The 57,671-nt window shown below is 70.2% G+C and carries 49 protein-coding genes (1 of these 49 only partly in view); 24 read left to right on the forward strand and 25 right to left on the reverse strand.

Annotated features, from left to right (window positions below; genetic code table 11):
- The 4 genes from ASD84_RS25450 to ASD84_RS06910 all read left to right on the forward strand — a co-directional run.
- Positions 1-1,086, forward strand: partial view of a hypothetical protein gene (locus tag ASD84_RS25450; protein ID WP_056708215.1) — the 3' portion only. 879 nt of this gene lie to the left of the window's left edge; only the last 1,086 of its 1,965 coding nucleotides appear in the window; its start codon lies off the left edge, out of view; its stop codon occupies positions 1,084-1,086.
- Between the two features lie 149 nt (positions 1,087-1,235).
- The gene (locus ASD84_RS25455; RefSeq protein ID WP_056708218.1) at positions 1,236-1,745 is read left to right on the forward strand and encodes a SigE family RNA polymerase sigma factor; all 510 of its coding nucleotides are present in this window, start codon (positions 1,236-1,238) and stop codon (positions 1,743-1,745) included.
- Positions 1,738-3,204, forward strand: coding sequence for a hypothetical protein (locus ASD84_RS06905; protein WP_056708220.1), 1,467 nt, complete (start codon positions 1,738-1,740; stop codon positions 3,202-3,204). The genes ASD84_RS25455 and ASD84_RS06905 overlap by 8 nt, the downstream gene beginning before the upstream one ends.
- Positions 3,205-3,284: 80 nt before the next feature.
- Positions 3,285-4,013, forward strand: coding sequence for a hypothetical protein (locus ASD84_RS06910; protein ID WP_056708223.1), 729 nt, complete (start codon positions 3,285-3,287; stop codon positions 4,011-4,013).
- A gap of 51 nt (positions 4,014-4,064) precedes the next feature.
- Here the strand turns inward: ASD84_RS06910 and sucD are convergent, their stop codons facing one another.
- Both sucD and sucC read right to left on the reverse strand, forming a co-directional pair.
- Complete coding sequence (sucD, locus tag ASD84_RS06915) at positions 4,065-4,961, reverse strand: succinate--CoA ligase subunit alpha (RefSeq protein ID WP_056708227.1); 897 nt, start codon at positions 4,959-4,961, stop codon at positions 4,065-4,067.
- Positions 4,962-4,972: 11 nt separating this feature from the next.
- The gene (sucC, locus tag ASD84_RS06920; RefSeq protein WP_056708230.1) at positions 4,973-6,139 is read right to left on the reverse strand and encodes an ADP-forming succinate--CoA ligase subunit beta; all 1,167 of its coding nucleotides are present in this window, start codon (positions 6,137-6,139) and stop codon (positions 4,973-4,975) included.
- Between the two features lie 432 nt (positions 6,140-6,571).
- Here sucC and ASD84_RS06925 point away from each other — a divergent pair, with 432 nt between their 5' ends.
- Positions 6,572-7,606 carry a M23 family metallopeptidase gene (locus ASD84_RS06925; protein WP_156391637.1) on the forward strand — a complete coding sequence of 345 codons (1,035 nt, stop codon included), beginning with the start codon at positions 6,572-6,574 and terminating at the stop codon, positions 7,604-7,606.
- A 148-nt stretch (positions 7,607-7,754) separates the two neighbouring features.
- On the opposite strand, the gene pcrA is transcribed toward ASD84_RS06925, so the two are convergent.
- The 5 genes from pcrA to ASD84_RS06950 form a co-directional block, all read right to left on the reverse strand.
- Positions 7,755-10,190, reverse strand: coding sequence for a DNA helicase PcrA (gene pcrA, locus ASD84_RS06930; protein ID WP_056708238.1), 2,436 nt, complete (start codon positions 10,188-10,190; stop codon positions 7,755-7,757).
- Positions 10,191-10,303: 113 nt separating this feature from the next.
- Positions 10,304-10,663, reverse strand: a complete 360-nt coding sequence (locus ASD84_RS06935; RefSeq protein WP_056708241.1) for a hypothetical protein — start codon at positions 10,661-10,663, stop codon at positions 10,304-10,306.
- 42 nt (positions 10,664-10,705) lie between these two features.
- Positions 10,706-11,632 carry a M15 family metallopeptidase gene (locus ASD84_RS06940; protein WP_200954454.1) on the reverse strand — a complete coding sequence of 309 codons (927 nt, stop codon included), beginning with the start codon at positions 11,630-11,632 and terminating at the stop codon, positions 10,706-10,708.
- Entirely contained in the window at positions 11,605-12,264 is a 660-nt protein-coding gene (locus ASD84_RS06945) for a LuxR C-terminal-related transcriptional regulator (protein ID WP_056708243.1), read from the reverse strand. Before ASD84_RS06945 ends, ASD84_RS06940 begins: the two co-directional genes overlap by 28 nt.
- Positions 12,261-13,571 (reverse strand): ATP-binding protein, encoded by a 1,311-nt coding sequence (locus ASD84_RS06950; RefSeq protein ID WP_056708244.1) that lies wholly within the window; start codon positions 13,569-13,571, stop codon positions 12,261-12,263. Before ASD84_RS06950 ends, ASD84_RS06945 begins: the two co-directional genes overlap by 4 nt.
- A 144-nt stretch (positions 13,572-13,715) precedes the next feature.
- On the opposite strand from ASD84_RS06950, the gene ASD84_RS06955 reads away from it, so the two are divergent.
- From ASD84_RS06955 to ASD84_RS06970, 4 genes are read left to right on the forward strand one after another with little or no spacing between them, the layout of a single operon-like run.
- The gene (locus ASD84_RS06955; protein WP_056708247.1) at positions 13,716-14,885 is read left to right on the forward strand and encodes a PspC domain-containing protein; all 1,170 of its coding nucleotides are present in this window, start codon (positions 13,716-13,718) and stop codon (positions 14,883-14,885) included.
- Positions 14,882-15,268 carry a hypothetical protein gene (locus ASD84_RS06960; RefSeq protein WP_056708250.1) on the forward strand — a complete coding sequence of 129 codons (387 nt, stop codon included), beginning with the start codon at positions 14,882-14,884 and terminating at the stop codon, positions 15,266-15,268. Before ASD84_RS06955 ends, ASD84_RS06960 begins: the two co-directional genes overlap by 4 nt.
- A 48-nt stretch (positions 15,269-15,316) precedes the next feature.
- Positions 15,317-15,850, forward strand: a complete 534-nt coding sequence (locus tag ASD84_RS06965) for a SigE family RNA polymerase sigma factor (RefSeq protein ID WP_082573375.1) — start codon at positions 15,317-15,319, stop codon at positions 15,848-15,850.
- Positions 15,850-16,851: a hypothetical protein gene (locus ASD84_RS06970; RefSeq protein WP_056708252.1), complete on the forward strand. Its 1,002-nt coding sequence runs from the start codon at positions 15,850-15,852 to the stop codon at positions 16,849-16,851. Before ASD84_RS06965 ends, ASD84_RS06970 begins: the two co-directional genes overlap by 1 nt.
- Positions 16,852-16,929: 78 nt before the next feature.
- Here ASD84_RS06970 and npdG read toward each other — a convergent pair whose 3' ends face one another.
- Entirely contained in the window at positions 16,930-17,646 is a 717-nt protein-coding gene (gene npdG, locus ASD84_RS06975; protein WP_235531008.1) for an NADPH-dependent F420 reductase, read from the reverse strand.
- Between the two features lie 96 nt (positions 17,647-17,742).
- On the opposite strand from npdG, the gene ASD84_RS06980 reads away from it, so the two are divergent.
- The 9 genes from ASD84_RS06980 to ASD84_RS07020 all read left to right on the forward strand — a co-directional run bounded on the left by ASD84_RS06980 (position 17,743) and on the right by ASD84_RS07020 (position 30,866).
- On the forward strand, positions 17,743-18,780 hold the full coding sequence (locus ASD84_RS06980) for an LLM class F420-dependent oxidoreductase (RefSeq protein WP_056708255.1): 1,038 nt from the start codon (positions 17,743-17,745) through the stop codon (positions 18,778-18,780).
- Between the two features lie 181 nt (positions 18,781-18,961).
- Positions 18,962-21,334 (forward strand): MMPL family transporter, encoded by a 2,373-nt coding sequence (locus ASD84_RS25725; RefSeq protein WP_056708258.1) that lies wholly within the window; start codon positions 18,962-18,964, stop codon positions 21,332-21,334.
- 82 nt (positions 21,335-21,416) lie between these two features.
- Entirely contained in the window at positions 21,417-22,697 is a 1,281-nt protein-coding gene (locus tag ASD84_RS06990) for a hypothetical protein (protein ID WP_156391639.1), read from the forward strand.
- Between the two features lie 66 nt (positions 22,698-22,763).
- Complete coding sequence (locus ASD84_RS06995) at positions 22,764-25,307, forward strand: bifunctional FO biosynthesis protein CofGH (protein ID WP_056708266.1); 2,544 nt, start codon at positions 22,764-22,766, stop codon at positions 25,305-25,307.
- A 124-nt stretch (positions 25,308-25,431) separates the two neighbouring features.
- A complete protein-coding gene (locus ASD84_RS07000) occupies positions 25,432-26,091 on the forward strand; it encodes a hypothetical protein (protein WP_056708268.1) in 660 nt (219 codons plus the stop codon).
- Between the two features lie 218 nt (positions 26,092-26,309).
- Positions 26,310-27,410 (forward strand): sugar ABC transporter substrate-binding protein, encoded by a 1,101-nt coding sequence (locus ASD84_RS07005; RefSeq protein WP_056708271.1) that lies wholly within the window; start codon positions 26,310-26,312, stop codon positions 27,408-27,410.
- A 119-nt stretch (positions 27,411-27,529) separates the two neighbouring features.
- Positions 27,530-28,318 carry an ATP-binding cassette domain-containing protein gene (locus tag ASD84_RS07010; protein WP_056708273.1) on the forward strand — a complete coding sequence of 263 codons (789 nt, stop codon included), beginning with the start codon at positions 27,530-27,532 and terminating at the stop codon, positions 28,316-28,318.
- A gap of 14 nt (positions 28,319-28,332) precedes the next feature.
- Entirely contained in the window at positions 28,333-29,640 is a 1,308-nt protein-coding gene (locus ASD84_RS07015; protein WP_056708276.1) for a sugar ABC transporter permease, read from the forward strand.
- A 2-nt stretch (positions 29,641-29,642) separates the two neighbouring features.
- Positions 29,643-30,866, forward strand: coding sequence for an ROK family transcriptional regulator (locus ASD84_RS07020; RefSeq protein WP_056708279.1), 1,224 nt, complete (start codon positions 29,643-29,645; stop codon positions 30,864-30,866).
- 5 nt (positions 30,867-30,871) lie between these two features.
- Here ASD84_RS07020 and ASD84_RS07025 read toward each other — a convergent pair whose 3' ends face one another.
- The 4 genes from ASD84_RS07025 to ASD84_RS07040 are packed head-to-tail and all read right to left on the reverse strand — an operon-like array spanning position 30,872 to position 35,257.
- Complete coding sequence (locus ASD84_RS07025) at positions 30,872-32,044, reverse strand: ROK family protein (protein WP_056708281.1); 1,173 nt, start codon at positions 32,042-32,044, stop codon at positions 30,872-30,874.
- A complete protein-coding gene (xylA, locus tag ASD84_RS07030; RefSeq protein ID WP_056708285.1) occupies positions 32,037-33,200 on the reverse strand; it encodes a xylose isomerase in 1,164 nt (387 codons plus the stop codon). Before xylA ends, ASD84_RS07025 begins: the two co-directional genes overlap by 8 nt.
- The gene (gene xylB / locus ASD84_RS07035) at positions 33,197-34,603 is read right to left on the reverse strand and encodes a xylulokinase (protein WP_056708287.1); all 1,407 of its coding nucleotides are present in this window, start codon (positions 34,601-34,603) and stop codon (positions 33,197-33,199) included. Before xylB ends, xylA begins: the two co-directional genes overlap by 4 nt.
- A gap of 27 nt (positions 34,604-34,630) precedes the next feature.
- Positions 34,631-35,257 carry a DUF4126 domain-containing protein gene (locus ASD84_RS07040; protein WP_056708290.1) on the reverse strand — a complete coding sequence of 209 codons (627 nt, stop codon included), beginning with the start codon at positions 35,255-35,257 and terminating at the stop codon, positions 34,631-34,633.
- A 128-nt stretch (positions 35,258-35,385) separates the two neighbouring features.
- Here ASD84_RS07040 and ASD84_RS07045 point away from each other — a divergent pair, with 128 nt between their 5' ends.
- Both ASD84_RS07045 and ASD84_RS07050 read left to right on the forward strand, forming a co-directional pair.
- Positions 35,386-36,378, forward strand: a complete 993-nt coding sequence (locus tag ASD84_RS07045; protein WP_082573201.1) for a PASTA domain-containing protein — start codon at positions 35,386-35,388, stop codon at positions 36,376-36,378.
- Between the two features lie 6 nt (positions 36,379-36,384).
- Positions 36,385-37,896 (forward strand): TolB family protein, encoded by a 1,512-nt coding sequence (locus ASD84_RS07050; RefSeq protein WP_056708295.1) that lies wholly within the window; start codon positions 36,385-36,387, stop codon positions 37,894-37,896.
- Positions 37,897-37,926: 30 nt separating this feature from the next.
- On the opposite strand, the gene ASD84_RS07055 is transcribed toward ASD84_RS07050, so the two are convergent.
- Both ASD84_RS07055 and ASD84_RS07060 read right to left on the reverse strand, forming a co-directional pair.
- On the reverse strand, positions 37,927-39,045 hold the full coding sequence (locus ASD84_RS07055; protein ID WP_056708298.1) for an FAD-dependent oxidoreductase: 1,119 nt from the start codon (positions 39,043-39,045) through the stop codon (positions 37,927-37,929).
- A complete protein-coding gene (locus ASD84_RS07060) occupies positions 39,042-39,929 on the reverse strand; it encodes a DUF1295 domain-containing protein (RefSeq protein ID WP_056708301.1) in 888 nt (295 codons plus the stop codon). Before ASD84_RS07060 ends, ASD84_RS07055 begins: the two co-directional genes overlap by 4 nt.
- Before the next feature lie 135 nt (positions 39,930-40,064).
- Here ASD84_RS07060 and ASD84_RS07065 point away from each other — a divergent pair, with 135 nt between their 5' ends.
- A complete protein-coding gene (locus tag ASD84_RS07065) occupies positions 40,065-41,708 on the forward strand; it encodes a M14 family zinc carboxypeptidase (protein WP_056708303.1) in 1,644 nt (547 codons plus the stop codon).
- Positions 41,709-41,720: 12 nt separating this feature from the next.
- Here ASD84_RS07065 and ASD84_RS07070 read toward each other — a convergent pair whose 3' ends face one another.
- The 8 genes from ASD84_RS07070 to ASD84_RS07105 all read right to left on the reverse strand — a co-directional run bounded on the left by ASD84_RS07070 (position 41,721) and on the right by ASD84_RS07105 (position 50,519).
- Positions 41,721-42,092, reverse strand: coding sequence for a hypothetical protein (locus ASD84_RS07070; protein ID WP_056708306.1), 372 nt, complete (start codon positions 42,090-42,092; stop codon positions 41,721-41,723).
- A gap of 4 nt (positions 42,093-42,096) precedes the next feature.
- Positions 42,097-43,689 carry a glutamine-hydrolyzing GMP synthase gene (gene guaA / locus ASD84_RS07075; protein ID WP_056708309.1) on the reverse strand — a complete coding sequence of 531 codons (1,593 nt, stop codon included), beginning with the start codon at positions 43,687-43,689 and terminating at the stop codon, positions 42,097-42,099.
- A complete protein-coding gene (locus ASD84_RS07080; protein WP_056708312.1) occupies positions 43,686-44,273 on the reverse strand; it encodes a hypothetical protein in 588 nt (195 codons plus the stop codon). The genes guaA and ASD84_RS07080 overlap by 4 nt, the downstream gene beginning before the upstream one ends.
- A 16-nt stretch (positions 44,274-44,289) precedes the next feature.
- Positions 44,290-45,558 (reverse strand): hypothetical protein, encoded by a 1,269-nt coding sequence (locus ASD84_RS07085; protein ID WP_056708317.1) that lies wholly within the window; start codon positions 45,556-45,558, stop codon positions 44,290-44,292.
- A complete protein-coding gene (locus ASD84_RS07090; RefSeq protein ID WP_056708320.1) occupies positions 45,555-46,292 on the reverse strand; it encodes an ABC transporter ATP-binding protein in 738 nt (245 codons plus the stop codon). The genes ASD84_RS07085 and ASD84_RS07090 overlap by 4 nt, the downstream gene beginning before the upstream one ends.
- A 3-nt stretch (positions 46,293-46,295) precedes the next feature.
- Positions 46,296-46,781, reverse strand: a complete 486-nt coding sequence (locus ASD84_RS07095; RefSeq protein WP_056708322.1) for a hypothetical protein — start codon at positions 46,779-46,781, stop codon at positions 46,296-46,298.
- 384 nt (positions 46,782-47,165) lie between these two features.
- Complete coding sequence (locus ASD84_RS07100; RefSeq protein ID WP_056708326.1) at positions 47,166-48,878, reverse strand: GMC oxidoreductase; 1,713 nt, start codon at positions 48,876-48,878, stop codon at positions 47,166-47,168.
- A 3-nt stretch (positions 48,879-48,881) separates the two neighbouring features.
- Positions 48,882-50,519 (reverse strand): succinic semialdehyde dehydrogenase, encoded by a 1,638-nt coding sequence (locus tag ASD84_RS07105; protein WP_056708329.1) that lies wholly within the window; start codon positions 50,517-50,519, stop codon positions 48,882-48,884.
- 192 nt (positions 50,520-50,711) lie between these two features.
- Between ASD84_RS07105 and ASD84_RS07110 the strand changes: the two genes are divergently transcribed.
- Together ASD84_RS07110 and ASD84_RS07115 are read left to right on the forward strand one after the other, a co-directional pair.
- Entirely contained in the window at positions 50,712-51,074 is a 363-nt protein-coding gene (locus ASD84_RS07110; protein ID WP_056708332.1) for a cupin domain-containing protein, read from the forward strand.
- 24 nt (positions 51,075-51,098) lie between these two features.
- Positions 51,099-54,221 (forward strand): BTAD domain-containing putative transcriptional regulator, encoded by a 3,123-nt coding sequence (locus tag ASD84_RS07115; RefSeq protein ID WP_056708334.1) that lies wholly within the window; start codon positions 51,099-51,101, stop codon positions 54,219-54,221.
- Here the strand turns inward: ASD84_RS07115 and ASD84_RS07120 are convergent.
- From ASD84_RS07120 to ASD84_RS07130, 3 genes are read right to left on the reverse strand one after another with little or no spacing between them, the layout of a single operon-like run.
- Entirely contained in the window at positions 54,208-54,993 is a 786-nt protein-coding gene (locus ASD84_RS07120) for a class I SAM-dependent methyltransferase (RefSeq protein ID WP_056708338.1), read from the reverse strand. The genes ASD84_RS07115 and ASD84_RS07120 overlap by 14 nt on opposite strands.
- Positions 54,990-55,988, reverse strand: coding sequence for a hypothetical protein (locus tag ASD84_RS07125; RefSeq protein ID WP_056708340.1), 999 nt, complete (start codon positions 55,986-55,988; stop codon positions 54,990-54,992). The genes ASD84_RS07120 and ASD84_RS07125 overlap by 4 nt, the downstream gene beginning before the upstream one ends.
- Entirely contained in the window at positions 55,981-56,367 is a 387-nt protein-coding gene (locus ASD84_RS07130; protein WP_056708344.1) for a nuclear transport factor 2 family protein, read from the reverse strand. Before ASD84_RS07130 ends, ASD84_RS07125 begins: the two co-directional genes overlap by 8 nt.
- Before the next feature lie 229 nt (positions 56,368-56,596).
- Between ASD84_RS07130 and ASD84_RS25305 the strand changes: the two genes are divergently transcribed.
- On the forward strand, positions 56,597-56,956 hold the full coding sequence (locus tag ASD84_RS25305) for a DUF2834 domain-containing protein (protein WP_162251499.1): 360 nt from the start codon (positions 56,597-56,599) through the stop codon (positions 56,954-56,956).
- The last annotated feature ends 715 nt before the right edge of the window (positions 56,957-57,671 follow it).

Below are 57,671 nucleotides of genomic sequence, written 5' to 3' on the forward strand. Positions count from 1 at the left end.
GTGCTGCCCTGCCAGCCGGACCGGTACGCCGACCCGCAGGGCACCGCCGCGTGGGTACGCGCCTTCCGCAATGCCGCGCCCGCCACGGCCACGCGCACCGTGATCCAGTTCGCGGAGGCGTCGGCGGCCGAACCCCGCGCGATCCGCACCTATCGCCGCACCCTGCGCTGGCTCACCGCCTGCCCCACTCCCGCCGACGACCCCTCCGCCGTGCCGCGCATCCAGCTGATCAGCACGGCCGACCTGCCCGGCGTCGGCGACCAGGCGAGCCTGGTGGTGCTGCGCTCGCGCGCCAACCGGACGACGTACGTCGTCGGGGTCGCCCGCTCCGGCCTGTTCACCACCACCACGTCCGTGGCCACCACCACCGCCACCGCCGGAGTCCGCCGCGAGGGCGTCGCCGGCCTGCTGGTCGCCGCCGTCAACCGGCTCTGCGCGCTCGCCGACGGCGGGGCGTGCGCGGCGGCGAAGCCGAAGGTGGTCACTCGGGCGCCGTACGCCGTGGGCAAGGTCCCATGGATGCTCTCCGAGGTCGACCTGCCGCCACTCAGCAAGGACCAGGGCCCGTGGGTCGGTACCCCGGCGACGGCGCTGACCGAGGACCGGGTCGACTCGGGCGCCATCGGCTGCACGACGGCCCACCTGTTCGGCAGCTTCAACAAGACGAAGATCCAGGGCAACCAGTTCCGCACGTTCGTCCTGAGCGAGTCGAAGCTGCCGCCGGAGGTCGGTCTCACCCAGACCGTCGGGTCGCTCCCCGTCACGACGGCGCGGGCCTTCGTGCGTCGCATCCGCGACCAGATCGCGGCCTGTCCGGACCTCGACAAGAGCGCCGGCACCGAGGTGCAGGTGCTCGCCAACAGCTCGACCGGGAAGGCCGCGCTGACCGCCTGGCGCCTCAGCACCGCGCTCCCGGGCGACCGCAGCGTCGAGTACGACGTCGCCGTGGTCCGCAGCGGTACGTCGGTCTCGCTGCTCGTGTTCGTCGCCGCGCCCCGCGCCCGGATCGCCCAGGACGACTTCGTGGCGCTCGCGCGCCGTACCCTCGAGCGGCTCGCCGCGATGGCGCCGTACAAGGCCGGCTGACCGACCCGTCGCCGTACCCTCAAGACGACCTCTCGGAAAAGCTTCGCCGAAAAAGGTGGGAGAGGGATGCAACCCCGCCCAGCCCGCGGGCGTATCACTCCCGACAGCCCCGATCGGGGGCGCGCAGATCGGTCCGAGAGGAGGTCGACGTGGAAGCCGACGAATTCGACGAGTTCTACGCGGCGTCGTTCCGACGGGTGACCGGCCAGGTCTACGCGATGATCGGGGACTTCGACGAGGCCACCGAATGCGTCCAGGAGGCGTTTGCCCGCGCCTGGGCACACCGTCGCAAGCTGGACAGGGCCGAGTACCCGGAAGCCTGGGTTCGCACCACCGCCTACCGCCTCGCAGTGAGCCGGTGGCGCCGTCGCAAGCGGGCCGAACGCTCCCCCGACCGCGCGTTCGGCCACAGCGGTGTCGCCCCGGCCGTCGACGAGTCCCACGTGGCACTCGTGGCCGCGCTCAAGCAGCTGCCCGAGGCCCAGCGCCAGGCGCTGGTCCTGCACCACATCGCTGACCTCCCGGTCCAGCAGGTTGCTGCCGAGGTGGGCGTCCCCGAAGGAACCATCAAGGCCCGGCTCAGCCGGGGACGCGTGGCCCTGGCCGCGCTGCTGGCCGACGAGACCGGCCTCGCGGGAGGAGGGATCACCCATGTCTGACCACGACCCGGGCCACGACCCGATCAACGAGCTCTCCCGGTTCGGCACCGGCTTCAGCACTGGAACAGGAGGCGACATGCCGCTCTCCGCAGCCGACGTCCGACGCCGCGGCGACCAGATCCGCCGTCGTCGTACCGCACTGGTGGCGGGTGCCTCGGCACTCGCCGTCGCCGCCGTCGCCGTCCCGATCTTCGCGGTCGTGGGTGGCAACCCGAAGGCCGACGACGCCAACGACATCGCCGACGACACCAGGGCGACGTTGACGGTCGCCAACCTGATCACCGACGAGGACACCGTCTACAGCGACGGCGCCGACTGGTTCCGCACCAACGCCGGCGAGGGCGACGGCCAGGACGTCTTCAACCCCTGCGCCCAGCAAAGCCTCACCGGCACCGGAGCCACCAGCGTGGCCCGCGCCGACTTCGAGCTGCGCAACACCGAGACCCCCGACGCCCCCATCACCGGCGACTCACTCATCCAGGTCGTCGGCGACTACGACGACGAAGCCGCAGCCACGGACGCCTACGACAAGATCAGCGCCTGGGTCGAGAACTGCGAGCAGCGGCCCGCCGCCATCACCGAGTACCGCTTCCTCGCGGCCCGCGACGTCCCCGTCAACGGTGCCACCGCCCAGATCCTCGACTCGCACTACGGCCCCGTCCCCAAGGAGGTCGACGAGTTCGGCGACTCCGCCTACATCATGGAGACCGGGGTGCTCCGCCTCGGCGACAAGCTGGTCGTGCTCACCTCCGTCATCATCGGCCAGGACTACAACTTCCTCGACGGCACGCCTGTCGAGCAGATGCTTCCCAAGGCTGCCGCACGACTGACGTCGGGTGCTGATGCACCGACGGAGCCCGCGGAGACGCTGACCGAGCCCGCCAGCACGGTCGACCCGGCCATCCCGGACGACTTCCCGCTGACCTCGCGCTGGCCCGACTCCAGCGAGGCGGAGGACGGGAACGGCCTGGTCGGACCGGCTCGGGACCTGGACCCGCTCACGTTCACCGCGTGCGGCACCACCCTGCCCGACGCGCCGTACGCCGACCGGCTGCTCGCGCGCTGGGAGAACGTCGAGGACTACCGGACGCGCCAGCTGACGACCTACGACACGGCGGACCAGGCCGTTGCCGCGGTCGCCGGGATCCGCGCCCTCTACGAGGCCTGCCCCGAGGGCGAGAGGCGCGACGACGGCTTCACCCCGAACTGGGAGGTCCGCGACCTCGCCCTCGGCGGCGATTCCTTCGCCGTCCTCGGGTGGGACGAGCTCGACGGTGCGGCCACGACCTTCGGGGACACCACCCTCGTGGTCCGGGTCGGCAGCTCGGTCCTCGTCGTCGCCCACGCCGGTCACTCGGGCAACCCCCAGGGCAACGAGCAGGGCGTGATCGACCAGATCTCCTCGGAATCGGCGGACGTCATCGCCGGGCTCTGCGCCTACACCGAAGCGGGCTGCTGACCGCACTCGACCCCTCTGGGCCGCCACCGACCGGTGGCTGCTCCCACCGACCGCGCCCCCATGCGCAGAAGGGCATCGCCATGAACCACCACCGACGCACCCGACTCCTCCTCTGCGTCGCCGCACTGGCGGCACCCGCACTCCTGACCGCGTGCGGCGCGGAGAAGTCCGCCGACGCGGACGCCGTCGCCGGGGACCCGACGTCGACCGACGCCGTGGCCGACGACCTCACCACCGACCACCTGCTCACCGACGACGACACCGTCTACAGCGACGGGGCCGACTGGTTCCGCACCAGCGCCTTCGAGGGCGACGGCCAGGACGTCTTCAACCCGTGTGCCCGTCAGAGCCTGAAGGGCACCGGGGCGACCAGCGTGGTGCGCGCCGACTTCGAGCTGCGCAACACCGAGGACCCCTCCGCCGCGATCACCGGCGACTTCTTCGTCCAGGTCGTTGGCGAGTACGCCGACACCGCAGCGGCCGAGAAGGCCTGGTCGACGGTCAACGGCTGGCTCGAGGAGTGCCGGCCCCGGCCAGCCGGGGTGAGCGACTACCGCTCCCTGCAGACCCGGAAGGTCGTCGTACCCGGCAGCGACGCCGTCATCACCGACTCCCACTACGGGCCGGTGCCGAAGGAGGTCGACGAGTTCGGCGACGCGGCGTACATCATGGAGACCGGGGTGCTCCGCAAGGGCAACCGGGTGACCGTGCTGACCTCGGTGATCATCGGCCAGGACTACAACTTCCTCGAGGGCACGCCCGTCGAGCAGATGCTGGCGCCCGCCGGCGAACATCTCGACCAGGGCTGAAATGCGACGAGGCCCCGCCACCCTCACGGGTGGCGGGGCCTCGTCGTTGACTCAGAGAGACTGAAGGATCTCCCGCGCCAGGGCAGCGGTCGCGGACGGCGTCTTGCCGACCTTGACGCCGACGGCCTCGAGGGCCTCCTGCTTGGCGGCCGCGGTGCCGGCGGAGCCGGAGACGATGGCGCCGGCGTGGCCCATCGTCTTGCCCTCCGGGGCGGTGAAGCCCGCGACGTAGCCGACGACCGGCTTGGTGATGTTGTCCTTGATGTACGCCGCGGCACGCTCCTCGGCGTCGCCACCGATCTCACCGATCATCACGATGAGCTTGGTGTCCGGGTCGTCCTCGAACGCCTGGAGCGCGTCGATGTGCGTGGTGCCGACGATCGGGTCGCCGCCGATGCCGATGGCAGTGGTGAAGCCGAAGTCACGCAGCTCGTACATCATCTGGTAGGTCAGGGTGCCGGACTTCGACACGAGGCCGACCGGACCCTTGCCCGCGATGGTGTGCGGCGTGATGCCGGCCAGCGACTCGCCCGGCGTGATGATGCCGGGGCAGTTCGGGCCGATCATCCGGGTGGACTTGCCCTGCAGGTACGACCAGACCTCGGCCGTGTCCTGGACCGGGACGCCCTCGGTGATCACGACGATGAGCGGGATCTCGGCGTCAATCGCCTCGATCGCCGCGTCCTTGGTGAACGCCGGCGGGACGAACAGGACCGACACGTTCGCGCCGGTCTCCTTCATCGCTTCCGCCACGGTGCCGAACACCGGGAGCTCCACGTCGGTGCCAGTGGCGTCCTTGTGGGTGACCGTGGTGCCGGCCTTGCGGGCGTTGACGCCACCGACGATCGTCGCGCCGGAGTCCATCATCAGGGCGGTGTGCTTGGCACCCATGCCCCCGGTGATGCCCTGGACGATGATCTTGCTGTCCTTGTTCAGGTAGATGCTCATGTCTCGTCCCCTCAGGCGTTCGCGAGCTCGGCGGCCTTGTCGGCCGCTCCGTCCATCGTGTCGACAACGGTCACCAACGGGTGGTTGGCGTCAGCCAGGATCTGGCGACCCAGCTCGACGTTGTTGCCGTCGAGGCGGACGACGAGCGGCTTGGTTGCGGCGTCACCGAGGAGCTCGAGAGCACCGACGATGCCCTTCGCGACCTCGTCACACGCGGTGATGCCACCGAAGACGTTCACGAAGACCGACTTCACCTGGGCGTCGTTGAGGATCACGTCGAGGCCGTTGGCCATCACCTCGGCGTTCGCGCCGCCGCCGATGTCCAGGAAGTTGGCCGGCTTGACGCCGCCGTGGTTCTCGCCGGCGTACGCGACGACGTCGAGGGTCGACATGACCAGGCCAGCGCCGTTGCCGATGATGCCCACGGCACCGTCGAGCTTGACGTAGTTGAGGCCGAGCGCCTTGGCCTTCGCCTCGAGCGGGTCGGCCTCGTCACTGATCTCGAAGTGCTCGTGGTCGGGGTGACGCACCTCGGAGGCGTTCTCGTCGAGCGAGACCTTGCCGTCGAGGGCTTCCAGCTTGTCACCGGCGAGCCGCGCGAGCGGGTTCACCTCGACGAGCGTGGCGTCCTCCTCGACGAAGACCTTGTAGAGGTTCTCGATCATGACGACGGCCTGCTCGAAGACGGGCTCCGGGAAGCCGGCCTCGGTCGCGATCTCGCGCGCCTTCACCGCGTCGACACCCTTGCCGGGGTCGATGGCGATCTTCTTCACGGCGTCGGGGTTGGTCTTCGCGACCTCTTCGATCTCGACACCACCCTCGACGGACGCGATGCAGAGGTACTGGCGGTTCGACCGGTCCAGCAGGAAGGAGAAGTAGTACTCCTCCTCCGGCGGGGTCGCGGGGGTGATCAGGACCCGGTTGACCGGGAGATCCTTGATCGTGAGGTTCAAGATGTCGGTCGCGTACTGGAACGCCTCGTCGGGCGTCTTGGCGATCTTGACGCCACCAGCCTTGCCACGGCCGCCGGCCTTGACCTGCGCCTTGACGACGGTCACGCCGCCCAATTGTTCGGCGGCGGCCTTCGCGGCCTCGGGGGTCTCGACGACCACACCGAGGGTCGTCGTCACACCGTGCTTGGCGAAGAGCTCCTTCGCCTGATATTCCATCAGGTCCACTGCTACGTCCTCACATCTGGGTCAGAGGGTGGTGCGCACGGCGGCGCACCCTCGGGCACACTAGTCGTGACTGACGAGTAGGACGAGTCCAGCCCCGCAGACGTGACGACGGTCACGGACCTCCGGCAGGTCGCCCACGGGTCACCCAGCCGTCACACGATTGTCCACACCCGCCGGCCTGGGATTTCGGAGGTCGCCGGGCATCGGTTATGGTCGGGGACGCAAGTTTCACCTGGCCGCCACCCGGCGGCCACCTTGGTCGGAGTGCCTTCTCGGGTGCTCTCGGGCGACAGGGCCACGGTTGAAACGGCCTGCACGATCGTCCCCCCAAGGAGTCAGCAGTCGATGGGTAACCACCGAGCGGAACCACGCGCAACGCGCCGCCGCTCGACCTCCCGCGCCGAGACCCCTCAGAAGTACGTGGGCAAGCGCATGGCTGGTCGAGTTGCCGACGAGACGCCCGCGACGCTCGACGTTGCCCCCGCCGCTCCGGTCCTCCTGGCCGCCGCCCCCGTGGCTGCTGCTCCTGCTGTTGCTCCTTCTGTTGCCCCCGGCCTGACGCTGGCTGCAGCAGCAGTGGGCGCGCCCGCCTACCTGCCGGACCGCGCCCCCACCGTGGAGCTGCCCGCACTGCGCGACATCGCACTGTTCGACCCCCTGACCGACTCGTCGTCCACCACGCTGCGAGCCATCCAGCCCGCCGGCAAGCGGCGCGCCGTCAAGCACGCCGGCTCCCGCGGACCGCTGTTCCGCGGCCTGCCCTCCCTGCCGGTCGCCGTCGGCGTGGCCACCCTGGCCATTGCCATCGGTGGCGCCGTCGTCTCGACCGACCCGGAGCTCGCGTCAGCCACCGACCGGCTGACCGCCTCGAACGCCATGACCGGATCGTTCGGCAACGGCGTCGTCGGCGAGCGGGTCCAGAGCCTGAGCCGCGACTCGGACCGCGACACCCTCGCCCAGGCCGCCGGCACCGACCTCGTCGCCGAGGCCGAACGCCACGCCGAGGAGCGCAACAGCGCGCTCGGCCAGCTCGCACAGGCTGCCCAGAAGGAAGCCGCGGAGATCGCCCTCAACAAGTGGGTGCTCCCGCTGGACAGCTACCGCCTCACGGCGACGTTCGGCGAGTACGGCCTGTGGTCGAGCTACCACACCGGCCTCGACTTCGCCGCCCCGAGCGGCACCCCGATCCGCGCCGTCACGAACGGCGTGGTCACCTCTGCCGGCTCCGACGGGGCCTACGGCAACAAGACCGTCGTCACCCTCGAGGACGGCACCGAGCTGTGGTTCTGCCACCAGTCCTCCTTCGCCGTCTCCGCCGGTGACACCGTGCGCAGCGGCGAGATCATCGGTTACGTCGGCAGCACGGGCCACGTGACCGGCCCGCACCTGCACCTCGAGGTCCGCCCCGGTGGCGGCGACCCGGTCGACCCCGACGCGGCACTCCGCGTCCATGGAGTGACGCCCTAACTGCGCGAGACGCGTCTTCGCTGCGGCGGGGGCAGCAAGCTGCCGGAGCTTCGCTCCCGCCGCGCTGCCGCGCCGCAGTTGTCTTTAGTACGGGGTTGGGTGGGTCTGGCGGCAAGCCGACGGCGTCACCGTCCAGCCAACGCGGTCCCTACAACTTCTCCACAGGTGCGTAGCGCAGCAGGAGGCGCTTGACGCCGTCGGAGCCGAAGTCGATCGACGCGACGGACTTGTCGCCGGCACCTTCGACGGACACGACCGTGCCGAGGCCGAACGAGTCGTGGGTGACCTTCTCGCCGGGCGCCAGCACCGGGATCGCACGGGCGGGCCGGGACTTGGCGGCTGCGTCGGCGCGGGCAGCGGCCGAGCTGAAGTTGCGGCGACCGGCCGCGGTCGGCTGGCCGAAGCCGGTCGAGCCGGAGCCGCCGCCGGCGTACTCCCGATCGCTGGAGGCGTACGTCGGGCGTGACCACTGGGTCTGCTGGGCCTCGGTGCGCCGCCAGTCGACCAGGTCGATCGGCAGCTCGGCGAGGAACCGGGAGGCGGGGTTGTGTGCCGGTGCACCGAACGCCGAGCGGACCACGGCTCGCGACACGTAGAGCCGCTCGCGAGCGCGGGTGATGCCGACGTACGCCAGGCGCCGCTCCTCCTCGAGCTCGGGACGGTCCCCGAGGGAGCGGGAGTGCGGGAAGACCCCGTCCTCCAGGCCGGTGAGGAAGACGACGGGGAACTCCAGTCCCTTGGCTGTGTGCAGGGTCATCAGGGTGACCACGCCCTTGTCCTCGGGCGCGTCCGGGTCGTCCTCCGGTGCATCGGGGATCTGGTCGGCGTCGGCGACCAGCGCGACCCGCTCCAGGAAGTCACCCAGACCGGGCTCGACGGTGCCGGCGTCGACGTCCGCGGGGTCGGCCGACGGACCAGCGACGGGGTCCTCCGCGAACTCGCGGGCGACCGCGACCAGCTCGCCGAGCGTCTCCAGCCGGCCCTCGTCCTGCATGTCGTCGGAGGCCTCGAGGCTGGCGAGGTAGCCGGACCTGTCGAGCACCGTCTCCAAGATCACGTCGGGGCGTTCGCGGGCCGCCACCATCTGCTGGAGCTCGTTGACCATCGTCACGAAGGCCTCGATCTGCGTCTGGCTGCGGGTGGCCAGGCCCGGGGCCTCGCCGGCGCGCTGCAGGGCTTCCCAGAACGTGATCCGCTCCCGGTCGGCGAACATGGTGATCGCGAGGACCGCACGGTCACCGATGCCCCGGCGCGGGGTGTTGAGGATGCGTCGTACCGAGATCGCGTCGTCGGGGTTGACCAGCATCCGCAGGTACGCCAACGCGTCGCGGATCTCCTTGCGGTCGTAGAAGCGGGTGCCACCCACGACCTTGTACGGCTGGCCGGTGCGGATGAAGATCTCCTCGAACACCCGCGACTGCGCATTGGTCCGGTAGAAGACTGCGACGTCCGAGGGGCGCAGTCCGCCGTCGGTGAGCTTGTCGATCTCGCCGGACACGAAGCGGGCCTCGTCGTGCTGGTCGTCTGCGACGTACCCGACGATCTTCTCGCCGTCCCCCGCATCGGACCACAGGCGCTTGGGCTTGCGGCTCTCGTTGCGTTCGATGACCGCGTTGGCCGCACTGAGGATGGTCTGCGTGGAGCGGTAGTTCTGCTCGAGCAACACGGTGTGCGCGTCGGGGAAGTCCTGCTCGAAGTCCATGATGTTGCGGATGTCGGCGCCCCGGAAGGCGTAGATCGACTGGTCCGCGTCACCGACCACCATCAGCTCGGCCGGCGGCACCCGGTCGGCGGGAAGCCCGTCGAGGGTGTCGGGGTCCGTCTCCTCGAACTGCTGGCCGCAGAGCTGCTGGATGAGGGAGTACTGCGCGTGATTGGTGTCCTGGTACTCGTCGACCAGCACGTGCCGGAACCGGCGGCGGTAGGTCTCGCGCACCTCTGGCTTGAGCTGGAAGAGCCGGACCGTCTCCATGATCAGGTCGTCGAAGTCGAAGGCGTTCTGTTCGCGCAGTCGACGCTGGTACTGCCGGTACGCCGCGACGTAGGTCTCGTCACTGGAGTTGGTCACCGTGGCGGCGACGTCCTCGGGATCGCGCAGCTCGTTCTTGTGGTTGCTGATCCAGTGCAGCACCGGACCCGGCTGGTAGCGGCGAGGGTCGATCTCCAGGTCGTTGAGGACCAGCGTGATCAGCCGCTTCTGGTCCTGGGCGTCGTAGATCGAGAAGTTGGACTTGAGCCGGTCGTAGCCGAGGTGCTCGACCTCCTTGCGCAGGATCCGCACGCAGGCCGAGTGGAACGTGCTGACCCACATGATCCGGGCCCGGTTGCCGACCAGGTCGCTGACCCGCTCCTTCATCTCGGCCGCGGCCTTGTTGGTGAAGGTGATCGCGAGGATCGAGCCGGGGTGCGCCTTGCGCACGGCGATCAGCCACGCGATCCGGCGGGTGAGCACCCGCGTCTTGCCGGACCCGGCGCCGGCGACGACCAGCAACGGCGCACCTTCGTGCCGAACGGCCTGTTGCTGAGGGTCGTTGAGCCCCTCGAGGAGGAGGTCTGCGGTGAGGGCCGGGGGCGTCGTACTCATGCTTGTGCCAGCCTACGGCGCCCCGCCGACGTCACCTCCGCGGGGACGCACGCACCAACCAGAATTGTCGTCAGGGCCACCCCGTGACGACAAATTCGGTTGGTGAACCGCAATCAGGAGCTGTGCACTGGCGACCACAGCACGGCGATGCAGACCTCGAGGATGGCGAGGCCGAGCAGGCCGGCCCACAGGCCGTTGGGGATCTTCTCCTTGCGCATGTTCGCCATGACCAGGACCAGCAGCACCAGGCCGATGAGGAGCTTGACGGCGACCTTGCCGTGGTTGACGGGGTCGTCGCCGCCCTCGAGGACGCCGACGAGCAGCAGCCCGGCGAGGAACGCCGTACCGACACCGTCCCGCATGACACCGGTGACCTTCTTGTCGCCGGGACCGGCCTGGGCGAGCAGTCCGCCGATCAGGGCCGAGAAACCCAGGATGTGAAGGATCAGCAGGATCAGGCGCAGGGTCTCCATGCACACAACCCTATTGCGTCGAGGCACCCCGGACAGACAGGGTCAGCGGCCCGTCGCGGTGAAGTGCTGGTAGTCCTTCAACGACGTCCACGACCCGCCCCAGCTCCAGCCGATCCGGGCGAACTCACGGACGATCAAGTCTCCGGAATGGACGATGCCGGGTTGCGTGCGCGTGCGGTCGAGGTACGCCGACGCCCGCTCGGGCAGGACCAGGTCGCCCTTGGAGTACGGGTTGAGGAACGGGTTGACGTCGATCGCCAGGCCGTAGGCGTGGGCCGACCACGAGGTGGTGCCGCGCGCTGCGCGACAGACGAGCGCTGCCGTGTTGTTGCCGTCGCCCGTCGGCGGCGCATCGAGGTCGGCCGTGGTCGGCAGCCGCATCTCCTCGATCGGGAAGTCGGCCGCGAACAGGGCCTGGAACACCGACACCACGCCCTTGGCCTCTGCGGCCGCGACCACCAGCTCGCCGGTGTGGGCCTTGCCGTCGAAGCCGCGGAAGCTGAGGTTGAGGTAGCGCAGACCGTCGAGCCCCACGGGGCACGCCGAGGACCAGGTCTCCCCCATTCGGGTGCGGATCGACGGTGTCACCGGGCCCATGGAGGAGTGGAACGCGCCGTCCGTCGGGGCCGGCAGCAGGTCGGTCGTCGGGAAGCGCCGCACCCGCAGCGCCTTCGGTGTCGGCCTGATCTCGCCGAACCCGTCGGCGTCGACGGGCAGGACGTGCACCCCCAGTTCCCAGTCGGAGTACGACGACCCGGAGTCGGTCGCGCTGGAGGTCGGCTGGCTCGGGCTGGCCGGCACGCTCGGCGTCGGCGAGCCGGGCGACGCCGAGTCGGACGTCGGCGGAGTCGTGGTCGGCTGGGGGGTCGGGTTCGTCGTACCACTGGAACAGGCGGAGGCCAGCGCCACCGACGCGACCAACCCGACGACGACGCCGCTCTTCACAGCAGCCTGCGGTCCGATGCCCAACGGGTCAGCTCGTGGCGGGAGGAGAGCTGCAGCTTCCGCAGCACCGAGGACATGTGCGTCTCGACGGTCTTGATCGAGATGAAGAGCTCCTTCGCGACCTCCTTGTAGGAGTAGCCGCGCGCGATCAGCCGCATGACCTCGCGCTCCCGCTCGGTGAGCCGGTCGAGGTCCTCGTCGACGCTCGCGAGGTCGGCGGAGATGCCGGCTCCGGCAAAGGCGTCGAGCACGAAACCCGCCAGCCGTGGGGAGAACACCGCATCGCCCTCAGCCACCCGGCCGATCGCGTCGACCAGCTCCGGTCCGGTGATGGTCTTGGTGACGTAGCCGCGCGCACCGCCGCGGATCGTGCCGATGACGTCCTCGGCTGCATCGGAGACCGACAGCGCCAGGAAGCGGACCTCGGAGTCGTTGACGCGCCGGATCACCTCGACCCCACCGCCACCGGGCAGGTGCACGTCCAGGAGTACGACGTCCGGTCGGTGTGCGAGCACGGCCGCAACCGCTTCGTCGACATCGGCGGCCTCGGCCACGACGTCGACGCGACCGGCGCCCGTGGAGCCGAGCTCGGCGCTGACGCCCCGGCGGAACATGGCGTGGTCGTCGACGACGACCACGCGGACGGGCTGGCTCATTGCTCTCCCTCGTCGTTCTTCTCGGCCTTGTGGGGCAGGTGCAGGCGCACCTCGGTGCCCTCGCCCGGCGCGGACCTGATCTCGGCCCGACCGCCGTGGCGCTCCATGCGGTCGATGATGCTCCGGCGCACGCCGAGACGGTCCTCGGGGGTGGCGTCCGGGTCGAAGCCGACGCCGCGATCGCGGACGAACACGTCGATGCCAGCAGGCGTGATCTCGGCATAGACGTCCACGCGCGGCACTCCTGCGTGCTTCGCGGCGTTCGCGGTCGCTTCGCGGGCGGCGGCGACGATGGGCCGCGCCGCCTCGTCGTAGTCGCAGTCACCGACGGCGACCACGTCGACCGCGATGCCGTAGGAGTCCTCGATCTCGGCGGCCGCGGAACGCAGCGCGCTGGCGACCGTGGCCTCGTCGAGCGACTCCCCCGTGAACAGCCACGCCCTCAGGTCGCGCTCCTGCGCACGGGCCAACCGGGCCGCGTCGGCGGGGTTCTTCTGGATCAGGGCGAGGGTCTGCAGCACCGAGTCGTGCAGGTGTGCGGCCACGTCGGCCCGCTCCTGGGTCCGCACCCGCTCCTCCCGTTCACCACTGAGCTCGCCGATCAGGCGGTAGACGAAGGGCCCGACCACGATCGCGATGCCGCCGATGCCGAGCAGGATCGCGATGGTCGCGTCCCGCGCCAGCGACAACGAGCCGTCGCGCAACGCGAAGAGGACCAGGGCGATGACGACCAGCGCGACCCCGGCAGCGATCCGTGCCCAGGCGGCCCAGCCACCGCCGCCGAGCACGACCCGGATCGGGTCGACCTTGCCGGTTGCGTCGAGCCAGCGTTCCCGCTGCGCCTCGTCGGCCTGGCGCCACAGCAGGGCGACGCCCGCGACAGCGATGCCCAGCGGCCACACCCACCAGCCGTTGCCGAGCACGGCGCCCGTCGCGAAGACCGCACCGATGCCCAGGGCGGAGAGGGTGATGACCGGACCGATGTCGGACAGCCGGCGGCCCCGCCCGGGACGCCGCCCGTCCCGGGTTGCGCTCTCGAGCCCCGGGGCCAGTGCCCAGGGCGGCGGTCCGGCGGGGAGCATGGCCCACAGGACGGCGTACGCCGCGACACCGGAGCCGCCAGCGAGGGTCGCCACGACGAACGCCACCCGGACCCACAGCACCGACACGCCCAGGTGCGCCGACAGGCCCGACGCCACGCCACCGAGGACCGGGTTGCGCAGGTCGCGCCAGGCGCGCCGTACGTCGTGGTTCGCCGGAAGGGGGCCCGGCGCTGGCGCGCCGGCCGTGGTCAGAGGGGTCGTCATGATGCATCCATCGTCACACAGCGCACGGCGCGGGAGCAGGGGGAACGACCCTGACCCGACCCTGATCCCGACCCCTGCTCGATGCGGCAGGATCAGGGCAGTCCCCGATGGTGCACGGCCGTCGCACACCGCAGGCTTGGAGCCATGAACTCACCGACCGACACCGAGCACGGACCCGGCCCCGCCGGCCAGGAGCCCGGCCCCACCGGACCCCGCGTGACCCGTGACGAGGTCAAGGACCTGGGCCGCATGCGCCGCAGCCGCACCGACCGCAAGGTCTCCGGTGTCGCCGGCGGCATCGCGCGCCACCTCGACATCGACCCCCTCCTGGTGCGGGTCGCCTTCGTGATCCTCACCTTCTTCGGCGGCGGTGGCCTGATCCTGTACGGCGTCGCGTGGCTCCTGCTTCCCGACGAGCACACCGACGACGCGGTGATCAACCTCGACGAGGGGATCCGCACCGCAGCGCTCATCATCGCCGGCGTCATCGCGATCGCCTCGATGGTCGGCGACTCCTTCGGTGGACCGGACTTCCCGTGGCCGATCCTGGTCGTCGGCCTCATCTTCCTGGTGATCTTCGGCGGCAAGCAGGCCAAGCAGGCGAGGGCGTTCCCGCCCGTACCCGGCCAGGTGGCCGTCGCGCCGTCGTACCCGGGCTATCGGCCGGGCCCGCCCCCGCCGCCGCGTCCGATGGACCCGAAGCGCCGTGGCCCGCTGCTCTTCCCCTTCACGATCGCGCTGGCGGCACTCGCTGTCGGAGTCGTCGCCACGCTGCACCTCGCGGGTGTCGACGTCACCCCGTCGGCGTACCCCGCCACCGTGCTCGGCGTCGTCGGCGTGATGTTGCTGGTCGGTGCGTTCTACGGCCGGGCCGGCGGGCTGATCTTCATCGGCCTCATCGCTGCGGTGGCGACGGCGGCGACGTCCGTCATCGCCAACGTCGACAACGTCGACGCAGGGCAGATCAACGAGAAGCCCGTGACAGCTGCTCAGCTCGACGACAACTATGACCTGGGTGCTGGCGAGATCATCATCAACCTGACGAAGCTCGACGCCACCGAGCTGGCGAAGCTCGACGACCAGACCCTCGACCTCGACGTCGTCCTCGGCCACATCGAGGTGATCGTGCCCGACGACGGCCTGCGCGTCGAGGTCGACGCCACCATCGAGGGCGGCGAGGTCATCCTGTTCGGCAACAAGTCGGACACCGACGAGAAGGCATCGTTCGGGGACCCCGACGGCCCCACCCTCAAGATCGACGCCGACGCCTTCCTCGGCCAGATCGAGGTCCACACCCTGAAGGACGCATCATGAGCACCGACGACACCCTCGACCCGATCGAGCGCCCCCGCGAGGAGCGCCCGGCAGACGCCCGCCCCTCGGGCTGGCACCAGGTCAACACCGGCCACCTCGTCATGGGTACGGCGTTCGTCGGCCTGGTGATCGTGTGGGCGCTGCTCACCAGCGACACCGTCCAGCTGGAGAACTCGGGCTGGATCCTGCCGCTGCCGTGGCTGGTCGGCGGCGGCCTCGGACTGGTCGCCACCATGCTTCGTGGCCCGCGGCATCACGCGGCAAAGGCCGCGTGGATGCAGCACTACGCGGACCACGGGTACCAGCACGGCGGCGGGCCTGCCCACATGAAGGGCTGGCTCCACGACCCGTCGGACAAGGGCGACAAGAACCGCCAGGCCTGACAACCTTTGCTCACCTCTCACCGCTTTGGACGGGTGAGAGGGGTGTTCATGGAGCGAACGGTGGTGGACGGGCCGATGCCGCAGGCAGTCGTTGACGCCGATGGTGGCGACAGTTTCGACGCCTTCGTCAGCGCCCGAGGCAACGCGTTGTGGCGGTCGGCGTGGTTGCTGACCGGCGACCACCAGCTGGCCGAGGACCTCGTCCAGACCGCTCTGGCGAAGTCCTGGCGGGCGTTCGACCGGGTCGGCATCGACGGCTTCGAGGCGTACGTGCGACGGGTCATGTTCACGACGTACATCTCCTGGTGGCGACGCAAGTGGCGGGGCGAACGCCCCACCGCGGACCTGCCCGAGCGCGGTTCGAAGGAGCCGGACGCCGACGGGCGCAACGACCTGCTGGCGGCGCTCGACGGACTGCCCCGCGGACAGCGCGCCGTCGTGGTCCTGCGCTACTTCGAGGACCTGACCGAGGCCCAGGCCGCCGGCGTCCTCGGCATCGGCGTCGGCACCGTGAAGAGCCAGTGCTCCCGCGCACTGGCCGCCCTGCGCTCCTCTCCCCGCCTGCAACGAGAGGAGTCCTGATGAACGAGTACGACGACCAGTGGCTGCGCGACGGACTCGCGGCCGCCGTACCGACGCCGCCGGAGGCGGCCGACCGGGCGCAGCGAGCGACGGTGAAGGCGCGGCGGGCGCGGCAGGTGCGGGTGGCCGGGGTGCTCGGTGTGGCTGCCGTCGTGGTTGGTGCGGCGGTGGCCTGGACCGTCTCGTCCGGCGACGACTCCGATCGCGCGGCAGACGGCACCAAGGCTGTCTCCGTCACCTGCCCGGAGGTTCCGGCGGAGATGCCCTATCCCGAGAAGGCGACCGGCAAGGCCGGCGAAGGCGTACCCGACGGCGCCACGACGGCACGGCTGTGTCAGGGCCAGGGCACCAAGTTCGACGTACCGCTCGACGCCCTGGTCGTCGGCATCGAGGACCTCATCGCCACGGCCAACGGCCTCGATGCCTACCCTGAATGGGGACCGAACAGCGCCTGCAACCTCGACTTCGGCACCGGCTACCAGATCGTGTTCGGCTACCCGGACGGATCAACGACGGCCGTCACCGGAGAGCTCTACGGATGTCGCGCCGTCACCATCGGGGGCGACGACGTCCGCAGCGATCCCGAGACCCTCTGGGCCCGCTACTCCTCCCTGCTTCGCGAGCAACGCGACGCTCTGGATCCCCCGGCCAGCACGCCGGCCGCCGACCTCTCCTGCGGCGGCCCCCAGGTCTCGCCCGCGGGACGCGCAGCCGACATGACCGAGGCGGTCTACTGCTTCGAGGGAGAGGGGGTTGCCATTCCGATCCCAGCCAAGGACGTTGCGGTTCTGGTCGCAGACATGCAGACGTCGGGACCAATCGGCGTCACCCGCGCGTGCTTCACACCCGGCCGGATCGTTGGACAGACCGCCTGGGGCGACACAGTGCAGACATCGGCTCTGTGCGGGGGTGATCGCTGGGCCATGGAGGACGACCTTGCGTGGTCGGTCAGCCCGGCCAGCAAGGCGATCCTCGACCGGCTCGCTACCGAGGCCCGCTGACGTCGTCGTACCAACCGAATTTGTCGGGTTCCGGTCCGAAACCCGACAAATTCGGTTGGTACGACGGCCCGCCCAGGCTCAGTGCGCGTCGAGGCCCGACACCCGGATGCCCGCGTGCACCTTGTACTTGCGGTTGATCGAGATCAGCACGGCGGTGAAGGGCTCGAGCACGCGGGCAAGGCGGAGCTTGCCGCCGTCGATGCCCTCGCGGCCGGTCACGGCAGCGGCGAGATCGATGGCGACCTGCTTGCCCTCGACCGAGTCGCCGACCACGATGACGTCCTCGTCGAGGACCTCGTCCTCACTCCACAGGCCGACCGCGGAGACGTTGTGGAACGCACCGACCACGACGGCGTCAGGGGCCAGCTCAGCAGCCGATTCGGCAGCCGAGCCCTCGCCGCCGTTGACGACGCGACCGTGCGCGCCGCGCTTGTCGAAGGCGAGCGGGTTGACGCAGGAGATGACGGTCTTGCCCGCAAGGGCCCCGTCGGCTGCCAAGGAGGCGACGAGCTCGTCGTGGCCGTCGTACGGAACGGCCAGCAGGACGACGTCGGCCGCGGCGATCGCGTCGGCGTTGGTGGCGCCACGGGCGACACCTGCACCGGCGACCCCGGCCAGACGGGACGTCACCTCGGCGGCAACGACCTCGGCCTTCTCGGCAGCGCGCGAACCGAGCACGATGTCGTGGCCGTGGCGGGCGAAGCGGTAGCCCAGGCCCTTGCCCTGGGGACCGGTTCCACCGATGACGGCGACGGTGTAGCGGGGGATCTCGCGGGGCTCGTTCTCGGAAGTCACAGGTCCACCTAACACGGGAGGGAGTCGTACGTGTCGCAGGCATCTCGGTCAGGGAGATGCTTGCGACTGTGACAGTAATACTGTCACAGTGGCGCCATGAAGCTTTCGATGCCCCTCATCTATGCCGGCAATCCCCGCGAGTCCGCCGACCAGGTCGTCGCGCTCGAGAAGGCCGGCCTCGACATGATCTGGGTGGCGGAGCCATACGGCTTCGACGCACCCACCCTGCTGGGCTACCTCGCCGCCAAGACCGAGACCGTAGAGATCGCCGCCGGCATCCTCAACGTCTACTCCCGCACCCCCGGCGCACTGCTCCAGACCGCCGCCGGCCTGGACAACGTCTCCGGTGGCCGCGCGGTCCTCGGCCTCGGCGCCTCCGGCCCGCAGGTGATCGAGGGCTTCCACGGCATTCCGTACGACCGCCCGCTGACCCGCACCCGCGAGGTCATCGAGGTGCTCCGCATGGGCCTGCGCGGCGAGCGGCTCGACTACCAGGGCAAGACCCTGCAGGTCCCGCTCCCCGCCGGCGAGGGCCTCGGTCTCGGCAAGCCGCTCAAGCTCCTCAACAAGCCCGAGCGCGCCGACCTCCCGATCTGGGTGGCCGCGCTCGGCGACAAGAACGTCGCCATGACCGCCGAGGTCGCCGACGGCTGGCTGCCGTTCCTGTACATCCCCGAGAAGGCCAAGCAGGTCTGGGGCGACCCGCTGGCCCGTGGTGCGGCGAAGCGCTCGGCCGACCTCAAGCCGCTCGAGATCTGTGCCGGCGGCATGGTGGCGATCGGCGAGGGCCCCGAGACCAAGGCGTTCCTCGACTTCATGCGTCCGCTGTACGCCCTGTACGTCGGCGGCATGGGTGCGCGCGACAAGAACTTCTACAACCAGCTCGCCTGCGAGTACGGCTACGAGAAGGAAGCGGCCGAGATCCAGGACCTCTACCTCTCCGGCAAGAAGAAGGAGGCCGAGGCGGCCGTGCCGTTGGAGTGGCTCGAGGCCGGCAACCTGGTGGGCCCGGCGTCGTACGTCAAGGAGCGGATCGCCGCGTTCAAGGAGTCGGGTGTGACCAACCTGTCGGTCTCCCCCGCGTCCGACGACCCGGCCGCCACCATCGCCCAGATCAAGGAGTGGGTGGCCTGACCTGCCCCGACCACTCGTCGCGAAGGGCCCCGGAACGTGTCACGTTCCGGGGTCCTTCGGTGTCTGGTGGGTGGCGGGACGGCAAAGAGTTCCCGCCCGGCGATGATTCCGGGGTTCCCTCAGGGTCAGATAGGGAGAAATCCCGATGCCGATGTCGGTCCTCACTGGAAGAGTTCCCCCCATGCACCGTCAGATCGCCGGAAAGCTCACCGGCCCCATCACCAAATGGATCGTTGCGGTCGTCGTCATCTTCGCGGCCCTCGCCCTCAGCCCCCTGCAGGCCAAGCTCGTGGACGTCCAGAACAACGAGGCGTCGTCGTGGCTGCCCGCCTCGGCCGAGTCGACCAAGGTCCTCGAGGAGCTGTCCGACTCCGTCGACCCCAACGACATCCCGACCCTGGTCGTCTACAACCGCAAGGGCGGGCTCACCGACGCCGACCTCGCGGCGATGGACACCCAGGCCGCGAAGATCGCGGCCGACGTCAAGGGCGTCACCGACGACAACGACGACGGAAAGGCCGACGTCCTCTCACCGAACGTCGCCCAGCAGCTGAACCTGCCCCAGAAGCTCATGTCCGATGACGGTGAGGTCGCCTACCTCTACCTCGTGCTCAACTTCGGCGACGAGGGCTGGAACGCCATCCCCGACGCCGCCGACGAGATCCGCGACATCACCAAGACCGACGGTGTCACCGTGCACCTCGCCGGCTTCGGCGGCCAGGCCGCTGACTCCGCCGAGTCGTTCGAAGGCATCGACACCAACCTGATCTTCCTGACCCTGATCGCCGTCATCATCATCCTGCTGCTCACGTATCGCAGCGCGGTCCTGTGGATCCTGCCCGTGCTGTGTGCGGTCATGGCCAACTCCATCGCGACCGGCGTCGTCTACCTCCTCGCGAAGTACGCCGACCTGACCGTCAACGGACAGAGCCAGGCGATCCTGAGCATCCTGGTGATCGGCGCGGGGACCGACTACGCCCTCCTGCTGGTCGCTCGCTACCGCGAGGAGCTGCGGCGACACGACAACCGCCACGAAGCCATGTCCTTCGCCCTGCACCGCGCGGCGCCGGCCATCCTGGCGAGCGCGGCCACGGTCTGCATCGGCATGCTCTGCCTGGTCTTCGCGGACCTGAACTCCACCGCTGGCCTCGGCCCAGTCGTCGCTGTCGGCATCGCTGCCACCTTCCTGGTGATGGTCACGTTGCTCCCCGCCCTGCTGGTGATCTGCGGCCGCTGGGTCTTCGGCCCGACGAAGGAGAACCACCGCGGTTGGGTCAAGACGGGCGCCTCGATGCTCGTGGGCGGCATCGCCGCCATCGCGCTCGGCACCCTGCTGGCCAAGCAGGACGGCGCACTCGAGGTCATCGGCGCCATCCTCACCGGCGTCGGTGGGTTTGCCGCCTTCATCGGCCTGCTCGTCCTCATCCAGGTCGCGATCGAGCACTGGACCGGCGTGCACAGCCGGCCCGACTTCGGGTCCACCGAGCCGACGAGCTCGGGCCTGTGGGCGCGCGTCGGCAATGCCATCAAGCCGCGCCCGCGCTCGGTCTGGGTGGTCACCACCGGCCTGCTGCTGATCGCGTGCCTCGGCCTGTTCCGCCTGGACACCGGCGGCCTGTCGACCGAGGACACCTACACGAAGGAGTTCGACTCCATCAAGGGCCAGAAGCTGCTCGTGGAGCACGGCCTGCAGGACGCCTCCAACACGATCCAGGTGGTCGCCAACACCGACCAGATCGACGCGGTCGAGCAGTCGCTGAGCGGCATCGACGGACTCGGCGCACCCCAGACGGCGGTCCCGATCGCCGACGGCCGGTCGTACTTCGAGGCGACCATCTCTGCGGACATCTCCTCACAGAAGGCGTTCGACATCGTCGAAGCCAGCCGTGACGCGGTCCATGGCATCAAGGATGCCGATGCGATCGTCGGCGGAGGCTCCGGTTTCTACCTCGACACCAAGGTGGCCGCGAACCGCGACAACCTGGTGATCATCCCGCTGGTGCTGCTGGTGGTCTTCCTGATCCTGTTGGCACTGCTGCGGGCAGTGGTCGCTCCGATCATCCTGATCGCCACCGTGGTGCTGTCGTTCGGCGCCGCGGTGGGCATCTCGGCCCTGCTGTTCGAGTACGTCTTCGGCTTTGCCGGGTCCGATCCGGGATTCCCGTTGTTCGCCTTCGTGTTCCTGGTGGCGCTGGGCATCGACTACAACATCTTCCTGATGACCCGGGTCCGCGAGGAGACGGCGATCCACGGGACGCGGGCCGGCTCGCTCATCGCGTTGTCGTCCACCGGCGGCGTGATCACCTCAGCCGGACTGGTCCTCGCGGCCACGTTCCTGATCCTGGGTTCACTGCCCCTGGTGTTCCTTGCCGAGCTCGGCGTGGCCGTGGCACTGGGCGTCCTGCTCGACACGATGATCGTGCGATCCGTCCTGGTCACCGCCATCAACCTCGACCTGGGCGGCAAGATCTGGTGGCCGAGCAAGCTGGACCGGGGCGATGCACCGGTCCAGCCCCCGGCCGCGGAGCCCGAAATGGTGACGGCAGGTCGCTGACCGTCGCTCCGACGGATCGAACATCTCCTACGATGCTTCCGCGGGCCGAACGGGCGGCCCGCGGAAGCACAGGGAGCACGACGTGAGCGGCAACGGAACACCGGGCTGGCCCGGACCTCAGGGTCCACCCCCGTCGGGCCCACCCCCGTCAGGTCCCCCTCCCGCGGGACCGCCGCCGCACGGACAGCCCCCGTTCGCCCAGCCCCCGTTCGGACAATCCCAGTTCGGGCAGCCGCCGTACGGCCCACCGCCAGGTGGCTTCGGCGGCCCACCTCCGTACGGCGGCCCGCCCCGCAAGCGCCGCTGGCCACTCTTCGTCGGCCTCGGTCTCGCCCTGGTCCTGGTGATCGGTGTCGCCATCACCGGGTGGCTCTACTTCTCCGGCCGCTTCGGCATCGGACCGCTCAGCACTGCAGACAAGGACGCCGTCGCTGCCATCACCGACGGTCTCGATGCGCCGGACTGGGCCGACGAGGACCAGGTCGAGTGCGCCGTCGATGACCTGATCCACGATTCGCGCTCGGGTGACCTCGAGGAGCGTGGCCTGATCGAGCGGGACACCGGCGGCTGGATCTACACCGGCGAGTGGAAGGTCGCGGACGCCACGACGTACTTCGAGAACCTCCTGGAGTGCTCCGACGACTGGGCCGACGAGGTCGGGGAGGCCTGGCAGCTCGAGGACACCGACTGCCTCGAGGACATCGGCACGAGCACCGTCGGCGCGTTCTTCGCGCGCGACCTGCTCACGCTGTCGGACAAGGACAGCGACGACAGTGCGGAGAAGGGGCACGCGAAGGCGGTCGAGGAGCTCGACTCCTGCTACGCCGAGGCGCCCGCCGCCCCGACGGCCACCGCGAAGCCGGCGTACCGCGCGGTCTCCTTCACCTTCGAGGAGCCGGCGGCGGCCAACGGCGAGGTCGTCATCAACACCGGGGGGCCCGGGAGCTGGACGCCACTGAGAGGCCGGTCGGTCTCCGTCGACACCGAGGAGGGCGGCAAGCGCGGCTGCGTCGAGGCCCAGGCCGTGGTGACCTACCCCTGGGGCACGACGTCGGAGTCGGAGCAGACGTCGTGCGGCACGTCCAAGCCGAAGCGGATCTGGTGGAAGCGGGCGAAGTGCACCAGTTCTCCCGGGTGCTATGCATGGCAGCTGCGCTACGAGGGTTTCAAGGACTTCACCTCCATCACCGCGCGCTACACGAGTAACGGTGGCAACTGCATGGCGGTGAGTGGCGCGTGTTCCGACACGATCATCACGCAGGCCGGCGGTCGCGGCCGGCTGGTGACCTGGAGCTTCCCTGCTTCCTACGACGGCGCCTTCGTTGCGCGGATCGGGAAGCTGAAGGCCCGGATCAGAAACTGACACCACGACCACGTGTCGGTAGAACCTGTTCTAGTTCTGGTCGCCACCCGGTAGCCTTGGCTCGTCATGACTGATCGGCCCACCCCCCAGCAGATCCGCCGCGCGCTTGCCCGCGCCGAACGCGGAGCAGCACTCGACCTCGACGAGGCGACCGTGCTCCTTGCGGCGACCGGGGACGACCTCGACCGACTCGCTGGCGCGGCCGCCAAGGTGCGCGACGCGGGACTGGTCGCAGCGGGCCGTGCAGGCGTGGTGACCTACTCGCCCAAGGTGTTCATCCCGATCACCAAGCTGTGTCGCGACCGGTGCCACTACTGCACCTTCGTCGAGACCCCGGCCCAGGCCGCGCGCGAGGGCCGGGCGCCGTACCTGTCTCCTGACGAGATCCTCGACATCGCCCGCCAGGGCGCCGAGCTCGGCTGCCTCGAGGCACTGTTCACCCTGGGCGACCGGCCCGAGGAGCGCTGGCCCGAGGCCCAGGCCTGGCTCGACGAGCAGGGCTACGACTCGACCCTGGCCTACATCCGGGCGATGGCGATCCGGGTGCTCGAGGAGACCGGGCTGCTGCCCCACCTCAACCCCGGCGTGATGTCGTGGGAGGACCTCAACCGCCTCAAGCCGGTCTCCCCCTCGATGGGGATGATGCTCGAGACCACCTCGCGCCGCCTGTTCGAGACCAGGGGCGAGGCCCACTACGGGTCCCCCGACAAGGACCCCGAGGTCCGGCTGCGCGTCCTGGAGGACGCCGGTCGCCACGGCATCCCGTTCACCACCGGCCTGCTGGTGGGCATCGGGGAGACCCTGACCGAGCGGGCCGAGACGATCTTCGCGCTGCGCGCCACGATGCGCGCGTACGGCGCCGTACAGGAAGTGATCGTCCAGAACTTCCGCGCCAAGCCCGACACCGCGATGCGGCACGTCGACGACCTCGACCTGGTGGAGTACCGCGCTGCGATCGCTGTCACCCGCCTCGTTCTCGGACCGAAGGCGCGCATCCAGGCGCCGCCGAACCTGGTGGACCTCACCGAGTGCCGGGCTCTCCTCGATGCCGGTGTCGACGACTGGGGCGGCGTCTCGCCGCTGACCCCGGACCACGTGAACCCCGAACGCCCGTGGCCCTCGCTGGAGCGGCTGCGTTCGATCACCGCGACCTGCGGTTTCGAGCTCAAGGCCCGCCTCACCATCCACCCCGAGTACGTCGTCGGTGCGCTCCAGGACGGCCAGGCCTGGCTCGACCCCCGCGTCGCCGGCCACGTCGCCGCACTGGCCGGACCCGACGGCCTCGCCATCCCCGGCATCAAGCCGACCGGCCTGCCCTGGCAGGAGCCCGACGGAGGCTTCGAGTCCGCGGGTCGTACGGATCTGCACTCGGCGGTCGACACCGAGGGCCGTACCGATGACCGGCGCAGCGACTTCGGCTCGGTCTACGGCGACTGGGAGTCCGTCGGCGCGGCAGCAGCCACCACCGGACTCATCGACGGCGCGCCCGCGGTCCTGCACTCCGAGGGTCGCGAGGCAATGACCGCCGCGGAGGCTGACCCGGGCAACCTCTCCGACGAGCACGCCCTGACCCTGATGACCGCCGAGGGCGACCTGCTCCGTCAGGTCATCGCACTGGCCGATCACCTGCGCAGGGAGACCGTCGGCGACGAGGTCACCTACGTCGTCAACCGGAACATCAACTTCACCAACATCTGTTACGTCGGCTGCCGCTTCTGCGCGTTCGCCCAGCGCAAGACCGACGCCGACGCCTACTCCCTGTCCTACGACGAGGTCGCCGACCGCGCCCAGGAAGCGTGGGAGCTCGGCGCGACCGAGGTCTGCATGCAGGGCGGGATCGACCCCGAACTGCCCGCCACCGCCTACTTCGACATCGCCGCAGCCGTGAAGAAGCGGGTGCCCGAGATGCACGTGCACGCCTTCAGCCCGATGGAGGTCGTCAACGGCACCGCCCGCACCGGCCTGTCGATCGAGGACTTCCTGATCAAGGCCCGCGAGTCCGGCCTCGGCTCCCTGCCCGGCACCGCCGCCGAGATCCTCGACGACGAGGTCCGTTGGGTGCTCACCAAGGGCAAGCTCCCCACCCGCACCTGGGTCGAGATCGTCTCCACCGCGCACCGTCTCGGCATCCCCACGACCTCGACGATGATGTACGGCCACGTCGACAACCCGCGGCACTGGGTCGGCCACCTCAATGTCCTCAAGTCCATCCAGGACAAGGCCTTCGAGGCCGGCGGCACCGGGTTCACCGAGTTCGTGCCGCTGCCCTTCGTGCACACCTCCGCACCGATCTACCTCGCCGGCGTCGCCCGCCCCGGCCCGACCCTGCGCGACAACCTTGCCGTCCACGCGATGGCCCGGATCCTGCTCCACGGCCGGATCCGCAACATCCAGACGTCCTGGGTCAAGCTCGGCGTCGACGGCACCCGCGCCATGCTCAACGCCGGCGCCAACGACCTCGGCGGCACCCTCATGGAGGAGACCATCTCCCGGATGGCCGGCTCCGAACACGGTTCGGCCAAGACCGTCGCTGAGCTCATCGAGATCGGCGCCGGCATCGACCGCCCGGTCCGCGAGCGCACCACGCTGTACGGCACACCGAACCGCTGAGCGAGCACACCCTCGGTCGGAGATCGACAGGCCGTGCTGCGTTCGGAGATCAGTTCAGGGTGAGCAGTTTGGGGCGCACGACCACGCGGTAGAGGGTTCCCACCGTTCTCAGGAGGGAAGTCCCATGGTCCATCGCATCACCCGAGTGCTGGCACTCGCGGTCATCACAGCAGGGGTGCTGGTCAGCGCCCCGTTCACCAGCCCACCAGCCCACGCCGACGGCTGGGGCGACGCCTGCAACCCGAACACCTACGGCGGCGCGAGGTACCGCATCGTCACGGCCACCAAGGCACCGGCGATCACGCACCTGTCCACCTACGCCATCGGGCCCGGCGTCAGCCGGACGATCACGAAGGCAGTGTCGAAGCAGCTCGTCATCTCGGCGGCCGTCACCTACGACAGCAAGGTGAACGTGGAAGCCAGCCTGCCCGCGAAGATCCTGGTCAAGGCAGGAGCCGAGGTGCACCTCACCCTCCAGGCCAGCGGCAACCACACCTCGACGTCGAACTCGTCGGTGACGGAGACGGTGTCGAACAGCACCACCCGCAACGTGCAGTACGTCTTCTACAAGGGAGTGACCAAGGCCAGCGGCAGCTTCCAGAAGCGGACCTGCTCCTACTACTACTTCCCCGGCAAGAACTACGGGTACTACCGGATCCGCGTCAAGGACGGCAAGTGGCGCTCCTACGCCATCCCCGGTTCGGGGGCCGTGCGCTGTGGGGCCGGCACCACCGGGCTGGGCACCCTGGCAAGGTCGGCCCTCCGCCTCGGGTGCCCTGCCTGAGGATTCCGCACGCCGCGAAGCCGCCCGCCCGACGCACCGTCGGGCGGGCGTCGTCGTCCTGCGGCAACCCCGGGCCGTCGTACCGAAAGGAAAATCCGGCCGCACCACTAGACGTGACCTCCGTCACTGCATATGTTGTTCCGAACAACATATGTACCTGGCAGCAGGGCGCCGACCGACGACGCCACCGCTGCCGGAATCGCTAGGAGGCGGTTGATGTGAAGCGCACGCACTTCGCGGTGGTGGCTGCGGGCCTTGGGCTCGCCCTCTCGCTCTCAGCCTGTGGTTCGGACGACGGGGACAAGACGTCCGACGACAAGGACGGCGCCGTCCAGGGCAAGATCGGCGTCATCCTTCCCGACACCGAGTCCTCGGTCCGTTGGGAGAGCGCTGACCGACCCGCCCTCGAGGCGGCGTTCAAGAAGGCTGGCATCGACTACGCCATCCAGAACACCGAGGGCAGCGCGGAGAAGATGACGCAGCTCGCCGAGAGCATGATCGGCGACGGCGTGACCGTGCTCGCGATCGTGAACCTCGACTCGGCCTCGGGTGCCGCGATCGAGGAGAAGGCCAAGGCCTCGGGCGTCCTCACCCTCGACTACGACCGGCTCACCCTCGGCGGCTCGGCGGAGGCCTACATCTCCTACGACAACAACAAGGTGGGCGAGCTGCAGGCCCAGGGCCTGGCCGACTGCCTGGGCGACAAGGACGCCAACATCGTCTACCTCAACGGTTCCCCGACGGACAACAACGCGACCCTGTTCGCCGCGGGTGCCCACAAGGTCCTCGACACCATGACCAACTACAAGGTCGTCGGCGAGCAGGCTGTCCCCGACTGGGACAACGAAGAGGCCGCCCGCATCTTCCAGCAGCTGTACACCGCGGCCGACGGCAAGGTGGACGGCGTCCTCGCCGCCAACGACGGCCTCGGTGGCGCGGCGATCGGCGTCCTCGAAGGTGCCGGACAGGCCGGCAAGGTCCCGGTCACGGGCCAGGACGCGACGGCCGAGGGCCTGCAGAACATCCTCGCCGGCACCCAGTGCATGACGGTCTTCAAGTCCTCGGTCGGTGAGGCCAACGCACTGGCCGACGCGGCGATCGCGCTGGCGAAGGGCGACAAGCCCGCCACCACCGACACGGTGAAGGACGACGAGGGTGGCCGCGACGTTCCTTCGGTCATCCTGGACCCGGTCGCGATCACCAAGGACAACATCGCCGTGGAGATCAAGAACGTCTTCGCCGACGGCAGCATGACGTACGACGACGTGTGCACGGGCAAGTTCGAGAAGCTCTGCACCGACGCCGGCATCACGAAGTGAGCCGTACGGCGGCGTGACACCGCGCTCCGGCCGGTCCCGAACCGGCCGGAGCGTGGGACGCCGCTCGTGTCACGATCGTTGTTCCATCCAACAAATTCCCCTTCACCCGGAGGCGTCCGATGACATCCGAGGCTGCCGCTTCACCGCTCCTCGAGCTGCGCAAGGTCAACAAGAGCTTCGGCGTGGTGCACGTGCTCCACGACGTGGACTTCGCCATCTACCCCGGTCAGGTCACCGCACTGGTCGGTGACAACGGAGCCGGCAAGTCCACGCTGGTCAAGACCATCGCCGGCATCTACGGCCGCGACAACGGCGAGTACCTCGTCGACGGCGCGCCCGTGACGGTGCACGGACCCCGCGACGTGTCCGCCCTCGGCGTCGAGGTCGTCTACCAGGACCTCGCCCTGTGCGACAACCTCGACATCGTCGAGAACATGTTCCTCGGTCGCGAGCTCAGCACGTTCGGCCTGCTGGACGACGCCGCGATGGAGGCGAAGGCCCGCGAGACGCTCGCCTCCCTCTCCGTGCGCACGGTCAAGTCGGTCCGTCAGAGCGTCGCCAGCCTGTCCGGTGGCCAGCGCCAGACGGTGGCGATCGCCAAGGCGGTCCTGTGGAACTCGCGGATCGTGCTGCTCGACGAGCCGACCGCCGCCCTCGGCGTGGCCCAGACCCGCCAGGTCCTGGACCTCGTCCGCCGCCTCGCTGACCGCGGGCTCGGCGTCGTCCTGATCTCGCACAACATGAACGACGTCTTCGAGGTCGCCGACCGGATCACCGCCCTCTACCTGGGCCGCGTCGCCGCCGACGTGCCCACGACCGAGGTGACGCACAACCAGGTCGTCGAGCTGATCACGGCCGGCCGGTCCGGGGACCTCGGCATCCGCGACGTCGCCTCCGCGACCATCTGAGGAAGAGACAAGAGATGAGCATCAGTTCCGCCAAGTCCACCTCGGAGAAGCCCGACGGGGCGCCGCTCGCCGGCGGTACGTCGACGGTCGACCCCTCGGACGTCGACCGACCCCTCGGCACGGTCCGCGACGCGTTCGTCGACTACCTCAACCGGCTGCGCGGGGGAGACATGGGCGCCCTGCCCGCGATCCTCGGCCTCGTCGTGCTGTTCACCGTCTTCAGCGTGCTGCACGACAAGTTCCTGACGACCTACAACATGGCCAACCTGGTGGTGCAGGCCGGCTCGATCTGCGTCCTCGCGATGGGCCTGGTGTTCGTCCTGCTGCTCGGCGAGATCGACCTCTCCGCAGGAGTCGCCGGCGGCGCGTCCGCCACCATCACCGCCCTGATGCTCGTCGATCACGGCTGGACGTGGTGGGGCGCGACCCTCGCGGGGATCGCCATCGGTGCCGTCATCGGACTCGTCATCGGGCTGCTGGTCGCCTATCTCAGCATCCCGTCGTTCGTCGTCACGTTGGCGTTCTTCCTGGCCCTGCAGGCGGTTCCGCTCAAGCTGATCGGCGCCGGCGGATCGCTGCGGTTCAACGACGAGATCCTGCGCGGGTTGTCGATCAAGAACGTCCCGGTCGTCGCGGGGTGGGTCGCCGCCCTCGTCGTCGTCGTCGGCTTCGCCGCGCTCGCGCTGTGGCGCTACCACTCGCGGAGCAAGCGGGGACTCTCCCACCGGCCGCTGCTCCTGGTCCTCATCCAGATCGTCGCCCTTGCTGTCATCGTCCTGGGCTCCACGGCCCTGCTGAGCCAGAACCGTGCGCCCAACCCGGACTTCTTCAACATCAGCGGCATCCCGTGGGTCGCGCCCGTCGTGATCGTGCTGCTCCTCGTGTGGACGTTCGTGCTCACCCGGACCAAGTTCGGCCGGCACCTCTACGCCGTGGGCGGCAACGCCGAGGCGGCCCGCCGCGCCGGCATCAACGTCAACGCCATGAAGGTCGCGGCCTTCGTCATCTGCTCGAGCATGGCTGCCGTGAGCGGCATCCTCGCGGCGTCGTACACCGGAAAGGTCTCGCCGGGCTCCGGCGGTGGCAATGAGCTGCTCTACGCCGTCGGCGCCGCAGTGATCGGTGGCACCAGCCTCTTCGGTGGCCGGGGACGTGCCCTGGATGCCGTCATCGGCGGACTGGTCATCGCCACCATCCCCAACGGGCTCGGACTGCTCGACCAGGCCAGCTACATCAACTTCATCGTGACCGGTGGCGTGCTGCTGCTCGCCGCGAGCGTCGACGCCATCTCGCGCCGCCGCCGCTCGGCGACCGGGGTCTAGGGATGGCCGGCGCGCAGCGCGGGACGGGGACCAACCAGGAAGCTGTCCGCCGTCACAATCTCGGGACCCTGCTGCGCCACGTCCACGACGCGGGCGAGGCGTCACGTGCCGAGCTCACCGGCCGGATGGGCCTCAACCGTTCGACGATCGCCGGCCTGGTCGGGGAGCTCGACACCCTCGGCCTGATCGAGCACGCCTCCCCCACGACCGAACGCCGTGGCGCGGGGCGACCCTCGGCCGGCGTACGGATCCCCGATGACGGTCCGTACGTCGTCGCCGTCGACCTCGGCGTCGACCGCGCCACGGCGGCCCGGGTCGGCCTGGGCGGCACCATCCGCGAACGCGCCAGCGCGCCGATCCCCGAGGAGACCGAGGCCTGGCAGGTCGGCGCAACGGTCGCCAACCTCATCCGTCAGGTCGTCGCGCTCTCCCCGGCCGGGGCGCCCCTGCTCGGTATCGGCGTCGCCGTCCCGGGTCTGGTACGGCGGAGCGACGGCCTGATCCGGCACGCACCCAACCTCAACTGGCACGACGTCTCGTTCGGCTCGATCGTGCTCGCCGCACTCTCGCTCGACGTGCCCATCGCGCTCGGCAACGACGCCGACCTCGGCGCCCTGTCCGAGCACCGGCGCGGTGCCGCGCAGAAGATCGACGACCTGGTCTACCTGTCCGGCAACGTCGGTGTCGGTGCGGGCGTGATCACCGGCGGCCACCGCCTCGAGGGCGCTGCGGGCTACGCCGGTGAGGTCGGCCACCTGTGTCACGACCCCCGCGGCCTCCCCTGCCACTGCGGCAGCCGCGGTTGCTGGGAGACCGTGGTCGGGGCCCATGCCATTGCCCACGCGCTCAACGTCCCCGCCGACCAGGCCGCCCGCCTGGGCACGACGCTCGACGAGATGACGACACCGTCGCGCGAGCTGCGACCCATCGCGACCGAGCTCGGTCGTGGCCTGGCCGCCGTCGTGAACACGTTCAACCCGAGCGTGGTCATCCTGGGCGGCTACTTCCGCCCCTTGTTCCGGCTGTGCCGCGCCGAGGTCACGGCCGGGCTGACCGAGCGCGCCCTGCGGGCCGTGAACGAGTCGGTGCGTCTGACCCTTCCCGGCCTGGACAACGACTCGGTCCTCCTGGGGGCCGCCGAGATGGCCCTCGAACCGGTCTTCATCGACCCGGTCGCCAGCCTCGCGGCCGCCGTCACGGACGCGCCCGCCCGCCTCGCGGGGTAGCGGGGTCAGCTGAGGAGATCGACCTCGCCGGAGAAGACGTCGTCGAGGGCACGTTCGGCGGCGCCCGTCGCTGCGGCCTCGGTGCCGAGCTGGCCCAGGCTCAGGGCCGGACGACCTCGACCGCCCAGCGCAACGGCGGCGTCCAGCTCTGCGGCGGCCGGTGCCAGGACCAGGTCACCGAGCGGCACGAAGTAGCCACCGAGCACGATCTGGTGAGGGTCCAGGACGCCCGAGACGATGCCGAGCCCACGCCCGAGGTGCTGCCCGATCCGGGCCACTCCGGCGCGGACCCCAGACGACGTCTCCGCACGACGGGCCACCTCGGCAGCCGTCTCCAACGGCGTGCCGCACTCGTCCACGCCGACCGCGGCGAGGAGTGCATGCAGGCCGACCGATGCCTCCCAGCAGCCGGTGCGGCCGCAACCGCACCGGGCGCCCGGCTCGCCGATCGGCAGGTGGCCGACCTCGCCCGCGAACCCACGGGCGCCCCGCAGCAGGCGGCCGTCGTCGACGATGCCCGCACCGATGCCGACCGTTCCGGTGAGGTACAGCAGGTGGTCGGTGCCCCGACCAGCGCCGAGCCGTACCTCGGCCAGGGCGGCACAGTCGGCGTCGTTGACGACCCTCGTCCTGGACGACCAGCCGAAGGCGCGGTCGACTGCCTCGGCGACGCCCGTTCCCGGCAGGTCCAGGTTCGGCGTCCAGACCACCGTCCTGTCGTCGCCGTCGACCAGGCCGGGCAGGGCGACTGCAGCCCCGACGGGATGCAGTGACTCAGCGGCCAGGCGAGCGGCGACCTCGTCGGCGAGGGCGCCCAGCGCCGCAGCCACAGCCGCCACCTCGGACACCGGCCGGGTGATCTCGAACCGCGCGCTGCCGGACAGGTCGAGCACGACCGCCGACACGTACTCGACGTTGACCTCGAAGCCCACGCCGACCGGTCGACCGTCGGCCAACGTCAGTCGCTGGCCCGGCCGGCCACGCTCCCCGCTGCGCACCTGCTCCAGGCCGCGCAGCACACCGGCCTCCTCGAGGCCCCCGGCGATGGTGCCGACGGTGGCCTTGGCCAGCCCCGTGCGCAGGGCCAGCTCGGCACGACTTGCCGGGCCGTCGTACCGCAGGGTGCGGAGCAGCGCCGCCGCGTTGCGCCGGCGCAGTGACTCGGGTGCGTCAGCCACGGACGCCGTACAGGTGCTCGAGGGCGAGCTGGTCGAGCCGCTCCATCGCCACCTCGCGGGCCGCCAGCGCCTCGATGTCCGGCAGCGGCCACGCCTGCAGGCCCTGCCAGCCCTCGCCTTCGGCGAGAGTGGGTACGGCGAGCTCCGGCAGGCCTGCTTCCTCCAGTGCCTCGACCACGTCGGGATCGGCGCGGAACGCGAGCACCTTCTCCCGCAGGATCAGGTAGTTGTCGATGCACGCCCGCGCCGAGACCCACACGCCCGCATCCGTCTCCGGCCGCACCGGCTTGTAGTCGAAGTGCACCGGGCCGTCGTACCCGCCGGCCAGCAGGGTGTCGACGACCCAGAAGGCGCCGCGCACGTTGCCGGCGCCGAAGCGGAGGTCCTGGTCGTACTTCGGGCCGTTCTGCCCGTTGAGGTCGATGTGGAAGAGCTTGCCCTGCCACAGCGCCTGGGCGTAGCCGGCAGCGGCGTTGAGCCCGGCCATCTCCTCGTGCCCGATCTCCGGGTTGACGCCGACCAGCTCGGGGCGGTCGAGGGTCTCGATGAACGCCAGCGCGTGTCCGACCGTCGGGAGCAGAATGTCGCCGCGCGGCTCGTTGGGCTTCGGCTCGATGGCGAACCTCATGTCGTAGCCACGATCGGTGACGTACTCGCCGAGGACGTTGAACGCCTCCTGGTAGCGGTCCAGCGCGACGGCGACGTCCTTCGACGCGCCGTACTCCGATCCCTCGCGCCCGCCCCAGCAGACGTAGACCTTGGCGCCGAGCTCGGCGGCCAGGTCGATGTTGCGCATCACCTTGCGGATCGCGAACCGCCGCACGTCGCGGGAGTTCGAGGTGAAGCCGCCGTCCTTGAACACCGGGTGCGTGAACAGGTTGGTCGTGGCGGTCGTGACCACCAGGCCGGTGTCCGCGAGGCCCTTGCGGAACCGGTCGATGATGCCGTCCCGCGTGGTGTCGTCGGACCCGAACGGGATCAGGTCGTCGTCGTGGAAGTTCACGCCGTAGGCGCCGATCTCGGCGAGCTTCTCCAGGGCGTACACCGGGTCCATCGGCGCGCGGGTCGCGTCACCGAACGGGTCGCGGGCCTGCCAGCCGACGGTCCAGAGTCCGAAGGAGAACTTGTCGGCAGGGGTGGGGGTCGGGCGGGTCATCGTGATTCCTCTTCTCGGTGGAGAGCGTCGCGGAGCGCGGCATAGCGATCGCGGACTTCGGGGTCGGGAGGGCCGGTCAGGGTGCCGGCGGTCGGCAGCGGCCAGGCGGGCGGATGGGGAGTACCCGCCAGCGCCCATGCGGCCTGGCGTGCGGCGCCGCGGGCGACGTACTCCCCCTCCTGAGGGAGTACGACGTCACGACCCAGCAACGCAGGGGCGACCGCCCGGACGGCCGGATTGCGAGCCGCTCCACCGACGAGCAGCACCCGCCGCGGCGTGACTCCGGTGCGGGCCACGAGGGCGTCGACGGCATCGGCCAGGGAGCACAGCAGGGCCTCGACGGCTGCCCGGGCGAGGTCGGCCCGGGTGGTTCCGGCGTGCAGACCGGCCCAGGTCCCGGAGGCGTCGGGGAGGTTCGGGGTGCGCTCGCCGCCGTAGTAGGGCGACAGGGTGACACCGCCGGCGCCGGGGGTCGAGGCCAGCGCGAGGGCGGCGAGCTCCGCGTGGTCGACACCGAGCCAGCGGGCCTGGAGGTCCAGGATCCCAGCGGCGTTCATGGTGGCGATCATCGGCAGGTAGCGGCCGGTGGCGTCGGCGAACCCGGTGACCGTTCCGGAGCCGTCGGCGACCGGGTGCTCCGCAATGGTGGACGCGACGCCGGAGGTGCCGATCGAGACCAGCACGTCGTCCGGGCCGAGGTCGAGGCCAAGGGCGGCGGCCATGTTGTCGCCGGTGCCGGCCGCCATCACCTTGCCTGTCCGCGTCTCCGCGGCGACCAGGCCCGGGCCGACCACCTCCGGCAACGAGGCGTCGCGTCCGAGTGCGGAGGCGAGCAGGTCGCGCCGCCATGCGCCGGCACCGCCGTCAGCGCTGGCGGAGTAGTAGCCGGTCCCCGAGGCATCGCCGCGGTCCGTGAAGGGACGGGTCCCGGGTGCGGCGAGGTGCGCCGACACGTAGTCGTGCGGCAGCAGGACAGTCGCCACCCGAGCGGCACGATCCGGCTCGTGGTCGCGCAGCCAGCGCAGCTTGGTGCTGGTGAAGGACGCGACCAGGACGCTGCCGAGCGCGTCGGCACAGGACTGCGGCCCGCCCAGCTCCTCGATCAGGTCCGTGGCCGACGAGGCGGAACGGGTGTCGTTCCACAGCAGCGCGTCCCGCACGGGTTCACCAGCCGCGTCGAGCACCACCATGCCGTGCTGCTGTCCGCCGACCGCAACCGCGTCGGCGCGGTCGAGCAGGCCGTCCGTGGCCTCGTCGAAGGCGTCGAGCCAGGCGCGGGGATCGACCTCGGTGCCGGGCGGATGGGACGCGACGCCGCGAGCGACCACGGCCCCGTCGTCGGCATCGACGAGCAGGGCCTTGGTGGATTGGGTGGAGGAGTCCACACCGAGGACGAGAGGCACGCCCCCATATTTAGTACGAGACTTGAACTAAGTCAAGGAATTCGGCAGATCCGACGATGAGAGCGGCCGCCCGCGGCCTCTCGCGCGCCACGCCTGGAACCGCCGCCACCCCCGCCGTACGACCCGCCAGGCCAGCCACAGGGTGACCAGGCCCAGCAGCAGGAGGACCAGCGTGATCGACGCCGCGACGTACGGATGCTGCACCGCGAACCAGACCACCGCGAGCACGGTGACGTCCTCACCGAGGCTGATCCCGATGTTCGTGAACGGCTCCGGCGAAGTGTTCACCGCCATCCGTGTGCCGGTCTTCACCGAGTGCGACGCGAACGCGGTCGACCCGCCCACCGCACCCCCGACCAGCTCGTTGACAGCCCCGGAGTCGCCGGCGATCAGCGCCCCGATCACCCCACCCACCACGGGACGGATCGCGGTCGACACCACGTCCCACCCGGAATCGACGTACGGGATCTTGTCGGCGACGAACTCGAAGGCATAGAGCAGGCCGGCGACGGCGAGCACCTCCCAGCGCCCGAGCACGTCCGGGATCTCTTCGATGCTGCCGAAGCGATCCGCCAGCCCGAGCACGAGCACCACCAGATAGCTGTTGATGCCGCTGGCCCAGCCGGACGAGAACGCCAGGGCGAGTGATTCCACGACCGCAGCGTAGGGCCGATTTCTGTCGTACGACGGGCGCCGAACGGAAGTTCGTCGGTTTCACCGCGGCCGCCCTGTGACCACCACTAGGCTCGGCGCGCCCAACAGCCACCTGGGGAGGCTCCTCCATGCGTTCACGTCGCATCGCTCGCTCGTTCATCGCAATGGCCACCGTGGCCGTTCTCGTCGCCGGATGTGGGGGCGGTGACGACGACACCGGGGAGAAGAAGGACGCCGACAGCTCGCAGTCCGACGAGACGACCGCTGCCGCCGACGAGGTCGACGCACCGATGCCGGACCTGACCGGCCTCACCGAGGACGAAGCGCGCACGAAGCTCCTGGAGCTCGGCGTCGACGAGGGCAGCATCATTGCTTCCCCGCAGGAAAGCCTGCAGGAGGCGGGCACCGTCGTCGCTCACGTCCCGAGCTCCGGCAGCGCCATCACAGGTTCCATCACCTTGAAGATCGCCGGCCCGGTCGGACCGGTGCCCACCTTCCTCGGCAAGCAGGTCTCCGAGGTCGAGACCTGGGCCAACGACCGAGGCATCACCTTCACCGAGGTGCCGGTCCCCGACGCCGATCGAGCCGATGGCGAGGTCCTCGGTACCACCCCGGAGGCCGGCCAGGAGGCCACCTCGGAGATCGAGGTCCAGGTCGCGCGGACCCCGAGCACGCAGTCGCTCTACCTGACCGAGACCGTCAATGAGTCGTACTGCGGTGACACCGCCGCGGGCGAGACATTCATTGATGGCGACCCGTACGACGGGAGCAGCAGCACCATTGGAGGCGACGACAGCTGCGTGTTCGAGTTCGACCTGGGCCGTGACTGGAACCGACTGACCGGCATCGTCGGCTTCACCGACTCCTCCAGAAGCGCCACCCGGATCCGGGTCCAGATCAAGATCGACGGCACCTCCAAGGTCAACAAGGTGATCGACTTCGGGCAGAAGCCCCTGAAGCTCGACGTCGACGTGTCCAACGGCTTGCGCCTGTCCATCGAACTGAGCAATGTCGCCGAATACGGCACGATCGGGTTCGGAGACCTTCAGCTGATCGGCGCAGGCCAGGGCCTGCCGGATGACGCGAGCGACGAAGCCACCACCGACGACGGCCTGGAGTAGTCGCCGGTGGCGCTCCACCAGACCCTGCGCGCGCTCCTGACGCAGGTGGGCCCGTCCGTGCTGGACGATGCGGACGGGCTGCGGGGAGCGCTCGACGACTACCTGCACGAGGGCGAAGCCGCGCCGGCCGAGATCAACATCCTCGTCCGCGGCGTGCGCCACGGTGCGGTCCCGCGGTTGCTGGGCCTGCTCGACAACCACGCCGACCCCCAGGCCGCCGTGACCGAGACCGGTCGCCTGATCGCCCAACAGACGGGGTCCGACGAACAGGGCGCCCGCTGGGCTGTCGCCGCACTCGGCTACGCCCTCGGGCGGGTCGGCGAACAACTGGTCTCCTCGTCGTACGACGAGTACCGCACCGGCCTGGCCACCGAAGGAACGGCGCCACCACCGCCTCCCCCAGCGCACGCTGCGCCCCCAGCGCATGCCGCGGTGACGCAACCCACCCCCGCCACCGCACGCCAACCTGACCGACCCCGACTCGACCCCCAGCCCGATCCCGGCCAGCCCACCGGCAACGCGCACGGAGGCCGGGGACGGTGGGCGCTGGGCCTGCTCGCGCTCCTGCTGCTCGTCGGCGGTGGCACCGCCGCCTGGCAGATGAAGGGCGACGACGGCGCACCACGCACCGATCCGGGCGGCAACGCTTCCACCGCGCAACCGACCGGCAAGACTGACTCCACCGGTGGTACGGACCCTGCCGCGCCCACCACGAGCGCCGACTCCGACGACGGGTCCTCGAGCGGCACGACCCCGCCGTCGTACGTCGCGGTCGCCAGCCGCGCCGGGGGCACGTCCCGGGTCCAGGTGATCGACGCCGCCACCGGTGACTCGCGAACCGTGCCCACCGCGGGTGATGCCAGCGAACCGAGCGTGTCGGCCGACGGCCAGACGGTCGCCTTCATCGTCGCGACCGACGAGGGGAAGCGCATCGGCATCAGTCGCGGTGCCGGCGCTCCCCAACTGCTGGACGTCGGCCGGGAACCGAGCGACCCCGCGATCTCACCCGACGGGTCGATGGTCGCCTACGTGACGGCGACCTCAGGCGGCAAGGACGTGTCAGTCCGACGACTCTCCGCAACCACCGCTCAGGTGATCGCCGGCGGCTCGTCCGACGAGTTCGACCCCGCCTGGTCCCCCGACGGCAGCAGCCTCGTCTACGTACTCACCGGATCCTCGAACGACTCGCTCGTGGTCGCCGAGGTCGAGTCGGGCAACGAGCTCTCCCGCACGCCCGCGCTCGGCCATGCCCGATCACCGGCACTGGCCCCCAAGGGTGCCGAGGTGGCCTACGTCGCGACGGTGCAGGGGAATGCCGAGGTCGTCGTCGTCGAGATCGGCGACGACAGCCCCGACGACGGGCGGAACATCAGCCAGAGCAGCGACACCGAGATTGCTGTCGTGTGGCTGTCCGACGGTCGCTTGGCGACTGCCGCTCCGAACCGTGGCATCGTGACCATCTCCGACGCGTCCCCTCGCTCCGAGAAGCTGACTGCGGGCGTCGGCGATTCTCTCTGAGTGATCAGTGCCCGTCGAGCCAGACGGGCTTCAGCGCCGCCGGATGCCGCCGTAGATCCCGCGGTCCACGATCCAGGGCTGGAGAACCGCGCGTACCGACCAGGCAGGGAACCGGAACGGTCGACCGTTCGGGGCGAACACACGCAGCCCGTCGGCCTCGACCCCCAGCACCGAGCCCCAGCGCCGCTCCACGGGCCGGAAGGCCTTGAGCTCGCGGCCCGTGAGGTGTGCCCGGATGTTGCTGGCCAGCAACCCGTCGGCGCGGGCCCGGGCCGAGGAACGCAACGGGTCGGTCGCCGCGACGTCTCCGATCGCGAAGATCTCCGGATGCTCGGGGGTCTGCAGGGTGAGGTCAGCACGGACGAAGCCGGCCTCGTCCAGCAGGCCCGGTGGCAGCCAACCCGTGTTCGGGCTGACCCGCCCGATCGCCCACAGCACGGCATCGGCCGGGGTCGCGGACTGACCGGTGCTCCAGGTCAGCTCCTCGGTCGTGATCCGGTCGGCGGTGAACCCGTTCGGCAGCACGGCTCGGTGCCCCGGACGCAGGTCGACGCCCGCGGCGAGCAGTCGTCGTCGTACGTGGTCCCAGGTGCGGGGATGGTGCTGTGGCAGGGCGCGCGCGCCGGGGAAGCAGAGTGCGACCGCCTTCTCGGGCCAGCGCGTGGCGATCTGCAACGCACTGCTCACGGCAGCGGCGCCACCCCCGACCACCACGACGGTCGAGGCGTCGGCCATGGTGCGGTGCTGCCGCGCGAGGTCGAGGTCGACGTCGTCCTCGGTCTGCACGTGGGGTCGGCGCCAGAAGCCGTTGCTCACACCCGTGGAGATCACCAGCACGTCATAGGGTTCGCGAACGTCGGTGCCGTCGACCCGCCGGAGCAGCACGGTGCGCGCCTCGACGTCGAGCCCGACGAGCTCGGCATGAACGGTCCGCACGCCCCGGAGGCGTCGGAACTGGTCGAAGCCGACGCGGTAGTTCCGCTGCCAGTCGTCCGGACGGGCAAGCCTGAGCCCGAGCTCCTGACCGCTGACCAGTCCCGGCTTGGAGGAGATCCCGACGACCTCGACACCGCGGTGCCGGGCGAGGTGGATCGCCGTCAACAGCCCCGTGTCGCCGAGGCCGGCAACGACGACCCGGGGCCGGGTCATGCAGGGACCCGGCGCTTCGGGGGCCGGGGCACCAGCCGCGGCACCCGGTCGATGATCTCCTGGTAGTTGGGCCGACGCTCCAGGCTCCGCTTCTCCATCATCGGAATGCTGGCGCCCTGGAACATCACCGTCATGCCGACAGCGCCGGCCAGCAACCACCACCAGTCCTCGGGCGCACCGGCGATCCCGAAGAACGCCAGCGAGAACCAGAAGCTGATCTCGCCGAAGTAGTTGGGGTGGCGCGACCAGGCCCACAGACCGCTCTCCATCGCCTGACCGGGCTGCCGGGTGCGGATGAAGGCCCGCATCTGGGCATCGGAGACGAACTGCAGGATCGGCGCGCCGATGCCCACGACCAGCGCGACGATGTCGAGCCAGTTCACCTCTCCGCCGGGCCGGGCCAGGACGGCGTACGCCGGGACGAGGCCGAGGAACACGATGAGTGTCGGGAAGAGGTGGATCGCCGCGAAGTCGACGACCATCTCGAGCCTGCCCGCGCCGTCGCGCAGGGGCGCGTAGCGGAAGTCCTCGTGGTGCAGCCCCGGCCAGTCGTACAGCCAGTTGCCGGTGAGCCGGATGGCCCAGACGAACACGACGACGAGCAGCATGACGGCGCGGACGTCCTCGACACCCGGCGTGTCGGCGGCGAGGAACCAGAAGATGACGAGGTACGGCGGCAGCACGCTCCAGTACGGGTCGTAGAGGCTCGAGTTGCCGTGCACGCGGCTCGCCCCGAACACGACCAGCGTCGCGATGAGGTCGGCGATCAGTCCGTCGAGCCACAGCCACTCGGTGTCGGGACCCCACAGCAGCCAGCCGGTGGCGGCGCCGAAGGCGATCAGGTAGGACAGGCCGACGCGGGCCAGCGACACGCTCTTGCTCACGGTCGCGACGATACAGGAACGTGTTCTAGTTTTGGCCCGGATGCCGGACGCCCGTTAGCCATTCCGAGGGATTCCACGAAGGGCACGACAGGTCTAGCGTCGAATGCGGCACTGTCGCCTACCCCGGGAGCCGAGATGACCACGAAACTGCAACGGCGGAAGATCGCCCTCGTTGCCGCCGGAGCGGCACTCGCCCTGGGGCTCCCGCTGACGTCCGGGTTCTCGGCAGCAGGAGCGCCGACCCCGTCGCCCACAGACGGACCGACCCAGATCCTGCGCGTCGACACGCCGACCAAGGCGGCCCGGAACAAGGTCGCGGCCCTCGGTCTCGACATCGCCGGCACCGTTGGCATCGAGTCCATCGACGTCATCGTGGAGACCGCCGCGGACAGGACCACCCTGACCCGGGCGGGCTTCTCGAGCCGCGTCGTCGTCCAGGACGTCGACGCGGCGGAGCGCGATCGGGTCAAGGCCGACAAGGCGTACGCCGCGGCGAGGCCCGGAGGCTCGACCCTCCCCTCAGGCCGTACGGCGTACCGCACGCTGGCCGACTACGGCACCGAGATGGCGGCGCTCGCGGCGTCGTACCCGACCCAGGCCCGGATCCTCACCCTGAACCACCAGAGCCTCGAGGGTCGATCGGTGGAGGGAATCGAGATCAGCAACGGCGTCACCGCCACCGACGACGGGAAGCCCACGTATCTGTTGCTGGGCGTCCACCACGCCCGGGAATGGCCGTCCGCAGAGCTGGTCACGGAGTTCGCGTACGACCTGCTGCAGAACGCCGCGACCCCACGGATCCAGAGCATCCTCGACAACGTCCGGGTGGTGATCGTCCCTGTGGTGAACCCCGACGGGTTCCAGGTCAGCCGCGGTGGCGCCTACGAGCTGAAGCGGAAGAACTGCCGGATCGCCGACGGGCAGATCCCCGCGGCTGGCGCGTGCGCGCTGCGGGCCAACAAGGCGCTGGGCGTCGACCCGAACCGCAACTACGGAGCGCTGTGGGCAGGCCCCGGGGCATCGCCGTTCACGACCGACGAGACGTACTTCGGCGCCGGGCCGTTCAGCGAGCCGGAGACCCAGAACGTCCGCGAGCTGATCTCCTCGCGCCAGGTGGTGACGATGATCAGCAACCACACCTACAGCGCACTGGTGCTGCGCCAGCCGGGCTGGCTCGGGGCCGCGGTGACGCCGGACGATGCCCTGATGACGTCGCTCGGGGACCAGATGGCAGCCCAGATGGGGTACCAGAGCATCTACGGGTACGAGCTCTACAGCACCAGCGGCACGACCGATGACTGGTCCTACAGCGCCACCGCGGGCCTCGGCTTCACGTTCGAGCACGGGACGCAGGGATTCCACCCGCAGTTCTCCACCGGCGTCGTCGCCCCCTACCGCGGCGGAACCAAGAAGGTCCCGGGCGGCGGCGTGCGCGAGGCGTTCCTGATCGCCGCCGAGAGCAGCGCCAACGCCGCTCGTCACTCGACGATCCAGGGAACGGCACCAGCCGGGGTCACGCTCCGGATCAGGAAGTCGTTCGAGACCGAGCCGTGGAACTGGCGGCTGCACTTCACCGACACCCTCGACTCGACCCTCGTCGTCCCCGCGAGCGGGAGCTGGACCTGGCACGTCAACCCGTCGACCCGGCCCGCCGTGGTCGGCGCGGGCGGCACCGAGTTCTGGACCCTCACCTGCGAGAACCCTGCCGGCACAGTGCTCGAGATGCATCCGGTGACGGTGGCTCGTGGAGCGGTGGCGACGGAGAACCTCACCTGCTGACGGTTCACCCAGTTAGCACGGTGAGCCGTCGATGGTGCCCTTGAGGACGGGCACGCCGTCTGCGTCGAACGTCATGGTCACCACGTAGGTCCCCGCGGCCGAGGTCCGACTGAAAGTCGTGCCTGTTGCGGCAGTGACGGTGTCCCCGGGCGCCACGAAACCATCACGAACGAGGTCGCCGATCGTCTCGGGGTACCTGCCGGTGCTCGCATGGCTCACTTCGATGGCACCTTGCAGGGCGCTCACCGAAGCGCCGCACTCCGTGTTCAAGGCCCTCGAGGTGATGCGTTCGGGGGCCTTCTCGATCGCGTCATCGCCACAGGCGACGACGAGGTGGGTCGACGCGACGAGCAGGACTCCGAGTGCCCAGCCGCGTGGGTTCAAGGCCCTATTCCCACTCGATGGTGCCCGGGGGCTTCGAGGTGATGTCGACGGTCACCCGGTTGACCTCGCGGACCTCGTTGGTGATCCGGGTCGAGATCTTCTCGAGCAGGTCGTAGGGCAGGCGGGCCCAGTCGGCGGTCATGGCGTCCTCGGAGGTCACGGGGCGCAGGACGACCGGGTGGCCATAGGTGCGGCCGTCGCCCTGGACGCCGACCGAGCGGACGTCGGCGAGCAGCACGACCGGGAACTGCCAGATCTCGCGGTCGTGGCCCGAAGCGGTCAGCTCTTCGCGGGCGATGGCGTCGGCCTCGCGCAGGATGTCGAGGCGCTCGCGGGTCACCTCACCGATGATCCGGATGCCGAGGCCGGGGCCGGGGAACGGGTGGCGCCACACGATGTCGGCCGGCAGGCCGAGCTGTTCACCGACGAGGCGGACCTCGTCCTTGAAGAGCGTGCGCAGCGGCTCGACCAGCTCGAACTCGAGGTCCTCGGGCAGACCACCGACGTTGTGGTGCGACTTGATGTTGTGGGTGCCGGCACCGCCGCCGGACTCGACGACGTCGGGGTAGAGCGTGCCCTGGACCAGGAAGCCGACCTTGGTGCCCTCGGGGGCGTCCTTGATGATGTCGAGCTCGGCCGCCTCGAAGGTGCGGATGAACTCGCGACCGATGATCTTGCGCTTGGTCTCCGGGTCGGACACGCCCTCGAGCGCGTCCAGGAACTGCTTCTCGGCGTCGACGACCACGAGCTTCGCGCCCGTGGACGCGACGAAGTCACGCTCGATCTGCTCGGTCTCACCCTTGCGCATGAGTCCGTGGTCGACGTACACGCAGGTGAGGCGATCGCCGATCGCCTTCTGCACGATCGCGGCAGCGACCGCGGAGTCGACGCCACCGGACAGCCCGCAGATCGCGCGCCCGTCGGGGCCGATCTGCGCGACGATCCGCTCGATCTGCTCCTCGGCGATGTTGCCGATGGTCCAGGTCTGGCGGCAGCCGGCGACGTCCCACAGGAAGTGCTCGAGGACCTTCTGCCCGTGCTCGGTGTGCAGCACCTCGGGGTGCCACTGCACACCGGCGAAGCCGCGCTCGACGTTCTCGAACGCTGCCACGGGGGTCGACTCGGTCGAGGCGAGGACGGCGAAGCCCTCGGGTGCCGCGGTCACCGAGTCACCGTGCGACATCCACACGTTGTGCTCAGTCGGGATGCCGCCGAGCAACGTCCCCGCGTGACCGATCTGCACGCGGGTGCGGCCGTACTCCCGGGCGCCGGTCGCCGAGACGGTCCCGCCGAGCCCCTGGGCCATCAGCTGGAATCCGTAGCACATGCCGAAGACGGCAACGCCGGTCTCGAAGAGCGCCGGGTCGAGCGTCGGCGCACCGGTCTCGTAGACCGAGGAGGGCCCACCGGACAGGATGATCGCCTTCGGGCCGCGCGCGACCATCTCGGCGATCGGCATCGTGTGCGGCACGATCTCGGAGTAGACCCGGGCCTCGCGCACGCGGCGCGCGATCAGCTGGGCGTACTGGGCACCGAAGTCCACCACCAGGACCAGGTCGTGCTCGGACTCGTGCGTGATTTCCCCGGGCGCCGTCATGGGCGAATCGTATCGGCGCCTCGCCTGCTCTCCGAACTCGTGCCAGCAGCCCGGACGACGCGCTGCACCCGCCGGACGCTGATCGCGACGTACCCGGCTCCGCACAGCCCCAGCAGACCCAGCCACGCGACCAACCAGATCGGGTCGGCCAGGGCGGCTTCGTCGCGACCCGGCCAGTGGATCCAACCGAACGACAGGAGCAGGGTCGGACCCCAGTACCAGAGGCCCAGGCAGGCACAGCCCACCGCCGCGAGACCCACGAATCCCAGCACCGCCCCGGCTCCCGCGATCGACCACAGGGCGGCATGGACGCAGGCAGCAACGGGCATCGACAGAGCCACGACCGCGGCGAACCGCATCGCGAAGTGGCGCCACGGCGGCACTGTCGCCATCAGCGTCAGGTCGGGCGTGCGATCGACCAACGGGAAGGCGAGCGCCACTGCGGTGAGGCCGGGCAGCGTGTGCAGGACGGCGACGGCATCGCGGACGCCCGGAACGCTGAGGTGGACGTCGCCCACCATGAGCGTGGCACCGCTCAGCGCCCCTGCGGTCGCCAGCGCAACTCCCAGCCCCCACACGCGCACGACAGCCGAGGCTCGGCTATCCCAGACCATCGGGGAGCCGGAGCTGGTCGAACGCGCACTCGGTGAGCTGGCGGTAGGTCGTGCGGACCCACGGCGCCTGGACCTGGAGATCGCTGGTCAGCCAGGCGTAGTCGCGACGTCCCGGATCCGGCCGCAAGATGCCCGCCTGGACCTGGAGCCAGCGTCCGAGCTGGTGACGGACCTCGAAGGCGAGGTACGGCGGCTCGGGGCCTGAGTCGGCGGGGCAGGACGACGACGGCCTGAGCAGTGAAGCGGTCGCGAGATCGTCGGTGACCGTGCTCCGGGAAGCCCGGTCCATCAGTACGACGCCACCCTCCGGCCGCGTCTCCCGACCGGGAACGGACTGCGCAAAGCGGTCGGGCAAGGGCACGTCCAGGGCGACCAACGAGCGTGCCTGCCGATGCATCCGCTCACTGAGGTCCTTCAGCGGTCGCGGCGTCTCTTCGTAGACACACACCTGCGGGGACGACCCGGCACAGGTCAAGGGAGGGTCCGCGACCAGCGTGTAGCGCAGGTCGCTGTCTCCCGGCGCGAGGAACCACCCCGTGCCCCATGCCGCCACAGCGACGGCGAGGAGCAGGCGGCGGGGCCACGTGCTCAGGAAGATCCGCGGGCTGCCGGCTGCGAGAGCGCAGGCTGCGATGCCCAGGGCGACGATGCCGGGAGTGAGGATCGGCCACGTCGCGAACCCCTGGCCGCCGAGGTTTCCCGTGACCCCACCGGTGTCGAACACGTGGGGAAGGACGCCAACGGCCGTCAGCAGGAAGAGCAGGTAGACAAGAACCACCACCAGCGGTGCCAGCCAGGCACGACCGCTGCTGAATCCGATGGCCGCTCCGATCGCCGTGTGCGCGCTCAACATCAGCACTGACGGCACCAGGATCCAGACGAACTCCCAGTAGGCCGGGACCCCCGCCAGTGAGGCAACCGTGGTCATGGCCAGGGTCAGCGTGAGCAGCGCCGCCACAGCGATGCCCCAGATGGCCAGTCCCGGCTGGAGCCACCGCAACCAGTCGCGACTGCTCTGCAGGAGGATCTCGCCCATCGCTGAACGGCGGAGTCGGGCATAGGCCAGGCAGGAGGTACCGGCAGCGATGGGACCCATGAAGCTCGTCGCGCCAGCGCAGAAGTCCAACGACTGCTTCCAGGAGCCCATCAAGTCGGGAAACCTCCCGCCGATCCACACCAACCCGGCCGCCAGGAGGAGCACGAACTGCACGGCGATCGCCCGGCGTTCGCCCAGCCACGCCAACCAGACCTTCATGCGCGAGCCGCCGAGATCGTCGCGAGGAACGCGAACTCGGCCGATCGCTCCGGGCCGCCGTGGTCGGCGACGAAGTCGTCCATCGAACCCACGTGCAGGAGCCGCCCCGCATCCATGACGACGATCCGGCTGGCCATGACGGCGACGTCCTCCATCACGTGGCTGCTCAGGATCGTGACCGCCGCCGTGTCGAGATCGCGGAGAATTCCACGCAGGCCGGCGCGCTGCTCCGGATCGAGGCCGGTGGTCGGTTCATCCAGCAGCAGGACGCTGGGATCGGTGACCAGGGCGACCGCGAGCGCGAGTCGCCGGCTCATTCCGCCCGACAGCCGGCCCACCCGATCAGCCGCGCGAGAGGAGAGCCCGACGCGCTCCAGGAGCTGAGGATTCCGCGTCCGGGCTTCTGCGGAGGGAACTCCCCGCACCCAGCTCGCGTACGCCATTGCATCGGACACCCGCATCTCCTTCGGCAGGTCGAGATGCTGGGGCATGTAGCCGAGACGTCCGACCACCGTGCGTCGACGCCGTCCGTAGAGATCGACGTCATCGATCCGCACCCGTCCGGCCTCAGGGCGCCGACACCCCGCCAGCGTCCGCAACAGTGTCGATTTCCCGGCACCGTTGACACCGACCAGGCCGCAGACGCCCCGGTCGACGACGAGTTCATCGAGGTCGACCGCGGGAGCGTCCTGATGGCTGTAGGTGCAGCGCAGGCCGCTGGCGGAGAGGCCCATCGGCTAGATGCTGAAGGTGAAGTACGGCTTGCGGCTGCAGGCATCCGGACTGTTGTTCTGGTCCTCGCAGACCTTGACGTGCACCCGCCCCCTGTCGGCACCTTCGTCGCTGTAGTCGTCGGCGTCGTACTGGTTGACCCAGCTACCCGAGTTGTCGCGTGCGCTCTGGTCCTTGCCCTCCTCGGCACACCAGTCGATCCCCGCCGAGCACCACTTGAAGTAGCTGTAGCTGGTCTCGGTGTAGACCGACTGACCCGTCGGGCGAGGGTCCTTGTAGTAGGTGTGGTTCTTCAGCAGCCCGTCCTTCTGGTAGGCCGTGCCGTAGGCGTACGCCTGCGCCACGGCCGGGCTGCCGTCCCAGGCCGTCAACGGTGTGGACGCGGAGTACCAGTTGTAGGAGGTCGCGACAGCAGGGCTCGCAGCGAGGGTGGCGGCGGCAGCCGCAGTGGAGAGCAGCAGCGCTGCGGTGGAACGAGTGAGGGCGTACATGTGAAACCTCCCGAGAAAGGGTGGCAGCGGCGCTGCCGACTGGGAGCATCTTGATGTGCCCATACATAGATGTCAATCGGCTGCACGATGCCTGTGGAGAACCTGGCGGGAGTGGCGCATCCGGAACGGGAAAAATGCACCAGGGCCCGACCGGGGAGGGAGGGTGGTCGGGCCCTGATTGTCCACGCGCTGTTGGACAGTGCCTGGACCGAGCCCGGGCTTCGGGAGGGAGCGTGAATCTCCGGGCTCGCTGGTTCAACGAGTCCACCATGGTCGGGTTACGCCGTCGCCGAACAACTTCCCCAATGTTTCTGGGCGGCCCGGAATTGCTCCGAACCGCCCAGATTCACGCTGGCTGACCCCTGGCTGAGCCGCAGCTGGCCCCTAGCTGACCCCGACGATCGGCAGCCGGAGCGCGCCGGGGGCATCCGCGGGGACGACCGGTGCCTTGGGAGTGACCGGCTGGATCCGCTGGTAGGCGGCCCCGAGCTCGGGGCGGGCGTCCTGCTCGCCCTTGTTCGGCCAGAACGACATCGCCCGCTCGGCCTGCGCCGTGATCGTCAGCGACGGGTTCACGCCGAGGTTCGCCGAGATCGCGGACCCGTCAGCGATGTGCAGACCGGGGTGGCCGTACATCCGCTGGTACGGGTCGACCACGCCGGTCGCCGGGCTGTCACCGATCGCACAGCCACCGATGAAGTGGGCCGTGAGCGGCATGCCGAGCGGCTCACCGAGGCTGCCGTAGGCCTCCTTGGCGTTCATCACCTTCGCCAGGCGGCGTACGGCGTCGTAGGCGGGCGCGATGTAGGTGGGGCTCGGGGCCCCGTGGCCCTGCACCGAGGACATGTAGCTGACCGGGCCCCGCTGGCGCCACACGGTGGTGATCGAGTTGTCGAGGGTCTGCATCACCAGGGCGACCACCGTGCGCCGCGACCAGGTGTTCAGGGAGTACAGGTCCTTGAGACCGCCCCGCTGCTTCCACAGCTCCTTGGCCCACGTCTTCACCCGGTGCTCACCCTCCACCTCGTCGACGAGCACGGTGGCCATCAGCGGCATCACGTTGCGACCCGGGCCGTAGCGGACGGGCTCGATGTGGGTGTGCTCGTCCGGGTGGAACGACGACGTGATCGCCACCCCCTCGGACCAGTCGACCGCGTCGTCGTTGGCCGTCGCCCACAAGATGGCCTCGGAGTTGGTGCGGGTGAGCACGCCGAGCCGGTCGGAGATCTCCGGGAGCGAACCCTCGGCCTTGAGGCGGTGCAGCAGTCGCTGCGTGCCGAGGGCGGCGGCCGAGAAGATGACCTGCTCGACCCGGAACGTCTTCACCGCGGTCTTGCGCGACAGCTTCGCCTTGGTCCAGCGTGCCGTCACCTCGTAGCCACCGCCGGGCAGCGGGCGCACGTCGGTGACGGTCGTCAGCGGGTGGATGGCGGCGCCGTTCTGCTCCGCGAGGTAGAGGTAGTTCTTGACCAGCGTGTTCTTGGCGTTGTGACGACAGCCGGTCATGCAGGAGCCGCAGTTGATGCAGGTCTTGCGGTCCGGTCCGGCACCGCCGAAGAAGGGGTCGTCGACCTGCTCGCCCTCGGCCTGACCGGGCGCCCCGAAGAAGACCCCCACCGGGGTGGCGTGGAACGAGTCGCCGACACCCATCTCGTCCGCGACCTTCTTCATGGCGTCGTCAGCCGGCGTCATCCTGGCGTACTCGGTCACGCCGAGCATCCGCTTGGCCTGGTCGTAGTACGGCGCCAGCTCGTCCTTCCAGTCGGTGATGTGCGCCCACTGGGAGTCCTTGTAGAACGGGTCGAGCGGCTCGTAGAGCGTGTTGGCGTAGACGAGCGACCCGCCGCCCACCCCCGCGCCGGCGAGGATGAAGCAGTCGTTGACCAGGTCGATGCGCTGGATGCCGTACATCCCGAGCTCGGGACGGAAGACGAAGCGCTTGGCGTCGCCGCCGTTCTCCGGGAGGTCGTCGTCGGTGAACCGGGCGCCGGCCTCGAGGACGGCGACGCGGTAGCCCTTCTCGGTCAGCCGCAACGCACTGACCGAGCCGCCGAAACCGGAGCCGATGATCAGGACGTCGTAGTCGAAGTCGGCCACGGTTCAGGCCCGTCCCATCTTGTCCATCGCGCGCAGCGAGAAGCTCATGAACTTCGCGTAGCCCTCGTCGGACATGCCGAGCATCGGGGCGAAGCGGATCAGGCGCTGGGTGCCGACCGACTGGGTCTCCGTGTAGCGGTGGATGCCCTCGGAGCCTTGGCGCCGGCCCATCCCGGACTCGCGCATGCCGCCCATCGGGGCGTCGATGCTGGCGAAGGTGGCACCGAAGGCCTCGTTGACGTTGACCGTGCCGCACTTGATCTGGCGGGCGATCTCGCGGCCGCGCTCGGTGTCGCGGGTATAGATCGAGCCGTTCAGGCCGTACTCGCCGTCGTTGGCGCGCGCGATCGCGTCCGCCTCGTCGTGGAAGCGGTAGATCGAGATGACCGGGCCGAAGGTCTCGTGGCCGAAGCAGGTCATCTCCGGGGTGACGCCCTCGAGGATGGTCGGCTCGAAGTAGTACGGCGCCAGGTCGGGCCGGGCCTTGCCGCCTGCGAGCACCCGGGCGCCCTTCGCGACGGCGTCCTCGACGTGCGCGGTCACCGTCTCGAGCTGGTCGGCCGAGATCAGCGAGCCCATGTCGGCGTCCCACGACAGCGTCGCGCCGAGGCTCATCGCCTTGGTGCGGGCGACGAAGCGCTCGACGAAGCGGTCGTAGACCTGGTCGGCGACGAACATCCGCTCGGTCGAGACGCAGAGCTGACCGGCGTTGGAGAACGACGCGCGTACGGCACCCTCGGCCGCCCGCTCGACGTCGGCGTCGCGGAGCACGAGGATCGGGTTCTTGCCCCCCAGCTCGAGCGAGCAACCGATCAGGCGCTCGGCGGCCTGGCGGGCGATGATCTTGCCGGTCGCGGTCGAGCCGGTGAAGCAGATGTAGTCGGCGCGGTCGATGATCGGCGTGCCGAGCACGCGGCCGGGTCCGGCCACGACCTGCCACAGGTCGCGCGGGAAGCCGGCCTCCTCGAGGAGCTCGGCACCGAGCAGGGCCGACAGCATCGTCTGGGCGTCGGGCTTGGTCACCACGGCGTTGCCGGCGAGCAGGGCCGGAAGGCCGTCGCACAGCGCCATCGTGAACGGGTAGTTCCACGGCGAGATGATGCCGACGACGCCCTTGGGCACCCGGTTGACCTCCACCCGCGTCAGCACGGGTACGACGCCCGGCCGGCGCTCGGTGTCGAGGTGCTTGTGCGCGGTGCGGGCGTAGTAGCGCGCGGTCAGCGCGATGTGCAGCGGCTCGTCGAAGGCGTGCTTGCGCGCCTTGCCGGACTCGAGCTGGATGAGGTCCATGATCTCGGCCTGCCGGTCGAGCACGATGTCGTGGAGGCGGTGCAGGATGCGCGCACGCTCGTCGATCGACACCTTGGCCCACGCGTCCTGAGCGATCCGCGCCCGGCGGAACGCCTCCGCGACGTCCTCGGCGCTGGACTGCGGGATGTTCGCCAGCGGCGCCCCGTCGATCGGCGAGGTCACCTGGTTGGAAGTGCCCGTGGTCGCGAGCACGCGGTCGGTCAACCGGGCGACGTACTCCGGCTCCAGGGCGTACGACGCCCGCGGGTCGTGCTCGGGATCGTGCGGCCCGCCGACAGCGGGATCGGTGGCGCCGCCGGAGGCGCCGGGACCGGGAATCGCTTCGCTCATGTGACGAGAGTAGGTGAGCGGAGTCACCGACGCTACCGATCAGTAGCCGATGTGCCGCTTTACACATCGATTCTTCGTGTCAAGCCCTCAATTCGGCGCATTCCGGTCGCTGCAAGGTGGCTGCAAGACCTCCGGAGCAGGCTCGGCACAGCGCGACGAACGGCGTCGCCCACCCGTTGGAGGAGACCCGCGATGAGCACCCAGATCACCGAACAGAAGAGCTTCGAGAAGCCCGACGAGACCCGGTCCTTCGAGCGCGGCACCGTGGACCTGGTCGTGGTCGGCGGCGCCGAGATCGGTCGACTGACCCTGCAGCCCGGCTGGCGCTGGTCCGAGCACGTGCAGCCGATCGCCGGCACCCACCTGTGCGAGGCACCGCACTTCCAGTACCACGTGAGCGGCACCCTGGCGATCAAGATGGCCGACGGCACCGAGTTCACCGCGTCCGCCGGCGACGTGACCTCCCTGCCCGAGGGCCACGACGCCTGGGTGGTCGGGGACGAGCCGGTCGTGGTCGTCGACTGGTGGGGGGCGTCGAACTACGCCCGCCCCTGACCGCTCCGGCGTAGCATGACGCGCGTGAGCGTGCTCTCCGTGCGAGTGCTCGGGGAACTCACGGTCGACGGAACCGATCTGACGCAGCTGGACAGGAAGACCCGCGGCCTGCTCCAGCTCCTTGCCCTGTCCCGCGGCCGGCCCGTTCCCGTCGACGCCCTCGTCGATGCCCTGTGGGGCGAGCGTCCGCCCGCGCGGCCGACCGACCAGGTGGCGGTCCTCGCAAGTCGGCTACGACGCGCGCTCGGTCGTGACCGCGTCGAGCGCACCGACGGCGGGTACCGGCTGTGCGCGGAGAGCTTCGACCTCACCGAGGTGGACGCGGTCATCGGCGAGATCGAACGGCGCCAGGCTGCCGGGGAGATCACCGGCGCGGCCGCGGCAGCACGGGTCGCACTGGCCCTGCTGCGCGGTCCCGTCCCCGAGGTGCGTGCCGCGTCGACCTGGGCCACGGCACAGACCGACGCGGCGAACCGCCTGGTCCAGCGCGCTCGACGGGTCGCGGCAAGCGCGCTGCTCGACTCCGGTCAGTGGCGCGACGCGTTGGAGATCGCCTCGACCGACACCGGGACCGACCCCCTCGACGAACAGGCCTGGCGGACCGTGATGCGCGCCCAGGCTGCCGGCGGTCGTCCGGCGCTCGCACTGTCGGCGTACGCCTCCCTGCGCGAGATCCTGGCCGACCAGGTCGGCGCCGATCCTGCCGAGGAGACCGAGGCGCTGCACCTGTCGATCCTGCGCGGCGAGGTCCCTGCTGCGACCACGAGTGCCCTGACCCCGACGCTCGTGGGTCGCAACAGCCAGGTCGCGCACCTCGACGCGCTGATCGGCCGGGCCCTGGCCGAGCGGCTCCCCCGTGTCGCCCTGGTCGCGGGCGAGGCCGGGATCGGCAAGACCACCCTGCTCACGAGCTGGGCCGCTGCACGCAAGGACCTCGGCGACCGGGTGCTGACCGGGACCTGCGGGGCGCTCGACCGGGCGGCGCCCCTCGACGTCGTACTGTCCGCGATCGGGCGGTACGTCCAGGAATCGGCGAGTCCCGCCGCACTGCTCAGCGAGGACGACGCGCTGCTCGCCTCCCTGCTGGGCACCACGGGCGAGACCTCGCACACGATCGATCCCTCCCTCGGGCCGTCCGTCGTCTATGCGGCGGTGTCGCGCGTGCTGGCCCGGATCGCGGGTGACCGGTGCGCAGTCGTGGTCATCGACGACGCGCACCTGGCCGGCCCGACACTGGCGGACTGGCTCACCTACCTCCAGCGCCGGCCCGTGCCGTTGGTCGTGGTCCTCGGTGGCCGTCCCGACGAGGGCGGGCCGATGCCCGCGACCGACTACGTCAGCCTCGGCCCGCTCGATCGCGAGCACGTCGCCACCATCGTCGGCAACGACCGGGCCGAGGACCTCTACCTCCGATCGGGCGGGCACCCGCTGTTCCTCGCCGAGCTCGCATCCGTCGGTGCCGGCGAGCTCCCCGAGTCGCTGGTGGCGGCGGTGACGAGCCGTTGCGACCAGCTGGGCCCGGCCGGCGACCTGGTGCGCACCGCCGCGATCCTCGGCGGCGACCTCGACATCGACCTCCTCGCCGGGGTCCTGGGCCGGGGCACCCTCGAGGTCCTGACCGACGCGGAGCGCGCCGTACGGCACGGACTGCTCATCGACAACGGTGGCCGCCTCCAGCTGCGCCACGACCTGGTGCGCACCGCCCTGGTCTCCGGTACGACGCCCGGCCGGTCCGCGCTGCTGCACCGCGAGGCCGGTCGGGCCCTCGCTCGCCGCGCTGATGCGGATCCCTCGGCCGTGGCCGAGCACGCGCGCCTCGGCGGCGACCGCGTCCTGGCCTCGGTGTCGCTTCGGGCGGCTGCAGCCCGGGCTGCCGAACGGTTCGACCACGCCACCGCTGAGGAACTCCTCGACGAGTCGTTCACCCTCGTGCCCGACGACCAGACCCGGCTGGAACGGGCCCGCGTGCGGATCCGGCGCGGGCGCTACCGGGCGGCCGAGGAGGACGCGCTCGCCGCGACGGGTGCCGGACCGGAGCGGTGGGAGGCGGCCGCGTGGGCTGCCTACTTCGACCGCCGCTTCGGCGATGCGACGTCGTACGCCGACGACGGGGCCCTGGGCGCGGAGGACGACCGGACGCGCACCCGCTGCCTGGTGGCGTCGGGGCGGTTCCTGCACGCGCAGGGCGACCTGGCCAGGGCGGCGCGGCGGCTCGAGGCGGCGCTCAAGGACGCGTCGGGCGAGGACCGGCTGGAGGCGGCCGCATGGCTCGGGGTCCTGCATGCCCACCGCAGCAACGTCGACGAGGCGCTGTCGCTGTTGCGCCCGGTCACCCGGCCGGGCATCAGCGTGACCCACACCCCGGCCTCGATGCACGCCCTGCTCTTCACGGGCCACACCCTCGCCGTCGCCGGGCGGGGCGACGACGCGCTGGCCTGTTTCGCCAGCTACACCGCGGAGGTCGCCCGGCGCGACGTACCCCGCTTCGCCGGTCGTGGCGTCAACTTCGGTGGCTGGGTGCTGCGCAATCTGGGCGCGACGAGCGCAGGCGTCGACGCGCACGAGGAAGCGGTGGCCGCGGTCGACGACGTGGTCATCCCGGAGGTGCTCGTCGCGGCGCTGGAGGACCTCGCCGACGCGCGGATCCGGGCCGGCGACCCCGACGGCGCGACGGCGCTGCTCGACCGGGCGCGGGCCGCACTGGTCGGCGACCTGGTCTTCGGCTGGCGCCTCCAGATGAAGCTGCAGCTGCTGGACGCCCAGGCCTTGCTGCTGGGCGGCTCCGCAGAGGCGGCGCTGGAGGTGGCGTCCGCGCTGGCCGCGTCGGCGGCCTCGGCAGGAGTGCCGCGCTATGTCTCCTGCGCCAGCCTGGTCGCTCACCGCGCGCGAGCCCGGCTCGGTGAGCCGGTGGACCTCGACCAGGCGTGGGCCGACCTCGGGGAGGTCGAACGCTCGGTCGGCATCGAGGCGTGGTGGTGGGCGGGGCAGACCGGGGCCGAGCTCGGTCAGGAGCGCTGGCTCGCCCGCGCCGAGGAGCTCGTCGTCGGACTGGCTGGTCGCAGCGGGGTCCACGCCGACACCTTGCGCGACGATGCCGACCGGCGGCTGGAGGCCTGGCGCCACCGGGCCACCCTCACTGCGCGCTGAGCACCAGCATCGGTACGACCACCGGTGGGGCATCGACGAGCGCTGCCTCGGCTTCGGCGCGGATCTCCGTGATCACCTCGGGCGGCAGGGTGGCCACGAACGGGGCGATGTGCGCCATGCCCAGCCGCCACGCGACCATGGCGGCCGGCGTCGTCAGGCCACCGTCGACCTCGATCCTGCGGGTTCGGGCCGACGGGTAGCCGGCCGCAGTGGCAAGGCCCAGGAGCCGGTCGGCGTCCCCGACGCGGGCCTCGGCGCCGTCCTTGAACGCGACGTACCAGGCGGGCGGGCGATGCCCCCGTCGGACCACGGCGCTCTCGACCACGTCCTTGGCGGGGTGCGTCCACCCCACTGGGAAGGCCGAGGCCGCGAGTCCTCGCGCGACGCGTCGCAGCTCGGCCAGAGCCTGCACCGGGTCCGGGGCGTGACCGAGGCTGAACGCCGCGACCGCCACGTCGAAGGCCTGGTCGCGGAACGGCAGCCGCTGCAGGTCACCGCCGACAGCGAGGGCAGGCGGACCGGGGAGGATGCGGGTCGCCAGGTCGACTGCGACCACCCTCGCTGCTCCCCGGGCAGCGGCCTGCTCCCCCGCCACGCCCGTTCCCGCGCCGGCATCGAGCACCGTCGCACCGGCCAGCGGGAGCTGCGCTTCGTCGAGCAGGGCACCCGCGAGGCGCGCGTAGAGCATGGCCGGACCGCTCCGCCAGGCGTCAGCGGAGAGGTCGTAGGCCGAGCCCATCGCGGTGCCGATCGCGGTGCCGATCGCGGTCACGCGAGCAGGGCCGCCCCCTCGACGGCCCGCTCCTCCCACCAGACCAGCTCGTCGTCGTACCCGCTGAAGGCCTTCTCCCAGCCGAACTGCACGAGTGCGCCGAGCAGGCTCAAGCCGATCTGGGTGTCCCACCACGGTGCGGTGTCGATGCCCCGGCGCTCGAGCGCGGCGCGGTAGGTGTCGATGGCCTGCTCCTTCGCCACGGGCAGGCGGCGGCAGTTGATCGCGAGGTACCACGCGAGGTCGGCGGTTCCGGCGCCGCGACCGGGCGTCTCCCAGTCCAGCAGCACGGTCCGGCCCTCGCTGTCGGTGCCGAGGTTGTCGAGCTTCCAGTTGCCGTGGACCAACGTGGACGGTGTCCTGGCGAGCGCGTCGACCAGCGGCGCCGGGTCGTGGACCAGTGGTACGACGACGGCCGCCGCCTTGGGCGCGACGGTCTCGAGCAACGGCCAGCCCTCGGCGACCAGCCTCGGGACGAGGTGCTCCGCACCGAGCGCCGCCTCAGCGGCCGCCATCCGCGGCGACAGCTCCAGGTAGCGGTCCGTCGGCGAGACCACGTCGATGTCGCGATCCGTCTCCCAGAAGGCGACGTGGACGGCAGCCATGTGGTCGAGGAAGCGGTCGTTCTGCTCCATGGTGATCGGGTCGTCGACGGCTGGCACGAGGGTGTCGCCGACGTCGTGCATCAGCACGGCGGCGAGGTTCGGCCGCTCGCGATCGTGAGCGACGGCCACGATCGGCTGGACGATCTCGGCGGGCAGGGCGGCCAGGATGCCGCGGCGCCACAGGGCGACGGTCGGGCTGCCGGGAACGCCGGCTGCCCGCAGGGACCAGTCGCCGTCGTGGTCGAGGTACTTCACGACGTACGACGTCCCGTCGATGGTCACCCGGTCCAGTACGGCACCGGACTTGCCGGGCGCGTCGAGCGGGGTGCGACCGGAGGCACCGACGAGCAGGGCGTCGACGGAGTCGAGGACCGGGCAGGCGTCAGGCATCCGCGGCCTCCATCTCGGCCAGCAGCGAGGCGGGCCAGCGGCCGCCGCAGAGCACCACGTCGGCGACGATCCGGTCGTCGACGACATCGAGCAGGTGCGCGTGGTGGGCGGCGTGCGGGATCCCGCCCTCGGTCCACGACAACGTGTAGTCGACGACCTCGCCACGCGCCGTCGGCTCGCGGCGCAGCTGCTCGAAGGTGCCCGGGTCGGCGAACCAGCCCCGGTAGGTGTCCTTGATCTGGTCCGCGCCGACCCGGTGGAAGCGCCAGTTCGGGACGGTGGCGTCCAAGGTGGCGTCCGGCGACCAGGCGTCACACTCGTCGATCCGGCCGGAGCGAACGGCTTCCAGGAAGCGGTCGACCGCTGATGGCTGGGACATGTTCGGCTCCTCGGCTCGGCTCATTCTGACACCACCGAGCGTGCCGCGACAGCCTTGCAGTGGGCTTGCAGCCCGCTGGTTGAGGTGCGAGGGCGGCGAGCGTCGAACCCTCGGGCGTGCCACGGCTGCCTTCTTGCGTAGCGACCGAGATAGTAGGAGCGGTCCTGCCCGTCTGTGTCGCATGATGTGGCGCAGATGCACCAACTCGACCTTCACGAAGGGCTCAACCATGAAGCTCTGGCACGTCTACGTCCTCATCGGAATTGCCGGATTCTTCGCAACCGGATCTCAAGCACTCGAATATTTCACTTCCGGTGACGGGCCGATCGATGGGACCGAACAGTTCTGGCGGGACGCCATCACCGCGAACAACGCATCGCTGTTCCTGGTCTTTGACGTCGTCATTCTCGGGTTGGCGCTGTTCGTCTGGATGTCGGTCGAGTCCCGGAAGGTGGACATCGGCGCCGGCTTCTTCGTGGGCTACGTCCCGCTTTCGATCCTGGTCGGCATCAGCACGTTCGTGCCGTTCTTCCTGGCGCACCGGCAACGGCTGCTCGACGCCCAGAAGGCGGTAACCGCGTCTCAGTAGGCAAGTCAATACGCCCACAGATAGCCGGGTTCGAGCCCGCGCCGCGGCACATCGGGGCGCTAGCCGGAGGATTCCCGGCGTGTGACGCCGGGGAAACTCCGGTTAGACCGGCGGCCTGGCTGGACGCGCACTCGTCGGCATGTGCGCGCGTCATGTGTGGGCCCACTGACTTGCCCCGGACATGCCGCAGGCCCCGCCGGAAGGCGGGGTGCTGGGCGCTGCAGCTATGCCTCGGGGTCGACGGTGCGGGGTGGGTCGAGGGCGCGGGTGCCGTTGGGTCCGACGAGGAAGTGTCGGCTGTTCGGGCTGGTCCAGAGGTAGTGGCTGGGCAGGACGATGACGTAGCGCCATCTGCTGTGGGTCTTGGCGCGGTGATGTCGCCGACAGAGCGGGACCAGGTTGCAGGGACAGGTCACGCCACCCTGCCCGTGGGGTGTCGCGTGGTCGAGGTCGCAGCGCGTGGCTTGTTTCGGGCAGCCGGGGAACCGGCACTGGTGGTCGCGGAGCTGGACCCGTTGGCGGATGCGGTCGGGGATCTCGTAGGAGTCGACCGGGACGCAGTCCTTGAGGTCGACCACGGGGCGCACGATGACGGTGGTGTCTCGTGCGCGGAGCCATTCCTTGATCTGCGCTGTGCTGATCGGGACCTGCTTGTCTTCCCACCGCCCGACCGGGTTCACGTCGGGCTTCGCGAACGGGTTCTCGTCGTTGGTCG

Origin of the sequence: Nocardioides sp. Root682 (assembly GCF_001427795.1) — a bacterium.
Taxonomy (GTDB): domain Bacteria; phylum Actinomycetota; class Actinomycetes; order Propionibacteriales; family Nocardioidaceae; genus Nocardioides.

Bases quoted from the DNA above. Each gene is read 5' to 3' on its own strand.
- ASD84_RS06905 (WP_056708220.1), top strand. From the start codon at position 1,738: ATGTCTGACCACGACCCGGGCCACGACCCGATCAACGAGCTCTCCCGG.
- ASD84_RS06910 (WP_056708223.1), top strand. From the start codon at position 3,285: ATGAACCACCACCGACGCACCCGACTCCTCCTCTGCGTCGCCGCACTG.
- sucD (WP_056708227.1), bottom strand. From the start codon at position 4,961: ATGAGCATCTACCTGAACAAGGACAGCAAGATCATCGTCCAGGGCATC.
- ASD84_RS06925 (WP_156391637.1), top strand. From the start codon at position 6,572: ATGGCTGGTCGAGTTGCCGACGAGACGCCCGCGACGCTCGACGTTGCC.
- pcrA (WP_056708238.1), bottom strand. From the start codon at position 10,190: ATGAGTACGACGCCCCCGGCCCTCACCGCAGACCTCCTCCTCGAGGGG.
- ASD84_RS06935 (WP_056708241.1), bottom strand. From the start codon at position 10,663: ATGGAGACCCTGCGCCTGATCCTGCTGATCCTTCACATCCTGGGTTTC.
- ASD84_RS06945 (WP_056708243.1), bottom strand. From the start codon at position 12,264: ATGAGCCAGCCCGTCCGCGTGGTCGTCGTCGACGACCACGCCATGTTC.
- ASD84_RS06950 (WP_056708244.1), bottom strand. From the start codon at position 13,571: ATGACGACCCCTCTGACCACGGCCGGCGCGCCAGCGCCGGGCCCCCTT.
- ASD84_RS06955 (WP_056708247.1), top strand. From the start codon at position 13,716: ATGAACTCACCGACCGACACCGAGCACGGACCCGGCCCCGCCGGCCAG.
- ASD84_RS06960 (WP_056708250.1), top strand. From the start codon at position 14,882: ATGAGCACCGACGACACCCTCGACCCGATCGAGCGCCCCCGCGAGGAG.
- ASD84_RS06965 (WP_082573375.1), top strand. From the start codon at position 15,317: ATGGAGCGAACGGTGGTGGACGGGCCGATGCCGCAGGCAGTCGTTGAC.
- ASD84_RS06970 (WP_056708252.1), top strand. From the start codon at position 15,850: ATGAACGAGTACGACGACCAGTGGCTGCGCGACGGACTCGCGGCCGCC.
- ASD84_RS06980 (WP_056708255.1), top strand. From the start codon at position 17,743: ATGAAGCTTTCGATGCCCCTCATCTATGCCGGCAATCCCCGCGAGTCC.
- ASD84_RS25725 (WP_056708258.1), top strand. From the start codon at position 18,962: ATGCACCGTCAGATCGCCGGAAAGCTCACCGGCCCCATCACCAAATGG.
- ASD84_RS06995 (WP_056708266.1), top strand. From the start codon at position 22,764: ATGACTGATCGGCCCACCCCCCAGCAGATCCGCCGCGCGCTTGCCCGC.
- ASD84_RS07000 (WP_056708268.1), top strand. From the start codon at position 25,432: ATGGTCCATCGCATCACCCGAGTGCTGGCACTCGCGGTCATCACAGCA.
- ASD84_RS07010 (WP_056708273.1), top strand. From the start codon at position 27,530: ATGACATCCGAGGCTGCCGCTTCACCGCTCCTCGAGCTGCGCAAGGTC.
- ASD84_RS07015 (WP_056708276.1), top strand. From the start codon at position 28,333: ATGAGCATCAGTTCCGCCAAGTCCACCTCGGAGAAGCCCGACGGGGCG.
- ASD84_RS07020 (WP_056708279.1), top strand. From the start codon at position 29,643: ATGGCCGGCGCGCAGCGCGGGACGGGGACCAACCAGGAAGCTGTCCGC.
- xylA (WP_056708285.1), bottom strand. From the start codon at position 33,200: ATGACCCGCCCGACCCCCACCCCTGCCGACAAGTTCTCCTTCGGACTC.
- ASD84_RS07045 (WP_082573201.1), top strand. From the start codon at position 35,386: ATGCGTTCACGTCGCATCGCTCGCTCGTTCATCGCAATGGCCACCGTG.
- ASD84_RS07055 (WP_056708298.1), bottom strand. From the start codon at position 39,045: ATGACCCGGCCCCGGGTCGTCGTTGCCGGCCTCGGCGACACGGGGCTG.
- ASD84_RS07065 (WP_056708303.1), top strand. From the start codon at position 40,065: ATGACCACGAAACTGCAACGGCGGAAGATCGCCCTCGTTGCCGCCGGA.
- guaA (WP_056708309.1), bottom strand. From the start codon at position 43,689: ATGACGGCGCCCGGGGAAATCACGCACGAGTCCGAGCACGACCTGGTC.
- ASD84_RS07085 (WP_056708317.1), bottom strand. From the start codon at position 45,558: ATGAAGGTCTGGTTGGCGTGGCTGGGCGAACGCCGGGCGATCGCCGTG.
- ASD84_RS07090 (WP_056708320.1), bottom strand. From the start codon at position 46,292: ATGGGCCTCTCCGCCAGCGGCCTGCGCTGCACCTACAGCCATCAGGAC.
- ASD84_RS07095 (WP_056708322.1), bottom strand. From the start codon at position 46,781: ATGTACGCCCTCACTCGTTCCACCGCAGCGCTGCTGCTCTCCACTGCG.
- ASD84_RS07105 (WP_056708329.1), bottom strand. From the start codon at position 50,519: ATGAGCGAAGCGATTCCCGGTCCCGGCGCCTCCGGCGGCGCCACCGAT.
- ASD84_RS07110 (WP_056708332.1), top strand. From the start codon at position 50,712: ATGAGCACCCAGATCACCGAACAGAAGAGCTTCGAGAAGCCCGACGAG.
- ASD84_RS07125 (WP_056708340.1), bottom strand. From the start codon at position 55,988: ATGCCTGACGCCTGCCCGGTCCTCGACTCCGTCGACGCCCTGCTCGTC.
- ASD84_RS07130 (WP_056708344.1), bottom strand. From the start codon at position 56,367: ATGTCCCAGCCATCAGCGGTCGACCGCTTCCTGGAAGCCGTTCGCTCC.
- ASD84_RS25305 (WP_162251499.1), top strand. From the start codon at position 56,597: ATGAAGCTCTGGCACGTCTACGTCCTCATCGGAATTGCCGGATTCTTC.